Annotated in this window: 34 protein-coding genes and 1 tRNA gene; 22 read left to right on the forward strand and 13 right to left on the reverse strand. The window is 68.3% G+C overall.

Annotated elements, in window-relative coordinates; genetic code table 11:
- Positions 1-94: 94 nt before the first annotated feature.
- From ABD134_RS14430 to ABD134_RS14440, 3 genes are all read right to left on the reverse strand, one after another.
- Complete coding sequence (locus ABD134_RS14430) at positions 95-328, reverse strand: DUF3107 domain-containing protein (protein WP_344230578.1); 234 nt, start codon at positions 326-328, stop codon at positions 95-97.
- 178 nt (positions 329-506) lie between these two features.
- Positions 507-1,127, reverse strand: a complete 621-nt coding sequence (locus tag ABD134_RS14435; protein ID WP_344230579.1) for a TetR/AcrR family transcriptional regulator — start codon at positions 1,125-1,127, stop codon at positions 507-509.
- 69 nt (positions 1,128-1,196) lie between these two features.
- Positions 1,197-2,594 carry a glutamyl-tRNA reductase gene (locus tag ABD134_RS14440; protein ID WP_344230580.1) on the reverse strand — a complete coding sequence of 466 codons (1,398 nt, stop codon included), beginning with the start codon at positions 2,592-2,594 and terminating at the stop codon, positions 1,197-1,199.
- Positions 2,595-2,744: 150 nt separating this feature from the next.
- Between ABD134_RS14440 and hemE the strand changes: the two genes are divergently transcribed.
- The 6 genes from hemE (at position 2,745) to ABD134_RS14470 (ending at position 9,546) form a co-directional block, all read left to right on the forward strand.
- On the forward strand, positions 2,745-3,893 hold the full coding sequence (hemE, locus tag ABD134_RS14445) for a uroporphyrinogen decarboxylase (protein ID WP_344230581.1): 1,149 nt from the start codon (positions 2,745-2,747) through the stop codon (positions 3,891-3,893).
- Positions 3,890-5,431: a protoporphyrinogen/coproporphyrinogen oxidase gene (locus tag ABD134_RS14450; RefSeq protein ID WP_344230582.1), complete on the forward strand. Its 1,542-nt coding sequence runs from the start codon at positions 3,890-3,892 to the stop codon at positions 5,429-5,431. The genes hemE and ABD134_RS14450 overlap by 4 nt, the downstream gene beginning before the upstream one ends.
- A gap of 162 nt (positions 5,432-5,593) precedes the next feature.
- Positions 5,594-6,346, forward strand: coding sequence for a hydrogen peroxide-dependent heme synthase (hemQ, locus tag ABD134_RS14455; RefSeq protein ID WP_344230584.1), 753 nt, complete (start codon positions 5,594-5,596; stop codon positions 6,344-6,346).
- Positions 6,346-7,677, forward strand: a complete 1,332-nt coding sequence (locus ABD134_RS14460; protein ID WP_378108168.1) for a ferrochelatase — start codon at positions 6,346-6,348, stop codon at positions 7,675-7,677. The genes hemQ and ABD134_RS14460 overlap by 1 nt, the downstream gene beginning before the upstream one ends.
- The gene (gene hemC, locus ABD134_RS14465) at positions 7,674-8,714 is read left to right on the forward strand and encodes a hydroxymethylbilane synthase (protein WP_344230585.1); all 1,041 of its coding nucleotides are present in this window, start codon (positions 7,674-7,676) and stop codon (positions 8,712-8,714) included. Before ABD134_RS14460 ends, hemC begins: the two co-directional genes overlap by 4 nt.
- Positions 8,715-8,721: 7 nt before the next feature.
- Positions 8,722-9,546 (forward strand): uroporphyrinogen-III synthase, encoded by an 825-nt coding sequence (locus tag ABD134_RS14470; protein ID WP_344230587.1) that lies wholly within the window; start codon positions 8,722-8,724, stop codon positions 9,544-9,546.
- Between the two features lie 54 nt (positions 9,547-9,600).
- Here ABD134_RS14470 and ABD134_RS14475 read toward each other — a convergent pair whose 3' ends face one another.
- From ABD134_RS14475 to ABD134_RS14495, 6 genes are all read right to left on the reverse strand, one after another.
- On the reverse strand, positions 9,601-11,139 hold the full coding sequence (locus ABD134_RS14475) for an MFS transporter (RefSeq protein WP_344230589.1): 1,539 nt from the start codon (positions 11,137-11,139) through the stop codon (positions 9,601-9,603).
- Positions 11,136-12,584: a M20/M25/M40 family metallo-hydrolase gene (locus ABD134_RS14480; protein ID WP_344230591.1), complete on the reverse strand. Its 1,449-nt coding sequence runs from the start codon at positions 12,582-12,584 to the stop codon at positions 11,136-11,138. Before ABD134_RS14480 ends, ABD134_RS14475 begins: the two co-directional genes overlap by 4 nt.
- Positions 12,585-12,632: 48 nt before the next feature.
- Positions 12,633-13,478 (reverse strand): NYN domain-containing protein, encoded by an 846-nt coding sequence (locus ABD134_RS14485; RefSeq protein ID WP_344230592.1) that lies wholly within the window; start codon positions 13,476-13,478, stop codon positions 12,633-12,635.
- A gap of 1,111 nt (positions 13,479-14,589) precedes the next feature.
- Positions 14,590-16,125, reverse strand: a complete 1,536-nt coding sequence (locus ABD134_RS14490) for an IS1634 family transposase (protein WP_344230594.1) — start codon at positions 16,123-16,125, stop codon at positions 14,590-14,592.
- 328 nt (positions 16,126-16,453) lie between these two features.
- Positions 16,454-17,569, reverse strand: coding sequence for a reverse transcriptase family protein (locus ABD134_RS15535; protein WP_425549743.1), 1,116 nt, complete (start codon positions 17,567-17,569; stop codon positions 16,454-16,456).
- A 213-nt stretch (positions 17,570-17,782) separates the two neighbouring features.
- Positions 17,783-19,120 (reverse strand): phosphoribosyltransferase-like protein, encoded by a 1,338-nt coding sequence (locus tag ABD134_RS14495; RefSeq protein ID WP_344230596.1) that lies wholly within the window; start codon positions 19,118-19,120, stop codon positions 17,783-17,785.
- A gap of 291 nt (positions 19,121-19,411) precedes the next feature.
- Here ABD134_RS14495 and ABD134_RS14500 point away from each other — a divergent pair, with 291 nt between their 5' ends.
- The 7 genes from ABD134_RS14500 to hemL all read left to right on the forward strand — a co-directional run bounded on the left by ABD134_RS14500 (position 19,412) and on the right by hemL (position 27,637).
- Entirely contained in the window at positions 19,412-19,543 is a 132-nt protein-coding gene (locus ABD134_RS14500; RefSeq protein WP_344230598.1) for a hypothetical protein, read from the forward strand.
- A gap of 241 nt (positions 19,544-19,784) precedes the next feature.
- Complete coding sequence (locus tag ABD134_RS14505; RefSeq protein WP_344230600.1) at positions 19,785-22,172, forward strand: trimethylamine N-oxide demethylase; 2,388 nt, start codon at positions 19,785-19,787, stop codon at positions 22,170-22,172.
- Between the two features lie 77 nt (positions 22,173-22,249).
- Entirely contained in the window at positions 22,250-23,386 is a 1,137-nt protein-coding gene (locus tag ABD134_RS14510; protein ID WP_344230602.1) for a LolA family protein, read from the forward strand.
- Positions 23,387-23,426: 40 nt separating this feature from the next.
- Complete coding sequence (locus ABD134_RS14515; RefSeq protein WP_344230604.1) at positions 23,427-24,407, forward strand: ABC transporter ATP-binding protein; 981 nt, start codon at positions 23,427-23,429, stop codon at positions 24,405-24,407.
- Positions 24,397-25,248: an ABC transporter permease gene (locus ABD134_RS14520; protein WP_344230606.1), complete on the forward strand. Its 852-nt coding sequence runs from the start codon at positions 24,397-24,399 to the stop codon at positions 25,246-25,248. Before ABD134_RS14515 ends, ABD134_RS14520 begins: the two co-directional genes overlap by 11 nt.
- Positions 25,249-25,319: 71 nt before the next feature.
- Complete coding sequence (hemB, locus tag ABD134_RS14525; RefSeq protein ID WP_344230608.1) at positions 25,320-26,306, forward strand: porphobilinogen synthase; 987 nt, start codon at positions 25,320-25,322, stop codon at positions 26,304-26,306.
- The gene (gene hemL / locus ABD134_RS14530; protein WP_344230609.1) at positions 26,306-27,637 is read left to right on the forward strand and encodes a glutamate-1-semialdehyde 2,1-aminomutase; all 1,332 of its coding nucleotides are present in this window, start codon (positions 26,306-26,308) and stop codon (positions 27,635-27,637) included. The genes hemB and hemL overlap by 1 nt, the downstream gene beginning before the upstream one ends.
- A 70-nt stretch (positions 27,638-27,707) precedes the next feature.
- Here the strand turns inward: hemL and ABD134_RS14535 are convergent, their stop codons facing one another.
- Positions 27,708-28,394, reverse strand: a complete 687-nt coding sequence (locus tag ABD134_RS14535) for a 3'-5' exonuclease (RefSeq protein ID WP_378108292.1) — start codon at positions 28,392-28,394, stop codon at positions 27,708-27,710.
- A 162-nt stretch (positions 28,395-28,556) separates the two neighbouring features.
- Between ABD134_RS14535 and ABD134_RS14540 the strand changes: the two genes are divergently transcribed.
- From ABD134_RS14540 to ABD134_RS14550, 3 genes are all read left to right on the forward strand, one after another.
- Entirely contained in the window at positions 28,557-28,994 is a 438-nt protein-coding gene (locus tag ABD134_RS14540) for an MGMT family protein (RefSeq protein ID WP_344230611.1), read from the forward strand.
- Between the two features lie 104 nt (positions 28,995-29,098).
- Positions 29,099-32,395 carry an ATP-dependent helicase gene (locus ABD134_RS14545; protein WP_344230613.1) on the forward strand — a complete coding sequence of 1,099 codons (3,297 nt, stop codon included), beginning with the start codon at positions 29,099-29,101 and terminating at the stop codon, positions 32,393-32,395.
- Positions 32,392-35,907: an ATP-dependent helicase gene (locus ABD134_RS14550; protein WP_344230615.1), complete on the forward strand. Its 3,516-nt coding sequence runs from the start codon at positions 32,392-32,394 to the stop codon at positions 35,905-35,907. The genes ABD134_RS14545 and ABD134_RS14550 overlap by 4 nt, the downstream gene beginning before the upstream one ends.
- Positions 35,908-35,939: 32 nt before the next feature.
- Here ABD134_RS14550 and ABD134_RS14555 read toward each other — a convergent pair whose 3' ends face one another.
- Entirely contained in the window at positions 35,940-37,385 is a 1,446-nt protein-coding gene (locus tag ABD134_RS14555; RefSeq protein WP_344230617.1) for a phosphotransferase, read from the reverse strand.
- 197 nt (positions 37,386-37,582) lie between these two features.
- On the opposite strand from ABD134_RS14555, the gene nudC reads away from it, so the two are divergent.
- Both nudC and ABD134_RS14565 read left to right on the forward strand, forming a co-directional pair.
- Positions 37,583-38,593 carry an NAD(+) diphosphatase gene (nudC, locus tag ABD134_RS14560; RefSeq protein WP_344230619.1) on the forward strand — a complete coding sequence of 337 codons (1,011 nt, stop codon included), beginning with the start codon at positions 37,583-37,585 and terminating at the stop codon, positions 38,591-38,593.
- A gap of 20 nt (positions 38,594-38,613) precedes the next feature.
- A complete protein-coding gene (locus tag ABD134_RS14565; protein ID WP_344230621.1) occupies positions 38,614-40,800 on the forward strand; it encodes an ATP-dependent DNA helicase UvrD2 in 2,187 nt (728 codons plus the stop codon).
- Between the two features lie 45 nt (positions 40,801-40,845).
- Here ABD134_RS14565 and ABD134_RS14570 read toward each other — a convergent pair whose 3' ends face one another.
- Entirely contained in the window at positions 40,846-41,910 is a 1,065-nt protein-coding gene (locus tag ABD134_RS14570; RefSeq protein ID WP_344230622.1) for a ThiF family adenylyltransferase, read from the reverse strand.
- 204 nt (positions 41,911-42,114) lie between these two features.
- On the opposite strand from ABD134_RS14570, the gene ABD134_RS14575 reads away from it, so the two are divergent.
- Entirely contained in the window at positions 42,115-42,801 is a 687-nt protein-coding gene (locus ABD134_RS14575; RefSeq protein WP_344230624.1) for a M48 metallopeptidase family protein, read from the forward strand.
- A 68-nt stretch (positions 42,802-42,869) separates the two neighbouring features.
- Here the strand turns inward: ABD134_RS14575 and ABD134_RS14580 are convergent, their stop codons facing one another.
- The gene (locus ABD134_RS14580; protein ID WP_344230626.1) at positions 42,870-44,297 is read right to left on the reverse strand and encodes a zinc-dependent metalloprotease; all 1,428 of its coding nucleotides are present in this window, start codon (positions 44,295-44,297) and stop codon (positions 42,870-42,872) included.
- 217 nt (positions 44,298-44,514) lie between these two features.
- On the opposite strand from ABD134_RS14580, the gene ABD134_RS14585 reads away from it, so the two are divergent.
- The 3 genes from ABD134_RS14585 to ABD134_RS14595 all read left to right on the forward strand — a co-directional run bounded on the left by ABD134_RS14585 (position 44,515) and on the right by ABD134_RS14595 (position 49,338).
- On the forward strand, positions 44,515-45,696 hold the full coding sequence (locus tag ABD134_RS14585) for a YlbL family protein (RefSeq protein ID WP_344230628.1): 1,182 nt from the start codon (positions 44,515-44,517) through the stop codon (positions 45,694-45,696).
- A 160-nt stretch (positions 45,697-45,856) separates the two neighbouring features.
- Complete coding sequence (locus tag ABD134_RS14590; protein WP_344230630.1) at positions 45,857-49,024, forward strand: UPF0182 family membrane protein; 3,168 nt, start codon at positions 45,857-45,859, stop codon at positions 49,022-49,024.
- 240 nt (positions 49,025-49,264) lie between these two features.
- Positions 49,265-49,338: transfer RNA gene (locus ABD134_RS14595), tRNA-Met, on the forward strand.
- Positions 49,339-49,363: the final 25 nt, after the last annotated feature.

Genomic DNA, 49,363 nt, shown 5'->3' on the forward strand with positions numbered 1-49,363 from the left:
ACATCCGCCCGCACGGCGGGGTGACCACGACCTGGAGCGTAGCGCGCAGGTCAGGAAGGGGTGAGCAAGAGGCTAAGAAGAGGCCACGTAGGCGTCAGGCACCCGGGGTCGGGACGAAGCCGACCGGACGCGGGGTCTCGGTGCCGATCTCTACGTAGCCGATGATGGCCGCCGGAACCAGAACCAGGCGGCCCTTGGTGTCCTTCAGGCGCAGAGTGCCGCCATCGGACAACGCATCAGACACCAGGCGGGCGACGTCCTCGTTGGTGGCGTCCGACTCGATGACGACTTCGCGGGCCACGTTCTGAACACCAATGCGGATTTCCATGCCTGTCTCCTTCTGGTCACGGGGGGCCGGGGCCCACGGGGTTCCGTGGTCCGGCGGATACTGGTCCGACAGCAGACTAGGGGATCTCCGGTCGCCGCGCGGTGGGGCCGAGCCGACTTCGGCCACGGGCGTAACGGTCCGTGACCTGTCCGCTCGTGACCCGTCCACCAGTGGGCTCTCAGCGTTCCTTGGGGAAACGGCTGATGCCGCGCCAGGCAAGGCGGAAGGCCAGGTCGGCCGCCGTTTCCAGGTCCGGCCGCGAATCGTTGCCGGACTGTCCGGCCCAGTGCCGGGCGGAGGATTTCACGAGTCCGGCCAGACCGTGGCCCAGGAGCAGCGCCTCCTCGCGGGAGAGGGTGGTGTCGGCGGCGATGACCTCGGCGATGTCTGCGGCGAACCGGTGGTCCAGGCCCTCCATCCGCAGGGCGACATCCGGATCGTTGTTCAGCCCGGAGTCGAACAGCAGGCGGTAGGCCCGATCCGGGCTGTCCACGAACTGGAAATAGGCGTGGATCGTGGCCTGCACGCGGGACTTGTTGTCCGTCGTCGATTCCAACGCCGCGGTGATGGCTGACCCCAGCAGGTCGACCTGGGTGTCCATGAGGTCGAGGAAGAGTTCGTGCTTGCCGGGGAAGTGCTGGTACAGCACCGGCTTGGAGACGGCTGCGGCCACGGCGATATCGTCCATCGAGGTCGCGTGGAACCCATGGTCGACGAAGACCTGCCGGGCGGCATCGAGCAACTGCTTGCGGCGCTCCTCGCGGGGCAACCTCGACTGGCGCACGGGGGAGGTGCTCACGGTGATGCCTTTCTGGAATGACTCGTCAGGTGCAGACGGTGCAGGCCAGTCTACCGGCCGGTAGCCCCATCAGGCGATGCGGGCTGCTTCGGAGGCTGGCTCCAATGGTCCGGAGGTCGGCTTCGCCGCTCCGGCAGTGACCTCCGGTATGACGTCGGCAGGGCAGGACTCGAGGCCGGCCCGGGGCACGGGTGCGGAGACCTCCAATCCGAACAGGACGTTCAGGGCGTTCTCGTACTCCTCGAGACGGCCCTCGGCTGCCATTTCCTTGGCCCGGACGGTGGGCTCGTGGAGCATCTGGCGAACCATGCGGCGCAGTGCGAACTCCACCTCCTCGGCGGCGGCGGTGCAGCCGTGCCTGCCGCGGACCCGCTCCATCTCGGACTCCAGCACCTGCTGGGTGTGCTTGCGCAGGGCGACGATGGCCTCGTTGGCACTGCGGGACTTGCGCTCCTGCACATATCCGGCCACCGCGCCGTCGACCAGACGGGAGGCCTCCACGAGCGATTCCTGCTGCCCCTCCGGGGCGGCCATCTTCACCGATTCCAGGGTGATCAGGTCCACGCCGGGCAGGTCGGCGATGGCCGGGTCGAAGTCGTGGCTGAGGGCCAGGTCCAGCACCGTCAACCGGGTCTCCACACCCTCGCGGAGTCGACGCAGGGTCTCCGCCTCCAGCCGCCGGTCACCACCGGAGCAGCCGATCAGGACGTCGGCCTCGGCGATCGCTCCGTGGATCTTCTCGCCGCCGAGGGCCATGGCCCAACCGCCGCGGTCGGCCACGAAGGCCTCCGCACGGCCGGAGGCGGAGTGCACGCCCACGTGGGCGGCGCCGCGATCGGCCAGCTGGGCCAGGGTGGTGCCGGCGTAGGATCCGGTGCCGATCACCAGGATGTTGGCCTGCTCCCAGAAGGCGCGGGTCTCGGCGTCGGAGACCCCCGCATGCAGGTCTGCCGTCAGGTCAAGTGCCACGGAGACGATGGAGCGGCCCGCCGATCCCAGCGCGGTCCGCGTGCCGACGTCCTTGGCGGTGCGGGTGGCCGATTCGAAGAGCTTGACCAGGGTGCCGGTAGCGGTCCCCGACTCCTGCGCGGTGCCCAGGGCGCGGCGCACCTGTCCGGCGATCTCGCGTTCACCCACCACGGCGGACTTCAGGCCCGAGCCCACCTCGAACAGGTGGCGTACGGCGGAGTCACCGGTGAGGACCTTGAAGGAGGACTCGACCGTGGACGGAGCCAGGCCGGACCCACGGGTCACGGCCTGCAGCAGCTCGGCGCGGGCCTGCTCGACCGACCGGTCGTCCGGGGCCTCGGCGTAAATCTCCACCCGGTTGCAGGTGGCCAGCACGACCGCACCGCTGACGGCGGATTCGGGGATGACAGAAGCGACCTCGCCGGTGCCGTTGCTCAGCTGCGCCACCGTGTCGAGGTCAAGGTCGGTGTGCGAGGCAACCAGGGAAAACAAAGCCACAATGCACCGATTCTAATCCCTCCGAACATGCGGGTCTAAGAAGGGCACCCTGTGTTGACCGCCACCGCGCCGTCGCTGTCCAGTCGCGCGCTGTTCATTCGCACCATCCGCGATTCACCACTGCAGAAGGAAAATGGGACAATGTAGGTCATGTCCGAACCCCTGACCGGCACTCCCTTGCCTGCCGACTTGCCTGCCGACCACCCGCTGGCCACCACCGACCCGGCCCGATCCACCGCCGGATCCCCTCTGGTCACCGCCTTCCGCGGTGGCACCCCGTCCCGCACCCCGGTGTGGTTCATGCGGCAGGCCGGCCGATCACTGCCGGAATACCGGGAGGTGCGCCAGGGCATCGGCATGCTCGAGTCCTGCCTGAAGCCGGAGCTGGCCTCCGAGATCACCCTGCAGCCCGTGCGCCGGCATGACGTCGATGCCGCCATCTTCTTCTCTGACATCGTCGTCCCGCTCCGCCTGGCCGGCGTCGATGTGGACATCGTCCCCGGGACCGGCCCCGTGCTCGGTCAGGCGGTGCGCACCGCCGCCGATGTGGCGGCCCTGCCCGAATTGACGGACGAGTCCCTCGAACCGATCCGGGAGGCCGTGCGCCTGACGGTGGCCGAGCTGGGCAGCACCCCGCTGATCGGCTTCGCCGGCGCACCGTTCACCGTGGCCGCCTACATGGTGGAGGGCGGCCCATCCCGCGACCACCTCGGTCCGCGCACCATGATGCACGCGGATCCCGAGACCTGGAACGCCCTGGCCACGTGGGCCGCCAACACTGCCGGCGCCTTCCTCCGTGCGCAGATCGAGGCCGGGGCCTCCGCCGGCCAGCTCTTCGACTCCTGGGCAGGATCCCTGTCCCTGGCCGACTACGAGCAGTACGTCCAGCCGCACTCGGCCCATGCCTTCTCCCACGTCCGCGACCTGGTGGACGGGAGCGGCCAGCCGGTGCCGCTCGTGCACTTCGGGACCGGCACCTCCGAGATCCTCCCGGCCATGCGCGACGCCGGAGCCTCCGTCATGGGCGTCGACTACCGGCTGCCGCTCGGCGAGGCACACCGCCGCCTGGGTGCCACGCCGGGCCCCGACGGGCGCGGCACCGTCCCGCTGCAGGGCAACATCGACCCGGCCCTGTTGTCCGCCCCCTGGGAGGTGCTCGAAGCCCACGTCCGCGAGGTCGTCGAGGCCGGTCGCGTGGCCCCCGGGCATGTGGTCAACCTCGGCCACGGTGTCCCGCCCACCACTGACCCGACGGTCCTGACCCGGATAGTCGACCTGATCCACTCGATCCAGCCGTGACCTCCGGGCCGGCAGTCACTCCCACGGCCTTCGTGGTCGGTGGGGGAGTGTCCGGGCTGCTCTCAGCCTGGGAACTGGTGCGCGCGGGGTACGAGGTCACCCTGGTGGAGGCCGGCGATTCCCTCGGCGGTTGCGTGGCCCCGCAGACGGTGGTGCTGCCCGAGGGCCGCGAGCTCACCCTCGACGCCGGTGCGGAGTCCTTCGCCGTCCGCACCCCGGCCGTACGCGACCTGGTGGAGGAGCTGGGACTGGGGGCGGCCGTCGTCGCGCCCCACCCGGGCGGTTCGTGGCTGTATCTGCCGCCGTCCGGACCGGGGCAAGATCACCGGGCCGTGCCCGCACCGCGCTTGGGGATCCTGGGGATCCCGGGTGACCTGGATGCCCCCGAGGTCGCCGAGGCGCTCGGCCCCGACGCCCTGGAGCGGGCCCGCCGGGACCTTCATGACTCGCCGGTCGGTTCAGCGGATGCGACGTCTGCCACCCACCCGATGCCCGCGCCGCCGTCACTGGACACCTGGCGCCAGGCCATCGAGGAGGGGGCCCCGGTCACCGTCGGCGCCGTCGTCCGGGACCGCATGGGGGAGGGAGTGTTGCAGACACTGGTGGCGCCCGTCGTCGCCGGCGTGCACTCCGCGGACCCGGACACTCTGGACCTGCGTACCGTCGCGCCGGGCCTGCTGGAGGCCCTGGTCACCGAGGGTTCACTGGCCCGCGCCGTGGCCGCCCGGCGCGCTGCCGCCCCGCCGGGAGCCGTGGTCGCCTCCCTGCGCGGGGGCATGCACACCCTGACCGCTGCGCTCGCCGAGGAGGTGCTCCGTGCGGGTGGCCGCGTGCTGACCGGGACCCGCGCGGTCACGCTGGCGCGCGCCACGGCCGGACACCGCTGGACCGTGGAGCTGACCTCCCGCGCGGGCGGCACTGAGGCCGTCACGGTGGATCGTGTGGTCGTGGCCACGGACGGCCCCCGGGCCTGGGACCTGCTCGCCCCCGTCTCCGGCGGGGCACTGTCCGCCGCGGACCGCCCGCAGGAGGGGGCCGGCGTCGCGCTCGTGACCTTGGTGGTGGACGCGCCCGGACTGGACGCGAACCCCCGGGGGACCGGTCTGCTGGTCTCACCGGCCGTCCCCTCGGAGGTGGTGGGTGCCAAGGCCCTGACTCACGTCAGCGCCAAGTGGGACTGGGCTCGGCAGGAGCTCGGCGGCCACCGCCACGTGTTGCGCCTGTCCTACGGCCGAGTGACCGACGCCCCCGATTCGGCCGCGCCGGGGTACCGCACGCCGGAGGAGGACCTGCGGGCCAGGGCCCTGGCGGATGCCACCGCCCTCACCGGGGTGGACGTGGCCGCGGGGCTGGTCGACTCCTTCGTGGTGCGGTGGAAGTCCGCCCTGCCCGCGGCCACCACGGACCACCGGACCCGGGTGGAGTCGGTGCGCACGTGGCTGGAGGACCAGCCCGGGCTGGACGCGGTCGGGGCGTGGCTGGCCGGGACCGGGCTGGCCGCCATTGTGGCCGATGCCCGCCGGCGGATCGTGCCGTGATGCCTCTGCATGCTCCTTCCACGGGGCCCGCGGGCCGACTGAACCCGCCTGAGGCATCCCGCCGCCGGGAGGGGTAGGCTGGGACCGCTCGTTCTACCGCTTGTAGAAGCCGGCGGTGGGTACGGAACCCAGACCTTAGGTGACACCACAGGAGTTGTGACGATGACCGAGAACCAGCCTCATGGCGACGCAGACGCCGGCACCCAGGGAGTAGACAGCCCGGGTGATGCCGCGAAGGTCGAATGGTTCACCACCTATACCGTCTTCGCGCGGAACGCGGCCGGCAACGGTGCCGGAGGCCATACCGAGACCGAGCGGAAGCGGGCTGTGGAGCAGTTCGACGCGGTCGTCGCCGGGCTTGCCGAGAAGGGCGTTACCGTCCGCGGCACCTATGACGTCTCCGGCATGCGCGCCGACGCCGACCTGATGGTCTGGATGTACGGCCACGTGGCCGAGGACCTGCAGGCCGCCATCCGCACCCTGCGCCGCACCGAGCTGCTGGCCGGCACCACCATCGTGCTGTCCGCCATGGGCTCGGACCGGATGGCCGAGTTCGCTAAGGACCACATTCCGGCCTTCGCCATGGGACGCAAGCCGCTGAAGTGGCTGTGCTTCTACCCCTTCGTCCGCTCCTACGACTGGTACCTGCTGGAGCCGGCCGAGCGTGGCCGGATGCTCAAGGACCACGGCATGCTGGGCCGCGAGTTCCCGATGGTCTGGGCCAACACCACCAGCGCCTTCGCCCTCAACGACTGGGAGTGGCTGCTGGGCCTCGAGGCCCCGGAGCTGAACAATCTCGTGGACATGATGCGCCACCTGCGCAACAACGAGACCCGCCTGCATGTGCGCGAAGAGGTGCCTTTCTACACGGGTCGCCACATCACCACCAGCGAGATCGCGGAGGTCCTGGCCTGATGACGGACACCGCCAAGCACGCGGCAGGGAACCAGCCCTTCGACCCCCTGGCCGGCGTGGATGAGCATGGCACCATGGCCGCGAAGGAGTACGACTCCATCCTGCTGGCCTCCTTTGGCGGGCCCGAGGGGCAGGATGATGTGATCCCGTTCCTGCGCAACGTCACCGTCGGCCGCGGCATCCCCGACGAACGTCTTGAGGAGGTGGCCACCCACTACCGGGCCAACGGCGGCATCAGCCCGATCAACGAGCAGAACCGGGCCCTGCTGAACGCCCTGCAGACGGAGCTGGCCGCCCGCGGGATCGATCTGCCGGTCTACTGGGGCAACCGCAACTGGGCGCCCTACATCCCCCAGACCCTCGAGCAGATCTACGCCGACGGGCACCGGAAGATGCTGACCGTGGCCACCTCGGCCTACTCCTGCTATTCCTCCTGCCGCCAGTACCGCGAGGACTTGGGGCTGGCCCTGCGGTCCACCGGCCTGGAGGGCAAGCTCGAGGCGGACAAGATCCGCCAGTACTTCAACCATCCCGGCTTCGTGGCCCCCTTCGCCGAGGGGCTGAGTGCCGGGCTGGCCGAGATCCGCGCCGAGCTGGCGGCCGCCGGCCGAGCAGACGGCCGGCTGCACATCTTCTTCGCCACGCACTCCATCCCGACTTCGGATGCCGAGGCCGCCGGGCCCCGCCCCGTGGCTGCGGAACTGCAGGAGAAGACCGGGCTGGCGCCGGGCGAGGGCAACGGTGCCGACGTCTACTCGGCCCAGCACCTGGACGTGGCCGAGGAGATCCTGCGGCGCGTCCCGGAGGCCGCCGACATCGAGTGGTCACTGGTCTACCAGTCCCGCTCCGGTGCCCCGCACGTGCCCTGGCTCGAGCCGGACATCAATGACGCGATCGAGGAACTGGCGGCCGCACCCGCCGGCGAGGATGAGAACGAACGCGAAGGCGAACGTGAGGGCGAACGCGAGAACCACGGCGAAGGGTCCGACGCCGGCCCGCTCGCCGGGGTGCTCGTGGTGCCGCTGGGCTTCGTGTCCGACCACATGGAAGTGGTGTGGGACCTGGACACCGAGGCCAAGGAGACCGCCGAGAACCTCGGCCTGGCCTTCCGCCGCACTCCGACACCCGGGACGCATCCGGCCTTCGTATCGGGCCTCGTCGACATCGTCGAGGAGCGCCTGGGCCGGCGAGAGGGCCGGGCCGCCGTGGGCTGCTTCGGCGCTTGGAATGACGTGTGTGCGCCCAACTGCTGCGTCAAGGTCATGCGGGACGGCACGGTCCGCCCCACGGTGGCGGCCTTCGATTCCGAGGTGGGTGTTCCGACCCGATGACCGGTACCTTCACGATCGGCACCCGCGGGTCCCGACTGGCCCGCACCCAGACGACCACGGTGGCGGAGGCTCTGGCCGGACTGTCCGGGCTCGACGCCGAACTGGAGATCATCCGGACCGAGGGGGATGTGACCACGGGCTCCCTGGCCTCGCTCGGGGGCACCGGGATCTTCGCCTCGGCCCTGCGGGCCGCGGTGCTGGATGCCAGGGTCGACCTCGCGGTGCACTCCCTCAAGGACCTGCCGTCCGTCCAGCCGAAGGGCCTGGTCATCGCGTCCATCCCGAAGCGGGTGGACGTCCGTGACGCCCTGTGTGCCCGGGACGGTCTGCGGCTGTCCGAGCTGCCGCAGGGCGCGAAGGTCGGCACAGGCTCGCCCCGGCGGGTCGCCCAGCTCAAGGCCGTGCGCCCGGACCTGGACGTCGTGGACATCCGCGGCAATGTGCAGACCCGACTCGCACGGGTTCCGGGGCTGGAGCAGCACGATGATCACGCCCCCGCTGCCGCCGGTTCACCGCGCGGCGACCTGGACGCCGTGATCCTGGCCTGCGCCGGACTCGACCGGATCGGCTTCGACTGGGCCATCACCGAACGCCTCGCGCCGACCGTCATGATGCCGGCCCCGGGGCAGGGCGCCCTGGCCGTGGAGTGCCGCCCGGAGACGGCGGTGACCGGCACCGGGTCCACCCATCCGGTGGCGCAGGCCCTGGCCGGGTACGACGACGCCGTCACCCGATTGCAGGTCACCGCCGAGCGGGCCCTGCTGGAGCGGCTCGAGGCCGGCTGTGCGGCACCGATCGGCGCCCTGGCCCGGGTGGAGAAGGACCCGGCCCGGCTGGTGATGGACGCCGTGGTGGCCGCGACCGACGGCAGCCGCCTGCTGCGTGAGCACGCCTCCGTGGACCTGCCTGCCGTCCGAGTCCGCCGGGAGGACGGCTCCGCCGACTCCGAGACGCTCGGCCTGGCGCGCCAGCTCGGCATCGACGTGGCGGAGGCCATGCTGGCCGGCGGCGCAGACCTGCTGCCCGCCCCGCAGTGACCTCCTGATGTCCGTGGCTGCCGGCCGTCCCGTGATCCTGACCCGCCAACCGGCCCAGGCCGGGGCGGTCGAAGCCGGTCTGGCCGAGGCCGGCTATCGGATCGCCTTCCTGCCTCTGACCGACTTCGCCTTGCCGGAGGACCTGGCGGGGCTCCGTGGCATCGTGCGGCAGGTGGCACCGGCGGGACAGGGGGTGGACCCGACCCCCGCGTGGCTGGTCCTCACCAGCCCGAACACCGTGCGCGCCCTGCTCCACGCCGGCTGGGACGGCCGGGTGACCGCCGGCCTCCGGGTGGCCGTCACCGGCCCCGGGACCGCCCGCGTGCTCGCCGCGGCCGGCTGCACCGAGATTCCCTGGATGCCGGAGGGCGACGCCTCCGCCGCCGGGATCCTCGCGCAGTTCCCGCCACCGGGTGACACGCCCAACCGAGTCGTGCTGTTGCCGCAGTCCGCCCTCGCCACGGACGAGGTGGCCGAGGGCCTGACCGAACGCTGCTGGGAGGTCCACCACGTGCAGGCCTACCGCACCGTTCCCTACCCGGCGACCCCGGGGCGGCGCCTGCTGGACGGGCTGCCGCAGGAGGTGGAGAGCGCGGAGACCGTGTCCGTGGACGAGCTGTCCGGAGCCGACGTGGTGCTGACGAGCCCGAGCGCGGTGCGTGAGCTCGTCCGTCGCCGCGGCACCGCCGTTCCGGCCGGAACCCGCTTCATCGCCCTCGGCCATCCCACGGCCCGGGCTGCCGCCGCGGCGTCCCTAGACCTGGCCGCCACCACACCGAGCCCGGACGCATTCGGGGTCCTGGCCGCTTTGGGCCTCGCTCATCGCGACTAGCGAACGGGCTCTTCCAGACCTGCTGCCGTCCGCTCCGCCGGCCGGGGTCTGTGCTTATTGGAACGCCTTCTTCGGGACGAACAACAGCAGGACCGCGGCCGCGAAGGCGGTGGCTGAGCAGACGATCCAGACGGTGAGGTAGCCGGAGAACGAACCGGCCGTGCCGACGTCGGCAGAAACCGCGATCTCCGGAAGGGCCTCCGGACCCGGAATCCCCGCCGCGGCGGTGGTGGCCAGCGCCAGCCCGAAGATGCAGGACGCCACCGCGCCGCCCACGGTCTTGACCGAGTTGGTCAGTCCCGTGGCCACGCCGGTCTGCTCCCGCGGGGCGGCCGCGGCGGCCGCCGCCGGCAGGGACGCCACCAGGGCGCCGGAACCGAGGCCCACCACCACCATGTTCGCCACCACCTGCCCGATCTGGTCATGGAACGGCAGGAACAGGCCGAAACCGACCGCCACGCACAGGGTCGCGAACAACAGGGCCAACCGCGGGCTCGTCCACCGCGAGGCCACCGGCAGCAGGCCGGCCCCGGCCACCATGGCGATGAGGTAGGTGCCGATGATGAGGGAGGTCTGAAAACCCGTAGTCCCCAGCCCGTAGCCGTAGATCTCGGGGTCGGTCCGGGCGAACGTGGACAGCGGGGCCTGGGCACCGAGGACCGAGACCCCGAACAGGCCCGCGGTGGCGAAGACCGGCCACAGCGCGGGGTCGGTGAACATGCGGATGTCGATCAGGGGATCGGGATGCTCCCGCTCGACCCGGACGAACCGCACCAGCGCGAGTGCACCGGCCACGAGCATCAGCACCGAGAGCCAGAACCCGGGCCGGTCCGGTGCGAGGCCGGCACCCCGCAGCACGAACAGCGACCCCATGATCAGCACCAGGGCCACCGTGATCCAGAACAACCCGGCCGTATCGAAATCCCGGCGGCGGAAGTTCGCCAGCGAGGCCCCCGGCGTCTCCTCGACCCCGGGGATGATGGCCACCAGGCACAGTCCGACCACGACGGCCGGGACCGCCAGCACGGCCTGGACGTCCATGGTGTCCACCAGGGCGCCGGCGGTCAGGGCCCCCGCGATGGCCCCGACCTCCAGGGCACCGACCAGCACGGCGGCGGCCCGCCGCGTCAACGCCGCCGGCCCCGGTCCTTCCGCTGCCGCAGCGGCGTCCTCTCGTGCCGCGGTCCGCACGTAGATCAGGGCGATCTCCAACGGCAACCACACCACATAGAACCCCTGGAAGGCCCACGCGACCAGGAACACCCAGAACACGGGTGCCACCACGAGAGCGATCGATGCGGCCAGGGTCACGGCGGTGGACCAGATCAGCACCTTCCGGTGGCCCACCTGGTCTCCGAGCTTGGAGAGCATCGGCACCACGAGGGCGGAGAGCATCAGCTGGGAGCCCTCCAGCCAGTTCACATCCGCGTCGTTCACCCCGAGGTGCCGGGCGATGTCCGTCAGCAGGGGCGCGTAGTAGCCCTGCAGCACCCCGGAGGTGAACTCGACGAAGGCGAGGAACCCCACGATGGAGGCCAGCCCGCCGAAGAGCAGCGCGCCACCCTGCCGGCGCCGCCGGAGGGCCGCCTTCACCCTTGGTCACCCGGTGCCGTCACGGCGGAGTCGGGGAAGCGGCCGCCTCGGCCGGTGATGAGATCGCGGTGGAAGCGCTCACCCCGCTCCAGCGAGGCCACGGACACCCACTCGTTCTCCCCATGGATGGAGGCCCTTTGAGCGTCATCCATCCACAGTGGGGCGAACCGGTAGACGTGGCGGCACCAGGCGTGGAAATGCCGGGAGTCGGTGGCGGCCATCAACAGGTAGGGCACGGTCGTCGCATCCGGCCACGAGGTCCCGACGGCGGCCTCCAAGGCCGCGAACCGGTCACCCTCCGCAGGGGATTCGCCGGAGGGGTCCTGGCCGTGGAGGAGCTCGACCTGCACTCCGGGGTCGGCGATGCGGTGGACAATGCCGTCCCGGACCCCGGCCACGGTCTCCCCGGGCACGATCCGGCAGTCCAGGACGGCACTGGCCGTGGAGGGCAGCACGTTGTTCGCTGTCCCGGCCTCCAACCTCGTCTGGGCCACGGTGGTGCGCACCATGGCGGCTGCCTCGCCGCCCATCGCGCCCAGGGCCCGGGCCGCCACGGTCCCGGAACGGAGAGCCCACGGCAGGGCGCGGCCCGCTGCCCCGGAGGCGAGAGGGGCGAGGGCACCGAGCATGGCCGACGTCGTGCCGTTCAGCCGCGCCGGGAAAGGCTGCCGCTCCAGCCGGCGCAGGGCCCGGGCCAGGCGTGGGATGGGAGATCCGGAGGGCGGGGAGGAGGCGTGGCCGCCGGCGCCGGAGACGGTGAGCCTCAACTGGGCCTGACCCTTCTCGGCGACGCCCACCATGGCGCACGTGCCCTGGACGAAGGACAGCGGGGCGGGGACCACCGCACCGCCCTCGTCGAGGACGAGCCACGGTTCGGCGTCCCGGCCCAGTTCCTTTCGCAAGCGCTCGCGAAGCAGGCCCGAGATGGCCGCCGCATTGCGTCCCCCGACCTCCTCGTCGCCGCCGAAGACCAGCCAGACATCGTGATCCGGAGTGAATCCTGAGGCCAGGAGGTTCTCCACCGCCTCCAGGACGGCCACGAGCGGGCCCTTGTCATCGAGGGCGCCGCGGCCTGTCACCGCCGGTTCGCCGGACGCGAGGTGCTCCGTCCCGGCGAACGGGTCCGTGTCCCAACCGGCAGCCGTCCACGCGGCCTGGTCTTCGAGCGCGGGGACGACGTCCCAATGGGCCATGAGGACCAGGGGGTCCGTGGCGCGCGCACCTCGCCAGCGGAACAACAGACCGGTGGAATCCACGATCTCGTTCTCCAGCCGCTGATGGACGAGCGGGTAGAGCCGGGCCAAGAGCTCCGGGAACGCCTCGAAATCCGCGTCGACGGCGGGCTGCTCCGGCTCGCCATGCAGGGCGGAGACGGTGCGGAGACGGATCAGCTCGGCCAGGCGGCGTTCAGCGCCGGGTCGTGGTGTGACGCAAGTTACAGTCATGACCCCGAGGGTAGACTAGATTACCGGCCGGTAATCGGCCCGGGGCGGTCACATCCGGTTCCTGCCCTGCTTGAGGCGGACCTGCATGCGGGAATCGACCGTGCGGTGTTCCAGGTAAGGCTGTTCGGAGACCAGGGTGCTCAGCTTTTGGTGTCCGAAGTCTCGGGGGTCGAAATCAACGTGGGTGCGGCTCAGGTGCTGGCCGACGCGGCTCAAGGAGGCCCAACCGTCGTCGCCGCTGGTGGCGTTAAGGGCCTTGGCCAAGGCACTCTCCAGGTTGATCCGCGCGCGGTCTTCGTCCAGTGCATCAGGTGCGTCGGGTGTGTCGACGACGACAGGAACGTCGGCCGTTCCATCGGCGGCATCGGTGTCGTTGTCGTTCGCGGCACCACCCCGGCGGCCCCGGCGAGTGGCCCGCCGGGACGGAGCGGTGTCCTCCTCCCGGGCGCCCCCGAGCAGCTCCAGGTAGATGAACTGGTCCACCGCGTTGCGCAGGGACTCCGGGGTCTTGCGCTCGCCGAGACCGATGACGCGCTTGCCGGACTCACGTAACCGGGTGGCGAGACGGGTGAAGTCCGAGTCCGAAGAGACGATCGCGAAGGCCTCCACGTTGCCCATCCAGAGCAGGTCCATGGCGTCGATGATCAGGGCCGAGTCCGTGGAGTTCTTCCCGACGGTGTAGGAGAACTGCTGGGTAGGCTGGATGGCCAGGCGGTTCAGCTCGTTCTTCCAGCCGCTGAGCTGGTTGGTGGTCCAGTCCCCGTAGGCCCGCTTGATGGTCGGGGTGCCGTAGGTGGCGAGTTCCTCCAGCACCGCGCCGGCGTGGGTGGGGGAGACGTTGTCACAGTCGATCAGCACGGCGATGCGGGTGGTGGCGCTGGAAATTTCGGTCATGGGGTCACCGTACCGGGATCCTCGGTGCCGGTCGGGCGAGCGCACCTGTCCTAGGAATCGTTCTGGCGGGTTGGACTCTGTCTCGGATGCCGTGCGCTCACCGGACACTGCACTGGACGGGTCAACCGGGACGCTCCGCAAGGCTCGTTGCTGTTACTCCAAGTGAGCGGAGGGTGTGTCCGGTAGGGGTTCCCCTCACGGGACGTGCGAAAGCATGCCGTTGAGGGAACGTTCTCCGCTACAGACCGGACCAACCAGCCCTGATCGGACTCCTGTCCAGTAGCCCGCCCCATGCTGGACGCCGACGCCCTTCTACTCGAGCCGTAGGCTCGGCCCGTGTGGTGGGAGCGTAGGAAAGATTGGACCAAGCGCGTGTCCAGCGTGCGTGCACTTGAGGCGGCTGCGGAACCAGAGCAGGGTTACGGCTCCAGTTGGGATGCCATCCTGGCTGGCCATCGAGAATTTGTAGGGCGAGTCCTCAGCGGCCCGAGGCAAGGTCATGAGGCGCTCATCGTTGTTTATGGGTCGACTCCTGGTCGCCGAGGACCTTGCCCCGACGACTTCGTCCTCTCCGTCGATTCCTGAATCGTCGACCCAACCACTGCCGGAAAAGTGGAGGGTTATCCTTCCTTCGGTCCCGACGAACTCGACGAGCTCTACGATCAGCTCACGGACGCCCCCATCCAGTGAGTGGTATCCGCCTGCCAAAGCCCTGTCCTGCGTCGGGTTGCTCTTCGGCGGATAGGGACTGAAAGAGGATCTCGCAAATCCGCCCCGCCGGCTCTGGATCTAGGACTTTGCTGCCCCACGGCTCGCTGCCCTGGCGCTCCGCGACGGCGCGCCCGATGTTTCAGTAAAGCTCGCCACTCGCGTGTTCACTGCGCGCTATGCCCGGTGCTGGGCCTCACCCACGAGGCCCTTCAGCTCCGCCAGGGTCGCGGCGTAGGCGCCCGGGAGGTCCGGCTCCGATGAGGTCCTCTCTCCACCATAGGGGCGGCCAACGGTTCAATCGTCCAAGAGTCGGCTGGACGATTGGGTCCGTCGGGGCGGCTGGAAAATGCCGTGGGCGCGACAACGACAGCGGTCGTGTGCGTCCTGACTCGTGCCACTTTTAGTGCCCTGCGTGGGCGTTGATCTTGTCGATGACTTCCTGGGTGTCGGCGTCGATGGCCGGGGCCGCGGTGAGTTCGTGGCCGTTGATGTCGATGGTGACCGTCCGCAGGGGCTTGAGGGTCTGGACGAGCTTCTTGATGCTGATTCCGGCGGCCTTTTGGAGGTGGCGGGCCACGGCCAGGGCTGCGAACACCACGGTCAGGTGGGCCTCGATGGAGTCCCGTTGGTGGTGGAACATGGGTCTCGCCCGGATGTCGGACTTGGCCATGCGGAAGGACTTCTCGACCTGCCACAGGGAGTGGTAAGCGGCCACCACGGCGGGCCCGTCCAGTACCTCGGGACTGATATTCGACACGTAGCCTTTCAGACCCAGCAGCTGGCGGGCGCGTTCGACCAGGGCCCAGTCCACGCCGGGTTTCTTGCCGGCGAGCTTGACGAACCGGTCCCGCTTGAGAGGCCGTGTGCCGTTGGCGACCTTCTCTGCTTTCTCGATCTGCTTGTTCAGCGTGTAGTTGTCGCGCTTCTCCCGCTTGAAGGAGTAGTGATAGACCACCCGCCGGTCCCTGGCCTTGGCGCCGGTGCCCATGCTCCGCACCGATTCCAGGGTCTGCCCGTCTTTGAAGTGGTTCCCGTGCCGTTCGAAGTGCGCCGCGAGGTCGTAGGGAGCCTTGGTGATCCTGGAGCCCACGATGAAGCTGAATCCGGCGTCCTCTAGGGCGTTGAGGTTCGCCGCGGAGAGCATCCCGGCGTCGGCCACCACGACCAGGTCCCGGGTTTGGTGGCGGTCTTGGAACGAGCGGAGTACCGGGATGAGGGTGAGCGTCTCAGCCTTGTTCCCCTCGAAGCAGTGGATCTCCAACGGGAAGCCTGAAGAGTCCACGAGCAGCCCGACCACGATCTGTGGGTCGACGCGTCGCTCCTTGCTCATGCCCACGTTGCGCAGCTCGTCCTCGTCGGTGGCCTCGAAATACAGGGTGGTCACGTCATAAAGAACGACCGAGAGCCCAGTGGTCCCTGCATTGGCCGCGGCGAATGCGTAGGCGGCCCGGCAGAAGCCGTCCCGCCAGTCCTGCTCAATGCAGGTGGCCAGGGTCCGCCAGATCGTGCGCAGCGACGGCGGCTGAGCCCCGATCTCCTCGAGCACGCGGACGGTGTCGGCCTTCGAGGTTGGCTCCACCAACCGGGCCAGCACCAGGGCCTTGAAGGTCTCGTTGCCGATATCCTCAAATCCGATCCGGCTGTAGGCCTGCTCCAGGACGTCCCAGAGCAACCGAGACGAACTGCCCGTGACGACCGGCCCGGCCAGCGCCGTCGACGGGGCTGGCTTGTCCGTGGGAACGGGGATCTGCAGGTCCAGCTGTTGCTGGTCGCCGGCGATACGGTCCTTGGCGACCTGGACCAGGGCGGCCACCTCAGCCTCGGTGTGGGCGGAGCCGAGGTGCTCGATAATCGTGCGGACGCCGCGGCGCTTCTCGGCGATCTGCACTGCCGTCGCCCCGGAGGCAGTCTTCACCTTCCGCACGAACAGGCCCATCCCAGCAGTCTAGAAGCACCCGATTAGTGTCCGATCCAGCCGACCAAACCCCCGGAAAATCAACGATCCAAGGCCATGAAGCTTCAAATCAGCCCAAAGTGGCACGAGTCAGGATTGGGTCCGTCGGGGCGGCTGGAAAATGCCGTGGGCGCGACAACGACAGCGGTCGTGTGCGTCGTTATCGGCGTTTGCCGGGGATTACGGAAATTTAACCATCCACATGCCTGATGTAACCCGGATCAATGATGTTCGGAGTCCGGGCTCCCTCAACATCGGTCTCGCAATGCTCCCCTAATGAAACCGATAGGTAAAGAGTCATAATAGCGCGTTATATGGGCAATATCCCGGACCTTTTAAGGCGAGATGCTATTTCTGCCGCAAACTTAGGTTCGATACCAGCTGAATACGCATAATGTCCCCACATTGAGCTAATTACTTCTGGTTCAGAGCTATAATTCCGGTCCTTCATATGTGCACTCAGTCCGAACTTCTCTATCCCGTGCAAATGCGCTCGGACCATTTGTTTGTACGACTTCCTTAGCCAGACCTTGTCCTGGCCAACACACAGGCCAAGCATGTTGAATGTCGCCGCATTGAGGACGATCCTCGTCTTACTCCTGTTTAATTTGAAGCCACAGCTTCTTAGCGCCTGCTCAAGTTCGCGATGTATCGCGGCGCCCTCAGCGCGCGTAATCCGTCGTGGCAGTGTCAGGCAGATATCGTCAGCATATCGGGTCACGACTCCGCCCCACCGGCGCCTGATGCGCATTAACTGAAGATCTAAGTCTGAGCAAAGAAGGTTGGCAAGCTTGCCACTTGTCGAAGCTCCTTGTGGCAGTGCGCCCACGTGCTTGGTTCTGTATGTCAAGCCGGGGTCGTCATGCTTGGGAACACTCGACTGCCCGACCGTAGTTAGCAAAGCCATCTCGTACGAGAGCAGTTCGGGATATCCCAAGCGGGAGAATAGATGGAAGACGCCGGTCGCCCTTATCGAGCCGAAGAAGTCAGAAACGTCTACCGACACTAGCGACTTCGCACCTACGTGGAGCTTGGCAGCCTCAAGCGTGCTTCTGCCTGCTTCGAAGGCATAGGAAATCGGGGAAGATGGCCCAGCTGGCAAACAGTTTCGAAAAATGGCTTGCTGAAGAGCCTTCAGAGTCGGTGAGGGTTCGTGCAGGACCCGAATTTTTTGGCGACCGTTTTTGCGGCCTCTTTTGACGATGCTCCTGGTTTTATAGTGCGATCCGGGTTCAAGCAGGATGTTTCGAGCATCCTTGTAGGACACTCTCGCCAGTACACATAGGTGCATCAACGTGTACACAGGTTCAACTCGCGACTGTCGACATGCGTCGTCTACGGAACGAATTTGCTCCAGGAGTGCTGAGGAGCCCCCAGCTGTAAATAGCCCGTCACGATATGCGTGGGGCGAAGTGCTATCTACCATTGATTTCCCTCATGCCGGCGCAATTTTGTTGAAATTGCGTCGGCCATCTATTCAGTAATGAGCTGTTTCAGAAAGCGTCTGAGACGACGGCATGAAGCACCTATGTGCGTGGTCGATCCAGATTAGGATGCAACCACCGAACGTCTTCCAGCTCAGAAACGGAACCACTGCTGCGGCCCGTCCGGCCACTTACATTAAGTGGCGATCTAGATCTCACCTCACCCCACGCAGAGATACAGGATAGTAGGGAAGCTGGTCTGAAGTCGAATATCGATTCATATGATGCCGCGCGGCAGCATAGTCCGCGTAGTTCTTCTGTCTTCCGAAGTCTCTGACGAGCCGTTCACCATCCGGCGTCGGGCAAAAGTCGTCCGTAATCCACCCGAGCCTCATCAGATGCGTCTCGGCCTTCTTGAAAACGTGGTAAGAAACGTGCAATGTCTGAAGCGCCTCCAACCTCCGTCGCCCGGCCACGCTAAGGAGCAATAAGCGCCACGCCACTTCTCCGGACCCGCTGTTCCTCCGAGCCGCTTGAATCAGTCGTTCTTTTCGCATGCTCTCTAAAAACATTGCACTTTCGCGAGCCCTTATTGCCCCTCTGAGATGGCCCCCAGCAACGTACTCAACGATGTCATGCGGTACTTGCTTGTATTGGAACAAAGGTTTGTAGGACTTCATCCCTGAGTTCGTGAAGAGAAAGTCAGGAAGCGTGTTTGGGCAGGACGACCCAAGTAATACGGTGTCTGAGGCTGCTTTCCCGAATCCTAGCCCTGCTGTCTTCTTCTTGTTGTGTGGGTCACCGTACAATCTAAATAATTTGAGTAGCTGTGAGCCTTCTGCAGAGTCTTTCAACTCATGAAAGGAACCAGTGAGGTTTAGAGATGTGATTTCAGGTGCGTTACGCGCGATCTCAGGTAATTGGTCGACCCGTTCTCTGATTGCCGCGAGGCCCGCGTTGGTCGACGTCCAAGATATTAGGTGGATCTTAACTGTGGATTTCTGGAACGGGCCAGCGCTACATGCGTAGCAAACCTCATCGAGAAAATCGATCACTTGCTTTCCAGAACCGATGTTATCCGTGATGAGTATCAAGTCTATGACCGGCCCTTGGTGCGGGAGTGAGCGAAGGGTCTCTGTTGTCAGTAGACGCTTGCTCTGGGACTTGGGAAATGTCCGTCTAGCACGCACATGGGTGTCGCGCACCACCAAGTCAAGATACTTTTCCGACCCAGAATCTTCATCCCGCACGTCTGAGGGAAAGTAATCCCCGTAGAGAGTTCGACGCTCCGGTTTTGCTGCTGTTGAGATAGTACTGTCCAGCCAAGTCCAATGCCGTTCAGCGTCCTGCCTGGAAAAAATTGAGTCGATAATTACTTGAGTCTCGGCGGCGGACACTTTTTCAACTAGGTCCCAGAGTATGCCGCTCAGGTCAGACTTAACATCGTCCGTGGTGACAAACCGAAGACTCGCGAGCGTCAAGGCCGCGAGTTCCCGCTCCGTTTCGCTTCTAAACTGGTCTAGCCATGCGACAACCGATGGGCACTGGATCATGGCCCCAGCTTAGGCAGGCGGATGTGTTATCCAGCGGTGATTCCGTGCGGCGCCGCTCGCGAGTGTTGTCATATCCATTGCATGGTGGTGTCGCTGCGCCGCTTCAAGTTCGTCCCATGAGCATATCCTCTACCGGTGCAGCCTGGAGGTGATGCCGGGGTCTGCCGAGGACATCGGTGGATGCGTCATATTCTCTGCCTTGAAAGGTCCATGTCGCTCTCTGAGTTCCGGACCAGACGACGACGATCCGGTCACAAAGGGGTGTGGCGGGCTCGAACCTAGGCTGGGATCATGGGATTCGACTGGAAGCAACGCCCCACGCGCACGGTGGCCTGGCTGATCGCCATCGCCATGACGTTCAACATCGTGGCCCAGATTCTCATGCTTTCCTCGACGGACCGAGGGCTCCATGGGGTGCACTGAACCCTCCTGGTGGTCAGCATCTTCTTGTGGGGCTATGCGGTGTACCACCTGGTCCGAAAGCGCCCGCCAGAGGAAACAGACCGTCGGTAGCGGAGGTGGGCTGAGGGGCGCGGTCTGGCCCGCTCAAGAACTTGTCCAACCGGCCTCTTACGTGGGCGAGGAATGTGGGCTACGGTGCGGGGAACGCCGCTACCGGACAGCGTCCCGACCATTGTTCAGATATCCCTGAGGAGGGATACCGGTGACTGCACCCCTCGATCTATCCGATCTTTCTTCACTCCCGCTCGATCTGGCCAGGCCGCGATTGGTACAACCGGGGCTGCTGCCCGTGGTGCCGGGACACGAACGGTATTGGGTCCGTCCCGGCGGCGTGACCGCCATGGAACTCGAGAGCGGGGACGAACTCACCGTGGTGGACCGCTTCGGGGCCCAGGCCGCCGAGCTGACCGTGCTGGGCAACGGCGGGGAGGACTTCTCCGCCCTCGGGCTGCGAGCTGATGCGCCGGCGACGGTGCTGGGCTCGCTCACCGAGGGAGCGGCCTTCGACAATGAGCAGGTCGCCCGCGTGGTCACTGCCCTGGCCCTGCGCGGGCTGCGGCCGGATGCCGCCCACGGGGTCCACCTGTTCGGTGGTTGGTCCCCCGCCGGGTCCCGCGAGAGGTTCACGGCGCAACGGGCGGTGACGGCCGTCGTCGGGAACCCCACCTGGGCCATGTCCTTCGAGGAGCAGAACCCGCCCTCAGACCTGATGATCGAGGTCCAGCGGGCGGACCCGCACCGGCCGCGGGAGATCGAGCTGCCCCCGCCGCTGGCCGATCCGGTCCTGGACGTGCGGATCGACCACAGCACGGCGATCGGTTACGAGGTCAAGAAGGGTGACTACATCCAGATCATCGATGTGGCCGGCCGCCAGTGCTCCGACTTTTTGGCCTTCGACGCGCGGGCCCTGCACGAGGGACGCGAGCTGGGGCTGGACGCCAGCACCACCCGGCACATCGTGGGCCAGGCCTACGCCCAGCCCGGGCTGCACGGCAAGTTCTACAACCAGGACATGGACCCGCTGGTCTCGATCATCCGGGACACGGTGGGACGTCATGACGCCTTCACGCCGGCCTGCAACGCCAAGTACTACGAGGACTTCGGCTATCCGGGGCACGTGAACTGCACGGAGAACTTCAACGGCCAGCTCAAGCGATACTCGGTGGCCGCCCGGAAGTCCTGGCCGGCGCTGAACCTCTTCTACAACACGATGTTCGACGAGCACAACATGCTGGTGTTCGACGAACCCTGGTCCCGCCCGGGGGATTACGTGATGATGCAGGCCCAGCAAGACCTGGTCTGCGCCTCCTCCGCCTGCCCCGACGACATCGACCCATCCAACGGCTGGGTCCCCACCGACATCCATCTGCGCGTCTACTCCTCGGAGCGAAAATTCTCCATGGCCATCACCCACCGCACGAATCCCGACTCTGTGCCCAAGCTCACGCGCGAGACCGCCTTCCACGAGCGAACGAGTGCGCTGACGAAACAGTTCACGGAGTACCGAAATTTCTGGCTGCCGACGCACTACGACGGCTACGGGCCCAAGGCCGAGTACTGGGCGTGCCGGGAGAAGGCCGCCGTGATGGACCTGTCTCCTCTGCGCAAGTTCGAGGTGATCGGCCCGGATGCCGAAGCGCTGTTGCAGTTCTGTATGACCCGGAACATCCGCAAGCTCTCCGAGGGGCAGGTGGTCTACACGGCGATCTGCAACGACACCGGCGGCATGATCGACGATGCCACCGTGTTCCGCTGCTCCGACACCAACTTCCGGGTGGTCCCCGGGGAGGACTACACCGGTGAGTGGATGCGTCAGGTGGCCACCGAGCGGGGCCTGGACCGGGTCTGGATCAAGGACTCGACGGACCAGCTGCACAACATCGCCGTGCAGGGCCCGGCCAGCCGGGACATCTTGAAGGGCTTGATCTGGACACCACCGCACCAACCGGACTTCGACTCGGTGACCTGGTTCCGCTTCACGATCGGCCGGATCGGGGACCACCAGGGCACCCCCGTGATCGTGTCCCGCACGGGCTACTCCGGTGAGCTCGGCTATGAGGTGTTCTGCCATCCCAGCCACGCCAACGCCGTATGGGACGCGGTCTGGGAGGCGGGCCAGCCCCACGGACTGACGCCGCTGGGACTCGATGCGCTGGACATGCTCCGGATCGAGTCTGGGCTGGTCTTCGCCGGGCACGACTTCGACGACCAGATCGACCCCTTCGAGGCCGGCATCGGATTCACCGTGCCACTGAAGACCAAGGAGGAGGACTTCTCCGGGCGGGATGCTCTGCTCAAGCGCAAGGAGAACCCACAGCGCGAGATGGTCGGCCTCGAACTGGCGGGCAACGAGCCCGCCGGGCACGGGGACACGGTGCACGTGGGCCGCTTCCAGGTCGGAGTGGTCACCTCCGCCACCCGGTCTCCGATCCTGCGCAAGAACATCGCGCTGTGCCGGATGATGGTGGAACACGCGGAGGTGGGCACCGAAGTGGAGGTCGGCAAGCTGGACGGCCAGCAGAAGCGGATCCCCGCCACCGTGGTGGCCACACCCTTCTACGATCCGAAGAAGGAGAAGCCCCGCTCCTGAGGCCCGGGCCCCTCGCCAGGGGGCCAGGGTCGGCGTAGCGTGGATGGAGACGACGAATCCCCGAAGGTGGACCTCGCATGGCACCCCAGCAACGCAGCACGTGGATCCCGGCCGTGGCGGTGCTGGTGATCGTGGGCGTGATCGCGCTCGGCGGGGGCCTGTCGGCCAATGCCCAGACGGACCTGCCGGACCGGACTCCCGAGGAGGTCCTGGAGCTGGCCGCGCGGCACCACGACACCTCCTTCTCCGGCACCGTCGAGGCCAGTTTCGCGCTGGGCCTGCCACAACTGCCGACGCAGCAGGGCCCGGAGCAGGGCGGGCCGGAAGGGTCGGCTGCCGTCGGAGCAGTGCCGGACGGCCTGGCCGAGGTGTTCTCGCTGTTCTCCGGAACCCACGAAGCGCGGGTCTTCGTGGACGGTTCCGACCGGGTCCGGGTGCAGGTCTTCGACGGCACGGACGAGCGCAATGTGGTGCGCAATGGACGGGAGATCTGGGCCTACGATTCGACGGAGAACAGGGCCACGCGGGTGAGCCTGCCGGAGGGAACCGACGGTGACGGTCCCGGACACGGCATGGCGCGTGGTGGGATAGGCGACATGGCCCCGGAGCGGCTGGCCGAGAAGGCACTGGCGGGTCTGGATCCCACCACGGAGGTCACCGTGGGGGAGGACACCCGGGTCGCAGGCCGGGACGCCTACACGCTGCGGCTCGACCCGCGCACTCCGGACACGCTCGTCGAGGACGTCACCCTGGCCGTCGACGCCGCCACCGGCGCACCGCTGAGCGTCCGTGTCCGGGCCGTGGGCCAGGAGGACCCGGCCATCAGCGTCGAGTACACGAGCTATTCGACCGAGACCCCGGACGCCGGTCTGTTCGAGTTCACCCCGCCCGCGGGCGCCGAGGTCGAACGGGTCCGGCCCGACGGCGGCATGAGACCTGATGTGCACCGGTCCGGTCCGCAGGACGCCGGCGGGCATCCGGCCGGCGCTGACGCCGTGCTCGGGTCCGGGTGGGACGCCGTCGCCGTCATCCCCGCCGAGAAGGTGCCCGAGGGCCTGACGGACTCTCCGCTCCTCGACCAGTACGCCATGGACTCCGCGGCGGGCCGGGTGCTGAGCACGCCGCTGGCCACGGTCCTGCTCGCCGACGACGGTCGGGTCCTCGCCGGTCCGGTCCCGCTCGAGCGTCTGCTCGAGGTCGCCAGTTTCGGATGAGCACTGGGCGAGCTCCACGTGAGTGGCCGGTGATCCCAAGGTGAGCGTGCCCTCCGCCGACTCTGGCGAGGCCGAGTCGGCCATCCGCACCCGGGGGCTGACCAAACGGTTCGGCGCCCGACTGGCCGTGGACGGGCTGGACCTCATGGTCCCGCGCGGCTCCGTGTTCGGCTTCCTGGGCCCCAACGGATCCGGCAAGACCACCACCATCAGGATGCTGCTCGGCCTGGCCGCGCCGAGTGGTGGGACGATGAGCGTGCTCGGTCGGTCCATGCCCACGGCCGCCACGGAGGTCCTCCCGCGCGTCGGGACGCTGGTGGAGGGCCCGGCGTTCTACCCCTACCTGACCGGGACGGCGAACCTGTTGCGCCTCGACGCCGCAAACCGAGCCACAGACCCCGCCACGCGCAAGCGGCGCATCGGCCGGGCCCTGGACCGGGTGGGCCTGGGGCAAGCGGCCGGGCTGGCGGTGCACGCCTACTCGTTGGGCATGAAGCAGCGCCTCGGACTGGCCAACGCGCTGACCTCCCAGCGCGAGCTGCTGATCCTGGATGAGCCGACCAACGGCCTGGACCCGCAGGGCACCCGTGAGGTCCGCCACCTCATCGGGTCCCTGGCGGAGGACGGGGCCACCGTCTTCGTCTCCAGCCACCTGCTCAGTGAGATCGAGCAGGTCTGCACCCATGCGGCCGTGGTGGGCCGTGGCCGCCTGCTGGCCCAGGGGACGCTGGCCTCCCTGTTCGACGACGGCCCCCGCCGGATCCTCGTCCGCACCCGGGACGTCCCGCTCGCCGGGGACGTCCTGCGCAGCCTGGGTCTGGCACCGGTCGAGGAGAGCGTGCCCGCACCTGGTGCCGGGACGCTGCGCGCCCCCCTGGGCGAGGACGCGCCGGAGCCCGAGCGGATCGTCGCCGCCCTGGTGACCGCCGGAGTCGGGGTGCGCGGCGTCGAGGTGGAGCACGCCAGCCTGGAGGACCGGTTCGTGGAGCTGACGGGGGAGGGGTTCGACGTTGAGCAGTGACTCCGAGAGCCACGTCCATCCCGCACGCACCGGGACGGCCCTGCTGGTCTCCGAACTGGGACTGCTCTTCCGGCGTCGGCGCACCTGGACGCTGCTCGCCGCACTGTCCGCGGTGCCCGTGCTCATGGGTGTGGCGGTGCGGGTGACGTCCGGGCCGCCGCAAGGCAGGGGTCCGGCCTTCCTGGACCAGGTGGCCGCCAGCGGCCTGTTCCTGGCAGTGGCCGCGGTCTTTGTCTGCACGCCCTTCTTCCTCCCGTTGACCGTCGCCGTCGTGGCGGGGGACTCGATCGCGGGGGAGGCCGCCCACGGCACCCTCCGGTACCTCCTGGTGGCCCCTGTCCGGCGGGCCGGGCTGTTGGCCGTGAAGTACGCGGTGACGCTTGTCTTCTGTCTGACCGCGGCGCTGGTGGTGGCCGCCGTCGGCGTGCTCACCGGGCTGGCGCTCTTCGGGACCGGACCGCTGGTGCTGCCCTCGGGGATGACCATCACCTCGGCGGAGACGATCGGCCGGATCGGGCTGATGGTGCTCTATGCGACCGTCTCCCTGAGCGGCCTTGGCGCGATCGCCCTCTTCGTCTCCACGCTGACGGACGTGCCCGTCGGAGCCATGGCCGCCGCCGTGGTGCTGACCATCGTGGCGCAGATCCTTGGTGCTCTGCCCCAGCTGGCTTGGTTGCACCCCTGGCTGTTCACCCATCACTGGATGGGCTTCGCGGACCTGCTGCGCGCGCCGCTGCTCTGGGACTCGTTCAGGGAGAACGCGCTGCTGCAGGCCAGCTACGTGGCCGTGTTCGGGGCGCTCGCCTACGGCCGTTTCACCACGAAGGACGTGTTGAGCTAGCTCAGTAGACTGGGACGGCACCGACCGACCCACGGACTGTCGCAGACTGCCGAGAAAACGCCGAGGTACCCATGTCCTTTCCCACCCATCGCCCGCGCCGCATGCGCCAGTCCGCCGCGATGCGCCGACTGGTGGCCGAGACCCGGCTCCACCCGGCCGATCTGATCCTGCCGGTGTTCGTGCGCGAGGGGATCTCGCAGCCCGTGGCCCTGCAGTCCATGCCCGGCGTCGTCCAGCACACCCGGGACACGCTCAAGGCCGCGGCCGCCGAGGCGGCAGGGCTCGGGGTGGGAGGCATCATGCTCTTCGGCATCCCCGAGACCCGCGATGCCACCGGCTCGGCCTCACTGGATCCGGACGGGGTGCTCAATGACGGCATCCGCGCGGTCAAGCAGGAGGTCGGCGACTCCATGGTTGTCATGTCCGACCTCTGTCTGGACGAGTTCACCGATCACGGACACTGCGGCGTCCTGACTGAGGGTGGAGCCGTGGACAATGACGCCACCCTGGAGATCTACGGCCGGATGGGCGTGGTCCAGGCTGAAGCCGGTGCCGATCTGGTGGGGCCCTCCGGGATGATGGACGGCCAGGTGGCCGTCATCCGTCAGGAGCTGGACGACGCCGGCCACCAGGACACCGGGATCCTCGCCTACGCCGCGAAATACTCCTCGGCGTTCTACGGCCCCTTCCGCGAGGCCGTCGACTCCCAGCTCACCGGTGACCGCAAGACCTACCAGATGGATCCCGCCAACCGCCGCGAGGCCCTGCTCGAGGTCTCACTGGACCTGGACGAAGGCGCGGACATGGTCATGGTCAAGCCCGCCATGAGCTACCTGGACATCTTGCGGGACGTGGCTGACGTTTCTGATGTCCCCGTCTCCGCCTACCAGATCTCCGGGGAGTACGCGATGATCGAGGCCGCCGCGGCCAACGGCTGGATCGACCGCGACGCCGCCGTGATGGAGTCCGTGCTGTCCATCCGCCGGGCCGGGGCGGACACCGTGCTGACGTACTGGGCCACCGACCTGGCCCGCTGGATCAAGGAAGGACGTCTCTGATGACCGATACCACCGCGAACGCCGCACCGACCACCAATGCCGCGCTCCACGACGCCGCCCGTGCCGTCATCCCCGGGGGAGTGAACTCCCCAGTCCGCGCCTTCGGCTCGGTCGGCGGTTCCCCGGTGTCTATGGTGAAGGCCGCCGGCCCCTACCTCACCGACGCCGAGGGTCGCGAGTACGTGGACCTGGTGTGCTCCTGGGGTCCCATGCTGCTGGGGCACAACCACCCCGCCGTCGTGGACGCAGTCCACCGGGCCGTGGATGCCGGGCTGTCCTTCGGCACCTCCACCCCGGACGAGCTGAGACTGGCCGAGCTGGTCGCCGAGAAGGTCCCCGTGGACCGCGTCCGCATGGTCTCCACCGGTACCGAGGCCACCATGACCGCCATCCGCCTGGCGCGCGGCGCCACCGGTCGCAATCTCGTGGTGAAGTTCGCCGGCTGCTACCACGGCCACTCCGACGGACTGCTCGCCGCCGCCGGTTCCGGGGTCGCCACCCAGTCCCTGCCCGGGTCTGCGGGCGTGACCGAGGCCCAGGCCGCGGAGACCCTGGTACTGCCCTACAACGACCGCTCCGCGCTGGAGGAGACCTTCGCCGTCCGCGGGCAGGAGATCGCCGCCGTCATCACCGAGGCCGCCCCCTGCAACATGGGCGTGGTGATCCCGGAGGACGGCTTCAACCAATTCCTCCGCGACCTCACCGAACGCCATGGGGCACTGCTGATCTGGGACGAGGTGCTCACGGGCTTCCGCGCCTCGGAGGCCGGCTACTGGGGCCTGTCCGGGAAGGTCGAGGGCTGGACCCCCGACCTGTGGACCTTCGGCAAGGTCATCGGCGGCGGCATGCCAACCGCGGCCGTGGCGGGCCGCGCCGAGGTCATGGACCTGCTGGCCCCCCTGGGACCCGTCTATCAGGCGGGCACCCTCTCCGGTAATCCCGTGGCCATGGCCGCCGGCCTGGCCACCTTGCAGAACGCCACGGAGGAGGTCTACGGCGCCCTGTCCCGGCGCTCGCAGCAACTTGAGGACCTCTTGGTCGAGGCGTTGACGGAGGCCGGCGTGGACCATTCGATCCAGCGGGCCGGCACCCTGTTCTCGGTGGCGTTCGGTACATCGGCCGCGGGTGTCCACAACTACGCCGACGCCCAAGCCCAAGACACCTTCCGGTACGCCCCGTTCTTCCACGCCATGCTGAAGCACGGGGTCTACCTGCCACCGAGCGTCTTCGAGGCGTGGTTCGTCTCGTCCGCGCATGACGACACCGCCATGGAGCGGATCGCCGACGCCCTGCCGCACGCCGCCCAAGCTGCTGCCACGGCGACTCTCTGACCTCTGAGGGCTCGCCCTCCTCCTGGGAGGAGGCCCACAGTGAGATTGACGTCCACGGCGAGGAAGGGCTCTACCGCAGTTGCACGGGCCAGTCGCCGTTGATCACGGCCGCCGGGTCCTTGCGGCGTAGGTACTCCTGGAAGCTGGCGGCCTGCTCGGCCTTCCAGCGCACCTGCAGCGAGTGGAGCTCATCCAAGCCGACCTGCAGGGCCGCGTACTTGACGGCCAGGCCGTCTGCCACGCCGACGGCCGCCAGTGAGTCCGCCGCGGAGGTGTGCGCGTCCAGAAGGGTCACGCCATAGTGCGCACAGACATCGGTCAGGGTGCGTTTGCCCTTGCGGTAGCGGTCCACCTGCTTGTCGATCACGAACGGGTCGATGATCCACTGATTCTGCAGCGGCTCCAGGCCACGGCGGGCGAGCTCACGGTCCATGACGGTGAAGTCGTAGCAGGCGTTGAACGCGATGACGGGGATCCCGGCATCGAAGAAGTCCCGCAGGGTGTCAGCGATCTCCACGACGGCCTGGTTTGCGGGTATGCCCTCGGCCTGGGCCCTCTCGGTGCTCACTCCATGGACGGCGGCGGCCTCCTCCGGGATCGGCACGCCGGGATCCACCAGCCACTCGTAGCTGGCGGCGAGGTTGCCGTGCGGGTCCACCACCACGAGGGAGGCGGTCACAATGAGGGCCTCGTTGGGGTCCCGGCCCGTGGTCTCCAGGTCGAATCCGACGCGGATCTGCTGGTGCCAGGGCAGCACCGTGACGGCCGCCTGGGCCGCCTGGACGGTGGGGTCCGAGACCGGCACGTCGGTGGGGGAGGATGCTGTTACGTCGCTCACGCCATCACGGTACCGCGTGGCACGGACGCTCTACACCCGCAACGCGGCCCGTTGTGGACAGCTCCGGCAGAATGGAGACCCGTGGCCACCCTTCCCGACCTTCCCCCTGGACCGTACGAACTCTCCGAAGCCCTGATCCTGGCTGCCCAGCTCGTCCCGCCTGGCCTTGCCGTGAGCTATGGGGGACTGGCCGGACTGCTGGGTGCCGGAGGGCCACGCCAGGCCGGCCGGGCGATGTCCCAGGCGCCCGAGGGCACCTGCTGGTGGCGGATCGTGCGCGCCGATGGTTCCCTGCCGGCGTCGTTGTCCGCGCGGGCCGCGCCGCACTACGCCGCGGAGGGCACCCCACTGAAGGGACAGGTTGCCGGCCTGCCGGCGGGAGCACCCACGGGGCCGCTCCACACTCCTGACTCTCCCGACGCCGGCCCGGTCGTACGCGTGGACCTCGCCCGGGCACGCTGGTCACCGGACGAATCCGCGAGGGCGGTGCTCATTGAATTGAAGGCGAGGCTGGGCTGATTCTGCCGGGTGACCAGGGAGCTGAACAGTGGGGTGTGGAGTCACTCGTGTGCCCGGGCAGTGTGGATGGCTAAGTTGTCCGGGGCGGCTGGTTGAATGAAGACATGTCCCCCGAAGCGCAGCAAGACGGCCTCCGCCTGACGGCACCGAAGCAGGTCCGGGCCGAGACCTTCACCCCTGACGCCGATCAACAGCAGGTGCTGGACCTGGCTCCGGGGCACGGCGCCGTCCTGGTGCTCGGTGGACCAGGCACCGGACGCAGTACCGTCGCGGTGGAGTACGCGGCGCGGCGCATCGAAACCGGGCTGGACCCCTCCCGACTGCTGGTGCTGGCCCCGACCCGTCAGGCGTCGGCCCGATTGAGGGATGCCCTCTCCATGCGGCTGGACCAAGCCGGCCGCGGCACCCGTGCCGCCACGCCCGTAAGGACCTGGGCGGCGTATGCCTTCGACCTCATCCGTCGCGCCCGCACGGCCGGGTTCCTGCCGGCAGTCGAACGGACCCCGCGGTTGCTGTCCGGCGCGGAGCAGGACACCGTGATCGCGGAACTGCTGGAGTCCTACGCCTCGGGGGAGCGCGGCGGCCCGGACTGGCCCGAGGACCTCTCCGAGGCGGTGGCCACCAGGGGATTCCGCAAGGAGGTCCGCGAGCTGATCGACCGCACCAGCGAGTACGGGATCGAACCCGGGCAGCTGGAGGACCTGGGCGGCCAGCACGGCCACCCCGAGTGGACAGCCGCCGCCGTGCTCCTGCAGGACTACCGGGACCGGCTGGACCTGGGAATGAGCGAGGCCTTCGACCCGGCCGGGCTGATCACCACGGCCTCCCGCCTACTCGAGGAATTCCCTGAACTGCTGGACGCCGAACGGGGGAGCCTTCCCGTGCTGGTGATCGACGACCTGCAGGAGGCGACCCCCGCCGTGCACCGCCTCATCCGGGTTCTCGCCATCGGACAGGACGTCATCGCGACGGCCAGCCCGGACACCGTGGTCCAGGGATTCCGCGGCGCCCGGCCGGACCTCGTCCGCGACTACCCGGAGTGCCTGGCCACCGCTCAGCGGCCCGGCCGCACCCTGACCCTCACCACGGGCCACCGGATGGGCGGGGGAGTCCTGGCGGCTTGGCAACGGGTAGCCCGCCGGATCCCGGCACTGCCCGGCGCCCTGGCGCTTCGGCAGGAGCTCCTGCCGTTCCCCTCGGAGCCCAGCGGGGAGGCAGAGATTGGCGGAAAGGCAGAGGCCACGGCACACGTGGTGGCCTCACCCCCGCACGAGCAACTCTTGGTGCTCCAACAGGTGCTGAACTTGCACCACCGGGGCGGGGTTCCTCTCGGGGACATGGCCGTCATCGCCCGCTCCGGGCCGCTCGTCGCCGAGCTTGGGCGCTACCTGGAGTCTGAGGGCATCCCCGTCAACCGCTCCGTGACGGACACCGTGCTCAAGACCGAGCCCGCCGTGACACCCCTGCTCTCTCTGCTCAGGACCGTCTCCATCCCGGCCGGGGAAGCGGAATCGGTTCTGGACCTGGACCGGGCGCTGTGGCTGGCCGGCGGTAGTTACGGCGGGGCGACGGCCCTGCACCTGCGCCAGTTGCGCCAGCGCCTCCTGCAGGACGAACGTGCGGCCGGCGGCACCCGGTCCAGCACCGAACTGCTGCTGCAGGCCTTCGAGGATCCGGAGGCATTGGCGGACCACCCCGTCCCGGGGGCCGGCGTGCTGCGCCTGGCCCGGATGGTCTCTGCCGGCCGGGCCGCCGCAGCGGACCCGGCAGCCACCGCCGAGACCGTGCTGTGGGCCCTGTGGGCGGCCTCGGACCGGCCCGCGCGTTGGGAACGGGAAGCCGTGACCGGAACCGGCCCTGCGGCGCGGCGCGCTGATCGGGACCTGGACGCCGTCGTCGGGCTCTTCCAAGCGGCCGAACGCTATGTGGACCAATTTCCGGGGGCGTCCCCCCTGGCCTTCGCCGAGTACATGGAGGCCCAGGACCTGCCGATGGACTCCCTGGCCTCGACCGCCGCCCAGGAGGGGTCCGTGTCCGTGGTGACTCCGGCCTCCGCGGCAGGGAGGGAGTGGGACGTGGTGATCATCGCGGGGCTGCAGGACGGCATCTGGCCCAACACGCGGCTGCGCGGCCAACTGCTCGGGGCCACCGATCTGGCGGATGTTGCCCAGGGCAAGACCACCCGCATGGATCACCGCTCCCGGCTGGCGGAGGTGCGCCAGGACGAACTGCGCAGCTTCGCCACCGCCGTCTCCCGAGCCCGGGAACGCGTCATCGGCATCGCCGTGTCCTCGGAGAACCATCAACCCTCCGACTTCCTCGATCTCGTCGAGCCCTGGAGGGACGTGGACAACGAGCGGCCCCTGACGGACGTGCCCAGACCCCTCACGGCCGGCGCCCTCGTGGCCGGGCTACGCCGCGAGCTGGAGCAGGCGGCCACGGTGCCAGCGAGGACGGAGCCGGCGGACGACGTCGGCCCGCCGGCCCGGGTGCGAGGGGCAGCCTCAGCTCTGTCTCGGCTGGCGGACGAGGGGATCCGTGGGGCGGATCCCGACCACTGGTGGGGGCTACTGCCCCTGTCCACCGATCAGCCCCTCGTGGACACCGCGCTGACAGCGGTGCCGGTGTCGCCCTCGCGAGTCGAATCGGCCCTGAAATCACCGTTGAACTGGTTCATCTACCAGGCCGGCGGCCAGGCGGGGACCACTCAGGCCCAGTCCATCGGCACCTTCATCCACGCCATCGCGGAGCACTACCCGGATGGCCCCGCCGAAGACCTACTGGCCGAGCTGGAACGCCGGCTGCCGGACCTCGGTTTGGAACCGGGATGGGAGGCCGAACGGGTGGCCGCCGAGGCGCGGCGCATGATCGGCCATTTCGTCGGGTATCTGCGCCAGATGGAGCAGGACGGCCGGACACGCGTCGCCGTGGAGCACCAGTTCCACCAGGAGCTGGAGCGCGACGGGTTGCGGGTCCAGATCAACGGCATCATCGACCGGCTGGAAAAGGACGCCGAGGGGCGACCCTATGTGGTGGACCTCAAGACCGGTAAACGCGCACCCTCGAACGACGAACTGCAGGAGTTGCCTCAGCTGGGCGTCTACCAGGCGGCCATCGCCACGGGGGCCCTACCGGCGGAGGACTTCGAGAGGCCCACCGAACCGGGTGGGGCGGCACTGGTCCAGCTGCGCACCACCAACAAGAGCGTCAAGATTCAGAGTCAGCCCGCGTTGGACCCGGGTCAGCAGTGGGCGATCGATCAGATCTTCACCGCAGCCCATGCCATGATCGGGCCCCGATACCTGGCGATCCACGGTGGTGCGGACAACCCCGGTTGTGCCCTGCCCGCCATCTGCCCGATCCACAGCAACGGAAGGCAAACCACCGAATGGCACCGATGAGTCTCGATGTGCGCGCGGCCCGCTACAGCCCGGAGGAACTGTCCCAGTTGTTGGGGCAGCACGAGCCCACCGCCGAGCAGGCCGCCGTGATCACCTCGCCCCTGGAGCCCCGGCTCGTGGTGGCGGGGGCCGGCTCCGGCAAGACCGCAACCATGTCTGACCGGGTGGTGTGGCTTGTGGCCAACGGTTTCTCCGCCCCGGACCAGTTGCTCGGGGTGACCTTCACCCGTAAGGCCGCCGGCGAGCTGGCCCAGCGCATCAACCGCAAGCTCGACCTGCTGGTCGAATCGGGCATGGACCTTTCCCCGGTGGCCTCCGTCGCCGAGACCGAGGACGGACTGACGACGGAGGGCCCCGCCCGGGCCAGCGTCTCCACCTATCATTCCTATGCGAACACGCTCGTGCGGGACCACGGCATGCGCATCGGCCTGGAACCGGATACCGGCATGATCGGCGAGGCCCAGTCATACCAGCTGGTGTCCCGCATCGTGCGGGCCTACGAGGGTGACCTGGGATTCGCTAACATCCCGGCCTCTACCCTGGTGAGAGGGACCATCAAGCTGGCCGCAGACTGTGCCGAGCACCTCGTGGAACCTGACGAGGTCGAGAGGTGTCTGGCCGAGAAGCAGATCTTCGGGGAGAACCTGCCCTTCAGCGAGAAGGCCGCCGAGGGCAGCAACGCCACGGTGGCCTCGGTGTTCACCATGCTCCGGCTGCGCCGGGTCATGTCCGAGCTCGTGGTCGCGTACCGCCAGGCCAAGCTCGACGCCGGCGTCATGGACTTCGGCGATTTGGTCCGATATGCAGCGCGGATCGCCCAAGAAGTGCCCGCCGTCGGGGAGATCGAACGCTCCCGCTACCGAGTGGTGCTCCTGGATGAGTTCCAGGACACCTCCCATGCCCAGCTGGAGCTGTTCCGCGGGTTGTTCGGGGTGGACGGCCACCCGGTCACCGCCGTCGGCGACCCCCATCAGTCCATCTACGGTTTCCGGGGGGCCTCCGCCGGCCAGCTGTTCTCCTTCCCGCACAGCTTCTCGGTGCCCGGCCCGGAGGGTGAGGCTGACCCTGCGCCCGTCAGCTACCTGACCACGGCGTGGCGCAACTCCCTCAGCGTGCTCGCGGCAGCCAACACGGTGGCGGACCCCCTCCGCCGCGATCCGGTGGGCGGGATCCAAGTGAAGCCGCTGGAGCCGTCGCCGGTGGCCGTCGAGGGCGAGGTCAGGGTCTCCTGGCTGCCGGACTCCGAGCAGGAGGCGGCGGCCGTCGTCGCCGCCTTGAAGGAGGCCGCACGTCAGGATCTGCCGGTGGCGAAGCGGCCCACGCGGGCGATCCTGTGCCGCACCCGCAGCCAGTTCGAACCGCTGATGGAAGCCATGGATGCCGCCGGTGTGCCTTATGAGGTCCTCGGACTGTCCGGGCTGCTGTCCGTGCCCGAGGTGGCGGATCTCATCGCCGTGCTGCAGGTCATCTCCGATCCGAGCCGGTCTGACCACCTGATGCGTCTGCTGGCCGGTGCCCGCTGGCGCATCGGTGCGGCCGACTTGGTGGTGTTGCACGAGCGGGCCGCGATGCTGGCCCGCAACCGGCGCCGCAGCCCGGGGGAGACGGACGGCGGTGAGGCAGTCGAACAGGACACCTCACCGGAGGAGGACGCCGAGTCCTCTTCACTGATCGAGGCCCTGGACTGGCTCCCGGACCCGGACTGGACGAGCCGGTCGGGACGGACCTTCAGCGTCCGGGGGCGGGAGCGGCTGGAGCGGCTGTCCCGGGAACTTCGCTACCTCGCCGGGCAGACCGGGCTGGAACTGACCGCCCTGATCCGGATGGTCGAGTCCACCCTTGGGCTCGACATCGAAGTCGCTGCCCGGCCGGGACAGTCCGGAGTCGCCGCCCGTCGGCACCTGGACGCGTTCCTGGACGCGGCGCGGGATTTCACCAACGGCGCCGCCGAAGGGTCCGGGTCAGACCTCACGGCGTTCCTGGCCTGGCTCGAGGCAGCCGAGGAACGTGAGAAGGGTCTGGGCATCGCTGGCGTGGAACCACGTCATGATGCCGTTCAGCTGCTCACGGCCCACGCCTCCAAGGGGCTGGAATGGGACATCGTGGCCGTGCCGGGACTGGTGGACGGGCAGTTCCCCGGCAAGACCTTCGACACCTGGACCTCCGAACGCTCCGGCCACCTGCCCTGGGATCTGCGGGGCGACCGGCACAGTCTCCCGCAGTGGAACACCGACTGGGAGAACCAGCGGGACTGGGCCGGTCACGCCGTAGGGTGGTTCCTCAAGGGCCAGAGGGAGAACTACCCGGCGTCTTACAAGGACAGCGCCGGCGTGCACCACCTCCAGGAGGAGCGGCGACTGGCCTACGTGGCCTTCACCCGGGCCAGGACGCTCCTGCTGCTCAGCGGCAGTCATTGGCGCGGTGTCACCAAGACCCCGTCCACGCCGTCTCCGTTCCTGCAGGAGATCATCGACTCCAGCCGAGTCCACATCACCGCCGGCCCCTGGGTGGACCCGCCTGAGGCCGGGGAGGAGAACCCCTTCGCCGAGCGCACGTTGGCCGCCTGGTGGCCCTTCGACCCGTTGGACGGTCCCGAGGTCCTCGTCATGGACCCCGCGGCCCCTGGAGACCTTGACCGGGCGACGGCCCTGCCGCCGAGGTCGCGTCCCCGCAGGGCGGCGTTGGAGACGGCGGCCAACTGGGTGCGCGGCGCCGACCCACTGCGTGTCGAGGCAGATCAGAGTGTGGAGGCAGATCAGACCGACGCTGGCCTGACGGAGGCCGATGAAATAGATGAGCCGGCCAGCGATCTGGCGCGTCAGGTGGAATGGATCCTGGAACGGTCCACCCCGGTGAACCACCGTGGGAACCTGGTCGAGCTGCCCAGCCACGTCAGCGCCTCGACGTTCGTGGAGATGGCCAACGATCCCGAGGCCCTGGCCCGACAGCTCCGGCGGCCGATGCCCCGTCCACCGGCCCATGCCGCTCGACGGGGAACGGCCTTCCATGCCTGGGTGGAGGACCATTTCGGCAGCACCGGCATGCTGGACTTCGACGACCCGGAGGACTCGGCGGACCATTGGGTGGAGGATGCCCTGGACCTGGAGCCGATGAAGCAGAGTTTCCTGGCCAGCCGCTGGGCGGACAGGGTGCCTGCCTACATCGAGCCGCCGGTGGAGACCACGGTCGGGGGAGTCACCCTGCGTGGCCGCATCGATGCCGTGTTCCGTGAGGGTGGTTCACCTCAAGAACCGAACGATCCGCAGGCGCGATGGGAACTCGTCGACTGGAAGACCGGCGGGGTGCCCTCCGGCCGGGACCTGGAGATCAAGTCCTTGCAGCTGGCCGTCTACCGGCTGGCCTGGTCACGATTGCACGGTATTCCGCTGGAGAACATCAGTGCCTGCTTCGTCTACGTGGCGCAAGGCACGGAGCGGGCCCTGCACAACCTGGCCGGCGAGGCTGAGCTTGAGGCGATCCTGGGGCGGGCAGTCATGCCCCAACGTGACTGATCCACGTTTCTGCCGGTCCGGTCTGCACCGGGTCAGGACGGGTTAGTGGTCCGGCGGATGTCGAGTTGCCGGACCTCGTCCAGGTCCAGGGCCGTCGTCGGGGTGCCGTCCTGGCGAGGGGCCGCGGCATGGCTCCCAGGAACGACATCTTCGGATTCGCCGTTCGCGGAATTGCCATGTTCTTCGGCGCGCTCCTGAACCTCGGTGCTGCTCATGTCCTCAGCGTCCTCAGGGCCCTCAGCGTCAGCTTCGTCCACGTCGTCAGCATCGTCCGGGGCTTCAGTCTCGCTCGGGTGGCGGGACTCGGCCTCGTCCGCCGCCAGCTCGTCCGGAACCAGCTCGTCCTCTGAACTATCCGCTGCCGCATCATGCGTCACCGGCTGATCTACGTCCGGCTCTTCATCGGTGTCGTCCCGCTCGGGGGAGCGTGCGTGATCCATGATGACGGCGTCGTCATCATCGGTGCTTTCTCCGGTGTCGTCATTGTCAGCAGGATCATCGGTGCTGGCGGTGGCCACGTCCTGAGGATGCGCGACGGGTTCCACAACGGGAGCAGCGCTGATGACCTGCCCGCCGTGTTCCTCCACATCCGCCTCCAGCTCCTGCAACATGGCCTCGGCCTCGGCAGCCATCTCCTCGTCATCGGCGGCAATGCCCCGGACGAGCCATTGGGCCAGGGCGAACTCGGCCGCCAGGACGGCCCGGCGCAACAGGTGCCCGTCCTGGACGGTTCCCTCGGATCGGTGCTGCCAGTAGGCCTTGACCACCTGGTCCGTGAACTCCTGGTTCCCGGAGGAGGCCAGCCAGGCGAAGTCCTCGGCCGGATCGCCGATGTGCAGATCGGTCCACCCGGTCACCGACACCAGTCGGCGCTGGTCAACCAGAAGGTTGTCCTCGTGCAGGTCCCCGTGGGCCACCACGGGGGAGAATTCCCAGAGTTCCATCTCCTCCAGCGCGTTCTCCCAGCGACGCAGCAGCACGGCGGGAATGCGGCCGGTGGTCGCGGCCTGGTCCAGCTCGTTGAGGCGGCGCTGGCGAAACTGGTCTGCGGTGTAGACGGGAAGGTCGGCGTTCTCGACGACAGCAGCCGGCAGGGCGTGCACAGCGGCGATCACCCGTCCGATGTCATCGGGAGTCTTGCCGCCGAGCTCGGTGAGTTCCTCGAGCTCCATCTCCTCGCCCGGCATGTCGTGGTAGACGAAGGTGCGCATACCGTCGAGGCGAACTGCCCCGGCCACAGACGGCACCCGGAACGGCAATCCGGCGCGGATGCCGGGCGTGAAGCCGGACAGCACCTGCAGCTCGGTCTCCAGCCGCATCGCCGCCTCCTCGTGGAGGGGGGACCGCACCCGCCACCGGCTTCCCTGGCGGTCGAAGACGACGGCGGCCGAGAAGTCCCGGGGATCGTCCGGGGAGCCGACCACGCCGGTCGGGGACAGGTCGGGGATGGCGGCGCTGGCCAAGGCAGCAAGTTCCATGGGCGTACGGTTCACATCCACCACCGTACTTTCCCGCCCCGGCAGCAGAGGGGCTCAGGTGCGGCGAGTCGCCGAATGACGGGGCGTGGCTGATGACGCTGTGGTGTGCCCCCGTAGTTTCAGCGGGGCTCGGCCCTGCTCCACAGCCACGACCGGATAGACGCAACGGCGTCCGCACCGGGCGGTACCGTGGAGGCATGCGTACCTCGGACGAAATCCTTCCCGCCCTCGGCCGGCTTCCCCTGACCCGGGAGAACGTGGACCGGGGTTGCGAGGAGCGGGCCCGCGAGGGATGGCTGGAACAGGTCTGGGAGCAGCCAGAAGCTCGTGTCCTGTGGCTGATCGGCGGACGTGCACCCGTCCTCGGCGGTCGATTGGTCCTGGTCCGACCGGAGGGTGGACTGCCGGAGGGGGCCGTGTACCTCGGTCGCTCGGCGGCCGACGTTGAGCATGAGGCTGACGGGAATGATCAGGAGACCCGGCCTCGGGCCGAACTGGTCCTGCTCATCGCCGACGAGCAGCCCACGCTCACGGGGGGAGAGGCCGGTGGCTGGCCGGTGGACCAGCCGGAACAGGTTGCCTGGGTCGGCCTGCGCGACGCGGCGGCGGCCCTGACAGATCGAGACGCCGGGGTCTTCGTGGAGGCCGTGGCGATCGCCAACTGGCATGCCGGGCACACGCATTGCCCGCGATGCGGCAATCCGACCGTGATCACCCAGTCGGGCTGGGTCCGGGTGTGCCCGCAAGACAGCTCGGAGCACTTCCCGCGCACGGACCCGGCCATCATCGTGACCGTCACCGACCGTGATGACCGTGTGCTGCTGGGCAACAACGCCGCCTGGGGGCCTGCGATGTACTCGACCTTGGCCGGCTTCGTGGAACCGGGGGAGTCGCTCGAGGCAGCGGTCGTCCGCGAGGTCCACGAGGAATCGAACCTGCGCATCCATTCGCCCGTGTACCTGGGATCACAGCCGTGGCCGTTCCCGCAGTCCCTCATGGTGGGCTACACAGCGGTGACGGACCATCCCGACGAGGCCGACGCGGACCGGGACGAGGTGGCCCACGTTCGGTGGTTCACGCGGGAGGAACTGGAGGAGACGGTGGCCAGCGGCGACATCACCATCCCCGGGGCCGCGTCCATCTCCCGCGCCCTGATCGAACACTGGTTCGGTGGACCCTTACCCGAGCCGCGCACACTGCAGAACTGAACGACACCCTCCGGAGGACCGTGACCGACCACCCCGATATCGCCACAGACATCCTGGCAGGCCTGGACGCCGAACAGCGCCAGGCCGCGACCACCCTCAACGGACCCCTGTGCATCCTGGCCGGGGCCGGCACGGGCAAGACGCGTGCCATCACCCACCGCATCGCCCACGGGGTGCAGACCGGCGTCTTTGACCCTCACCGCACCCTGGCGCTGACCTTCACGGCCCGTGCCGCCGCCGAGATGCGCACCCGGCTGCGGGACCTCGGCACCCATGGGGTCCAGGCGCGCACCTTCCATTCGGCCGCCCTGCGCCAGCTGCAGTACTTCTGGCCCCAGGCGGTCGGCGGTGCGGTCCCTGAGCTGGTGGACCACAAGGTCAACATGCTCGCCGAGGCCGCCCGGCGCTTGCGCACCACCACGGACCGCGCCGCGCTGCGGGATCTGGCTGGCGAGATTGAGTGGGCCAAGGTCTCCATGCGGACCCCGGACTCGTATGCCGCCGCAGCGGCCGGTCGGGAGATGCCGACCGGGTGGGACGCCAACGGCGTGGCCCGGCTGTTCCAGGGGTATGAGGACGTCAAGACGGACCGGAATCTGATCGATTTCGAGGACGTCCTGCTGATCATGGTGGGCATCCTGGAGACGGAGCCGAAGATCGCCGCCCAGGTGCGGGACCAGTACCGCGTGTTCATCGTGGACGAGTACCAGGACGTCTCACCCCTGCAGCACCGGTTGCTGGATCTCTGGCTGGGTGGACGGAACGAGCTGTGCGTGGTCGGGGATGCCTCGCAGACCATCTACTCCTTCACCGGGGCCACCTCTCGCTTCCTGCTCGACTTCCGCCAAGAACACCCCGACGCCACCATGGTCAAGCTCGTCCGGGACTACCGGTCCACCCCCGAGATCGTGGACCTCGCCAACCGGCTGTTATCCGAACGCACCCGGCAACGGGTCCCGGTGCCAGGACCGGACGGTGTCCGTGGGCCGATGCCGCGGTGGGCCGAACCCCTGGAGTTAGTGTCCCAGCGGGATCACGGCCCAGCGCCGGTGTTCGCCGAGTGCTCGGACGATGAGGCCGAGGCCGGTTGGATCGCCGCCCAGGTGAAACAACTGCTCGACGAGGGCATCCAGGCCGCAGAGATCGCGGTCCTGTTCCGCACGAACGGCCAGTCCCAGGCGTTCGAGTCGGCCTTTGCCGCCGCCGGGATCGGCTATCAGCTGCGGGGTGGCGAGCGGTTCTTCTCCCGACGCGAGATCCGGGACGGAATCCTGCAGTTGCGGGCCGCGGCACGGTCCGCTCAGGACGTCTCCGGTGACCAGGTCCCCGGCCGGGTCAGGGATGTCCTGGCGTCCCTGGGGTATACCGAGGCGGCTCCGCAGGCTTCGGGTGCCACGCGCGAGAAATGGGAATCGCTCAACGCACTGGTCGCCCTGTCCGAGGAACTGGCCACCACCCGTGGTGACCAGTTCACCCTCACCGACCTCGTGACCGAGCTGGACGAGCGGGCGGCCAGCCAACACGCGCCTACCGTCCAGGGCGTCACGCTGGCCTCACTCCACTCGGCCAAGGGCCTGGAATGGGATGCCGTCTTCCTCGTCGGACTCTCCGAGGGCCTCATGCCGATCAGCTTCGCGGACACCCAAGAGGATATCGACGAGGAGCGGCGTCTGCTCTACGTGGGCATCACCCGCGCCCGGCTGCGCCTGTTCCTCACCTGGACCCTCTCCCGCGGCACCAGCGGGCGCTCCACCCGCAAGCCCTCCCGCTTCCTGGACTCACTGGATCCGGAGGCGGACTCCCGGCACGGGGCCCAGGGCCAAGGGCGACGCCGGCCCGGCACCGCGGGAGCGTCCGGCTCCGGTGGGCGGGGCTCGGGCCGCAAGCGCACCCAGCCGGCTCAGTGCCGCTCCTGCGGCACGCTGCTGGAGACCGGGGCCGAGCGCAAGACGGGCCGGTGCCTGGACTGCCCGCCAACCTATGACGAGGGATTGTTCGAGAACCTCAAGGCGTGGCGGCTGTCCACATCCCAGGCAGCCTCCATGCCAGCTTTCGTGGTGTTCACGGATGCCACCCTGGTGGCGATCGCCGAGGCCGCGCCGAAGACCCCGGCCGAGCTGTTGCGCATCGCCGGCGTCGGCAAGTCCAAGCTGGAGAAGTACGGCGAGGATGTGCTCGAACTCGTCAACGGCACTCCGACGGCCTGACGGCCTGGCGGGCTGGGGACTTGATGGTGTGGAGGCCTGGCAGTGTCATCCGGAGGCGGTACATCCGCAGTTCGGGTGGGTGGCCACCGTGAGCGTGTCGACGCGGCTGCCGTCTCCGTGCACGTGCAGCACCGCACCTGCGGGGGCCGTTCCCGTCTCGGCCCATCTGATCACCTGGCGGGCCGCCAGGGCTCCGGCGGAGGTCGCCACGGCCACGTCCTCACGGCCGGCCCGATGTTCCAGGAGGGCCGCGGTCCGCCGGATCCGCTCAGGGTCCCCGTCCCGGGCCGCGAGGTCCCAGCACAGGGGGCACCGCCCCTGACCGGGCACGAACCAGGGGCCGATGAGTGCGTCGTCGTCCCGCATCACCACCGGCAACACCGGATGGTCGGCCGTGCGGGCAAGAGCAATGTAGTCATAGTCCGCCGCACCTCGGGTGACGCTGATGGTGACGCCTCCCCCGGGTCCCGGGCGTACTGGGGAGGTGAGTGGCAGGACCACGGTGCCGAGGCCGGCGTCGTCCACGCGCCGTCCCAGGGCGACGGGCCGGCTCCGGCCGAGGTCGGGGGCCAGGTAGGCGGTTCCCAGATCCGCGGCCGTCACCACCTGGGGATCCCACAAGGCCAGCCGTCCGATGCCGGCGGCGGCCAGAACCCGGGCGATGACGGACCCGGTCCGTCCCAGTCCCAGGACCTGAACCTGAAGGCCCCGGCGCCGGTCCAGGACCTCGGACATGTGCTCCAGCGCCTCGGTGCCATGGGAACCGTCAGTGCCATCGGTGCCGGTGGGTGCCGCTTCCAAGGCCAGCGCCAGTGTCAGATCATCGGCGAGCAGATCGCTGGCGTGTCCCGCGCCGGCGCGAGCGTGCGGATCATGCCATCGCAGAAACATCTCCAGGGACGTCTCCAGTTCCCGGGCATCGGCCGGATCCAGGCCGCAACAGCGGGCGGTGTCCGCCTCCTGTCCGTCAGGAATCCCGTCGACGAGCCGCTGCAGGTACTCGACCGCGGGCGCGGAGCAGCCGGATAGCTGGGTGGAGCGCGTTCCCGAGCCGATCTGGACGGTGTCCTCAGCGATCTGGAACAACGTGAGCCCGGGATTGAGACGCATGGAATCCTCTTTCGTCAGGGATAGGCGGCCACAAGTCGTCGGGCAGCCCTCACGGTGGAAACGGGATGCCCGGCGCTGGCCGGTTCCAGGTCCGGAACGGAGCCGCCGTCTCATCGTGACACCAGTGCCGGTCCAGCACGTGAGGTTATCCACAAGTGGGAGTCGATGGCCGTACCAGGGCGGGGGCGACGGCAGAATGGAACCATGACGCCCTCACGGCCCGAGGCTCGGCCTTCCACGCGCACCCCGGCACGCACCGCGTCCGGAACCGGTCGTCGTCGTGCGTCCGGGCCCGGCAGCCCGGGCCGGGAGGTCGAGGAGATGGAGGTGGATGGCACGTTCGTGAGGATCGTGCGGTCCTCGCGACGCACCCGCACCATCTCCGCTGCCTGGCGTGATGGCCGGGTCCAGGTCTCGGTGCCGATGGGCCTGAGCGCTGAGGAGGAACGGGACTGGGCGCGCCGAATGCTGAAGAAGGTGGCCTCCCGGCAACCGGCTGGGCCTGACTCGGACGGGGACCTGCTGGCCCGCGCACGGAAACTGGCCCGCACCTGGCTGGGCGGCGAGGTGAACCCGAGCGAGGTGGTGTGGTCCACCCGCCAGCAGCGCCGCTGGGGCTCGTGCACACCGACGACGGGCCGCATCCGCATCGCCGCCGAGGTGGCAGGGATGCCCGGGTGGGTGCTCGACGGGGTACTCGTGCATGAACTCGTGCACTTGAAACACGGCGACCATTCGGCGGCTTTCCACGCGATGGCGGAACGCTACCCGCGGCAGAAGGAGGCCATGGCCTTCCTCAATGGCGTCAGCCATGCGACAGGGAGGGGTCTGACAGGGCCGGACGGAGAGCCGGACAGCGGTGAACCGGACGCCGATGACACGGACGACTGACTGGTGCGTTGACCAGCCGGCTGCCTGCTTCGTCCCGGATTGTTCCTTGCTTCTTCCCCGATTGTTCCCTACGTCGTATCGTTCCGGGTGGGGCCGTCGCCGTCGTCGAACCCGCCCTCGAGGAGTTTGCGCAGCTCGTCGTCCAGGCCGGCCGATTCCTGTTCACGGGCCTCGCGCCGTGAGGCGTAGCCGTCCGGGTCGTCCAGGTCCTCGGCCGTGGGCTGCAGGTCGGGATGGCGCCAGATGGTGTCGCGGTATTCGCGACCGTTGGCCTCGCCGATTTTCTCCCAGAGGGTGGCTGCCTCACGCAGCCGGCGTGGACGCAGGTCCAGGCCGACCAGGGTGCCGAAGGCATGCTCCGCAGGGCCACCCGTGGCCCGGCGCCGGTTAATGGTCTCCCGCAGCGCGTTCGCCGAGTCCAGAGGCTTGGCGGCCTCGGTGACCACCACGTCCACCCAGCCCTCGATCAGCGCGAGGGTCAACTCGAGGCGCTCCAGTGCCGCCTTCTGCGTCCCGGTGGGCTCGGGGATGAACGACGCCCCGGCGAAGGCCTCCTGCATGGACTCCGGATCGGACGGGTCGATGGACCGGGCCGCCTCCTCGATCTTGGACATGTCGATGTGCACGCCCGAGGCATACTGCTCGATCGCCGCGTACAGGTCCCGTTCCAGCCAGGGGGAGTGCACGAACAGGCGCATGCGGGCCACTTCCCGCAGGGCCAGGTAGATGCGGATCTGATCGTCCGGAACCTCGAGCCCGTCTCCGAACTCCTCGATGTTCACGGGGACCATGGCCAACTGGTGCCCGGCCACAGGGAAGCCCGAGTCGGTTCCGGAGAGGACCTCCTGGGCGAGGGCGCCGACGGCCTGGCCCAACTGGAGGCCGAACATGGTGCCGCCCATGTTCTGAAGCATCGGCTGCATCCCGTCCAGCATCCCCTTCATCTCCTCGGGCACCTGGCCCGGCAGCTGGTCCCTCATGGCCCGGGACATGGCCTCGGACATGGAGATGGCAACGGGCTCGGTGAGTCGCTGCCAGGTGTCCATGGACGCCTCGACCCATTCGGCACGTGACCAGGCCTTGCCGAGCAAGCCGGTGGACTCGATCTCGGTGGCACCGTCCAACCAGAGTTCAGCCAGCCGCAGCGCCTCGTCGATCTCACGTCGGGCGAAGGTTCCGACGGTCGGGTCCTGCCCGGCGGCGGCCTGGCGTGCAGACTGCCGGGCCAGGGTCCAGTTGACCGGGCCGTCCTCAGGCGAGGATTGCATCATGGCCTGGAACTGCTGCATCATCTGGCTCATCATGGCTGGATCCAGCTGGGAGGGGTCGAACGGAAGGCCCCCGGGGCCATCGGTTCCACCGGCTCCGCCCATCTGTCCGAGGGCACGGCGCAGCTCCTCGGGACCGGGCCCACCCTCGCCGAACATGCGGCGGAGCATGTCGGACAGCGGGTCTTCGCCGTCGTGGGAACCGGGGCCGTTCGGGGGATTCGTCATGGTCACCAGCGTATCGGCGAGCCCTGACCGTGTCCGCAGTGAATCCGCCGGTTCACTCTGGGCGCACAGGGGCATTGCGTCCTGCGCCACACTCCGCGCGCAGACCCCCTAGAATGAAGGAAGACCAGAGCGGCTCGTGCAGCGGGCCGTACGCCTCTGCCCGCGGTTCGGTGGATTCCCACTCCCGGGCAGTTTTCGTGAAGACAGGTGCCCTGACGTGTCAGAGACCGGACACCCGCCGTCGTCGCCGTCGGCCGTGCCCGGTTCCGTGACCCCGTACGCGGATCTGGCGCCGGCTGACGCGCCCCACCTGAGAGACGCCACTGACCTCAAGTCCTGGACGCGTCGCATCCACGCCGGCCGGCGCCGTCGCCGCATCACCGCCGCGGCCGGTGCCGTGGCCGGTCTCCTGACCCTGACCGCCGTTGCGCTGCCCAGTCCGTTCATCATCGAGTCGCCCGGACCGACCTTCAACACCATCGGTGAGTTCGAGGGTGAGCCGGTGATCACCGTCAACGGTGCCGAGACGTACCCGACGGACGGCAACCTGGATCTGACCACGGTGTACGTGTCCGGAGCTCCGACAGGCTGGACGACCTTCCTGGACGTGATGCGCAGCTGGGTCAATCCGACGGCCTCCGTCATCCCCCAGGAACTCGTCTACCCCTCCGGGACCACCTCAGAGGAGGTCAACGCCGAGAATTCCGAGGCCATGGCCACCTCCCAGAGCTGGGCCGTGGCCGCGGCGCTCGAGAATCTGGGCATCGACTACCGCCAGACCCTGTTCGTCGCCGGCTTCACCGAGGACTCCCAGGCTTCCGATCTGCTGCAGCCGGAGGACCAGCTGATCACCGCGGACGGAATCGAGGTCACCGGAATCGAGGGGCTGAAGAACCGGCTCAACGACTCCGGCGGTGAACCGGTTGACCTCGGCATCGTCCGGGACGGCCAGGAGCGCACCGTCGAGGTTCCCGTCTACGAGGGAGTCCAGGGGGAGTGGCTGATGGGCGTCTTTCTGGACTCGGATTTCGAGTTCCCGCTGGACGTGGCGATCACGCTGGAGAACGTCGGCGGTCCGAGCGCTGGGCTGATGTTCGCACTCGGGATCGTCGATGAGTTGACCCCCGGAGCCATGGCCGGCGGACAGCACTTCGCCGGGACCGGGACGATCGATCCCGATGGGACGGTCGGGGAGATCGGCGGCATCGTGCAGAAGGTCGCCGGCGCCCAGGCTGGCGGGGCGGGCCATTTCCTGGCTCCGGAGGGCAACTGTGCCGAGCTGGCGGGCAACGTCCCCGAGGGGATCGAGGTTTACTCGGTGGCGACCCTCGAACAGGCCCGGACCGTGGTCGAGACCGTGGGGAGTGGTGAAACGCCGCAGTTACCGACCTGCGGCTGACCGAGGCGGCGAAGAACGACGTACGGCGTGCCATGGCGCGGTACAACGCAGGACACAACAGACGTAAGACAAAGCAGAACCAGGGACTTCGGCGGCCACACAGGGCCGCCAACGCAGTGCAGGACACGACCGGCGCCAGGGCGCAGATGGGTAAGGACACGTGAGTTTCGGACAAGGGTTTGGCGGTCTCTTCGGAGGACCGGACGATGGACGCGGCAACGACCGCGGAACAGGGGGCTCCGGCGGCCTGTTCGGTGGCCCGGGAGGCGGCGGACCGGGGGGTCCCGGTCGTCCCGGTGGCCCGGGGCAACCGGCCGACCGCGGCGGTGACTCCACGGGGGGACGCCCAGCCGGCTCCCGCCGCCCCTCAGCGCTGGTGCTCACCATCGTGGTGCTGGCCGTGCTGGTGGTCGCCTTCATGTTCTTCTCGGGCGTCTATGCCGATGTCCTCTGGTACAACCAGGTGGACTTCTCCGAGGTGTTCTGGACCGAGATCTGGACCCGGGCCGCCTTGTTCGCGATCGGCGGTGTCTTCATGGGAGCCGCCGTGTGGCTGTCCATGTGGCTGGCGTGGAGGGCACGGCCCCTGAACGTGCAGGGCCAGACCCGCGACTCCCTGGCGCAGTATCAGAAGCAGCTTGAGCCCATGCGTCGCCTGGTGTTCATCGGTATCCCCGTGGTGATCGGCTTCTTCGCCGGTTCCGCCGCCATGAACGGGTGGCAGGATGTGCTGCTGTTCTTCAACCAGGAGCCCTATGGCCAAGTGGACCCGGAGTTCGGCCTGGACTACATGTTCTTCATGGCGACCCTGCCCTTCCTTGGCCTGATCGTCGGCTTCCTGGTCTCGGTCGTATTGATCGCCGGCATCGCCGGACTGCTCGTCCACTATCTCTACGGCAGCATCCGGGTTAAGGAGCAGGGCGGCATCGTCATCGAATCGCCGTCCCGGATCCACCTGGGCATCTTCGTGGCCCTGTTCCTCGTGCTCCAGGCCGGCAACTACTGGCTGGACCGATACCGCACCCTGCAGTCGCAGAACGGCAACTGGGCCGGTGCCATGTACACCGACGTCAACGCCGTGATCCCGACCTCGACGATCCTCGCCGTGGCGGCTGCCCTGGTGGCCATCCTGTTCATCGTCACGGCGATCACCGGCAAGTGGAGGATCTCCCTGGTCGGCGCAGCAGGCCTGGTCATCGCTGCGATCGTGGCCGGCGCCGCCTACCCGTTCCTCATCCAGGAGTACCAGGTCAAGCCCTCCGAGGTGACGCTGGAACAGGACTACATCAACCGCAACATCGAGCACACACGCGAGGCCTACGGACTGGCTGACGTCGAGTCCACGCAGTACGCCGGCAGCACGGACGCCGAAGCCGGTTCCCTGTCCGGAGAGGCAGAGAACACGGAGAACATCCGCCTCATGGACCCGAACCTGCTGTCCAGGACATTCGGCCAGCTCCAGCAGTTCCGGCCCTACTATGGCTTCCCGGAGACCCTGCATGTGGACCGCTACGAGGTGGATGGCCAGAAGCAGGACACCATCATCTCCGTGCGTGACGTGAACGTGGACCCGACCTCTTCCTGGGTCAACCAGCACATCACCTACACGCACGGCTACGGCGTGGTGGCTGCGGACGCCTCCGAGGTCGCCGCCGGCGGGCGCCCGTCCTTCCTGCTCTCCGGCATCCCCTCCTCGGGTGCCCTGGGCAGTGACGAGACCTACGAGCCGCGCATCTACTTCGGCATGAACTCGCCGAGCTACTCGATCGTGGGCGCCCCGGAAGGGGCCCCCGAGCGTGAACGCGACCGCCCGCAGGACGCCTCCAGTGACCAGGACACCACCTACACCTTCTCGGGTGAGGGCGGTCCGTCCGTGGGCGGCTTCTTCAACCAGTTGGTCTACGCCATCAAGTTCGGGTCCACGGAGATCCTGTTGTCGTCGGACGTGAATGACGAGTCCCAGATCCTCTATGACCGGAACCCGTTGGAGCGTGTCCAGAAGGTCGCGCCCTACCTGACCGTGGATTCCAACGCCTACCCGGCCATCGTGGAAGGCCGCGTGCAATGGATCGTGGAGGGATACACCACCTCGGCCGACTTCCCGTACTCGACCGCCCAGCAGTTGGACTCGGCCACCCGCGACGCCCTGAACACGGACGCCGCGTCCAACCTGACCGGTCAGGTCAACTACATCCGCAACTCGGTCAAGGCCACCGTGGACGCCTATGACGGTACGGTGACCCTCTACGCCTGGGACGAGGAGGATCCGCTGCTGAAGGCCTGGCAGAAGGTCTACCCGAACTCGTTGAAGCCGTACTCCGAGATGAGTGCCGAGGTCATGGAGCACGTCCGCTACCCGGAGGACATGTTCAAGGTGCAGCGCGAGCTGCTCGGCCGGTACCACGTGACCAACCCGGTCGACTTCTACGAGAACAACGACGCCTGGTCCGTCCCGGTCGACCCGACCCAGGACGATCCGACCGTCAAGCAGCCGCCGTACTACATGTCCCTGCGTATGCCGGGCAAGGACGAGCCGGCCTTCTCGCTGACCAACACGTACATCCCCCAGCTCACCCAGGGGGCGCAGCAGCGCAACGTGCTCTACGGGTTCCTGTCCGCCAACGGCGACGCGGGAACCGGCGAGGACGGTGTGAAGTCGGAGGACTACGGCCACCTTCAACTGCTCGAACTGCCACGCCAGACGGCGATCCCCGGCCCCGGCCAGGCGCAGGCGAACTTCGACTCCAACGCCCAGGTCTCGCAGGAGCTGAACCTGTTGCGTCAGGGTGCGTCGGAGGTCATCAACGGCAACCTGATCACCTTGCCCGTCGCTGAGGGCATCCTGTATGTCCAACCGGTCTACATCCAGTCCACCGGCCCCACGTCCTACCCGACGCTGCGGAAGGTGCTGGTCTCCTTCGGTGACGAGGTCGGATTCGCCAACACCCTCGACGAGGCCCTGGATCAGGTGTTCGGCGGCGATTCGGGAGCCTCCACCGCCGACGGTGAGGATCCGACGTCCGGTGTGGACGGGGAACCCGGCTCACAGCCGGAGGTTCCCCAGACCGAGAGCGAGCAGGAGAAGCTCGCGCAGGCCCTGGAGGACGCCAACACTGCCATCGCGGCCTCCGAGGCAGCTCTGGCCGAGGGAGACTGGACCGCCTACGGCGAAGCCCAGGCGCAGTTGAACGACGCCCTGTCCCGTGCCACCGCGGCCGACGACGCGATCCGTGGCGAAACCACGCCCGAGGAAGGTGCGGAGGCACCGGCTGACGGCGAACAGGCTGAGCAGACTGAACCGCCTGCCGAGGAGGGCACCGAGGGCTGATTCCCTCGCACCCGTCTCATCTCAGACAGCAGGGGCCGCTGCCCGGAGTGATCCGAGCGGCGGCCCCTGCTGTGTCTGACCGGCCGCCGATCAGCCCCCTGACGGGCATCCCCGGCCTCTGAGCACGTGCCGGTGGCCGAGCATTGGCGCCTAGATGAACGACGATGGACCGGTGGTGGACATCACGGTGGCCTCGATTTGGCTTTCCGGCCGGGAGCCCCGTATAGTCATAGGAGTCGCCGCGGGGTGGAGCAGTTCGGTAGCTCGCCGGGCTCATAACCCGGAGGTCGCAAGTTCAAATCTTGCCCCCGCAACGAGAAGAGAAAACCCCCGAACCCT

The sequence above is a fragment of the Citricoccus alkalitolerans genome, assembly GCF_039528175.1.
Lineage (GTDB): Bacteria > Actinomycetota > Actinomycetes > Actinomycetales > Micrococcaceae > Citricoccus > Citricoccus alkalitolerans.

What these genes read in the sequence shown, in the direction of transcription:
- ABD134_RS14430 (WP_344230578.1), bottom strand. Translation starts at nt 328, where the DNA reads ATGGAAATCCGCATTGGTGTTCAGAACGTGGCCCGCGAAGTCGTCATC.
- hemE (WP_344230581.1), top strand. Translation starts at nt 2,745, where the DNA reads ATGTCCGAACCCCTGACCGGCACTCCCTTGCCTGCCGACTTGCCTGCC.
- hemQ (WP_344230584.1), top strand. Translation starts at nt 5,594, where the DNA reads ATGACCGAGAACCAGCCTCATGGCGACGCAGACGCCGGCACCCAGGGA.
- ABD134_RS14460 (WP_378108168.1), top strand. Translation starts at nt 6,346, where the DNA reads ATGACGGACACCGCCAAGCACGCGGCAGGGAACCAGCCCTTCGACCCC.
- hemC (WP_344230585.1), top strand. Translation starts at nt 7,674, where the DNA reads ATGACCGGTACCTTCACGATCGGCACCCGCGGGTCCCGACTGGCCCGC.
- ABD134_RS14470 (WP_344230587.1), top strand. Translation starts at nt 8,722, where the DNA reads ATGTCCGTGGCTGCCGGCCGTCCCGTGATCCTGACCCGCCAACCGGCC.
- ABD134_RS14480 (WP_344230591.1), bottom strand. Translation starts at nt 12,584, where the DNA reads ATGACTGTAACTTGCGTCACACCACGACCCGGCGCTGAACGCCGCCTG.
- ABD134_RS14485 (WP_344230592.1), bottom strand. Translation starts at nt 13,478, where the DNA reads ATGACCGAAATTTCCAGCGCCACCACCCGCATCGCCGTGCTGATCGAC.
- ABD134_RS14490 (WP_344230594.1), bottom strand. Translation starts at nt 16,125, where the DNA reads ATGGGCCTGTTCGTGCGGAAGGTGAAGACTGCCTCCGGGGCGACGGCA.
- ABD134_RS15535 (WP_425549743.1), bottom strand. Translation starts at nt 17,569, where the DNA reads ATGGTAGATAGCACTTCGCCCCACGCATATCGTGACGGGCTATTTACA.
- ABD134_RS14495 (WP_344230596.1), bottom strand. Translation starts at nt 19,120, where the DNA reads ATGATCCAGTGCCCATCGGTTGTCGCATGGCTAGACCAGTTTAGAAGC.
- ABD134_RS14500 (WP_344230598.1), top strand. Translation starts at nt 19,412, where the DNA reads ATGGGATTCGACTGGAAGCAACGCCCCACGCGCACGGTGGCCTGGCTG.
- ABD134_RS14510 (WP_344230602.1), top strand. Translation starts at nt 22,250, where the DNA reads ATGGCACCCCAGCAACGCAGCACGTGGATCCCGGCCGTGGCGGTGCTG.
- hemB (WP_344230608.1), top strand. Translation starts at nt 25,320, where the DNA reads ATGTCCTTTCCCACCCATCGCCCGCGCCGCATGCGCCAGTCCGCCGCG.
- hemL (WP_344230609.1), top strand. Translation starts at nt 26,306, where the DNA reads ATGACCGATACCACCGCGAACGCCGCACCGACCACCAATGCCGCGCTC.
- ABD134_RS14545 (WP_344230613.1), top strand. Translation starts at nt 29,099, where the DNA reads ATGTCCCCCGAAGCGCAGCAAGACGGCCTCCGCCTGACGGCACCGAAG.
- ABD134_RS14550 (WP_344230615.1), top strand. Translation starts at nt 32,392, where the DNA reads ATGAGTCTCGATGTGCGCGCGGCCCGCTACAGCCCGGAGGAACTGTCC.
- ABD134_RS14555 (WP_344230617.1), bottom strand. Translation starts at nt 37,385, where the DNA reads ATGGAACTTGCTGCCTTGGCCAGCGCCGCCATCCCCGACCTGTCCCCG.
- nudC (WP_344230619.1), top strand. Translation starts at nt 37,583, where the DNA reads ATGCGTACCTCGGACGAAATCCTTCCCGCCCTCGGCCGGCTTCCCCTG.
- ABD134_RS14570 (WP_344230622.1), bottom strand. Translation starts at nt 41,910, where the DNA reads ATGCGTCTCAATCCCGGGCTCACGTTGTTCCAGATCGCTGAGGACACC.
- ABD134_RS14575 (WP_344230624.1), top strand. Translation starts at nt 42,115, where the DNA reads ATGACGCCCTCACGGCCCGAGGCTCGGCCTTCCACGCGCACCCCGGCA.
- ABD134_RS14580 (WP_344230626.1), bottom strand. Translation starts at nt 44,297, where the DNA reads ATGACGAATCCCCCGAACGGCCCCGGTTCCCACGACGGCGAAGACCCG.